We start from the raw sequence: 57671 nt of genomic DNA on the forward strand, positions 1-57671 counted from the left end.
TACGATGATGATGAGACTGATCCCACCAATAAACTGGCATAATCTAGAGATTAAGACGCTGAGCTTGACTAAAAATGTCATATAGCACCTGCCTTGTTATTCAAGGCTGATGCAATATCATTAGTATCATCATTTATAATGGGCCAAATAGCCTGAATGACTGCTAGAGATAATTTTTCTTTCATCATGAAATCCCTTCTTGATGGTTAAGCACTGTACTGATAATAGTGTGTTACGGGTTATTCTTTAGATCATGGCTGCCGCAATGTGGCGCCTGTTTTTAATTGCAATTCATCAAAGGTCAACCCCTCAACCATGTCACGCACCACCAACCCTTGCTCAGTAATATCAATCACCGCTAGATCTGTATAAATTCGATTAACGCATTTTTCGCCAGTAATAGGCAGGTTTAGGCTTTCAACAATTTTGGGTTCGCCATTTTTGCTAACGTGATCCATAATGACGTAAACTTTTTTGGCACCAACGGCCAAATCCATCGCTCCGCCAACGGCTGGAATGTCTTTTGGACGACCCAAAAACCAGTTGGCAATATCGCCATTTTTAGCAACTTCAAATGCACCAAGAACACATAGATCGATATGTCCACCACGAATCATGGCAAAAGAGTCACCATGGTGAAAGTAACTACCGCCTTTGAGTAGCGTGATATATTGTTTGCCAGCATTGATCAGGTCACCATCTCTATCGGCTTCTTCAGGGGCTGGCCCCATACCCAAAACGCCATTTTCACTATGCAAAAAAATGTCTTTATCTTTCGGTAGGAAATCAGCGACTTTGGTAGGCTGTCCGATACCCAAATTGACATACATGCCTTCTTCGATGTCTTGAGCAACGCGCTTGGCAATCTCATCAACTGAACGCGGAGTATAATTACTCATTACTTATCTCCTTCAATACAAACAACCTCATGCACAAAGATACCTGGCGTAATGATGTGTTCAGGATCCAACGCGCCCAATTCAACGACTTCACTCACTTGGGCGATAGTATGTTTCGATGCTGCCGCCATAATTGGACCAAAGTTACGAGCAGCTTTACGATAGGTTAGGTTGCCCCAACGATCGCCTTTAAAAGCTTTGATAAGGGCAAAATCTGCTTTAATTGGATATTCCAATACGTAGTTTACGCCATCGATAGTCCGTGTCTCCTTGCCTTCAGCCAGCAACGTACCATAAGCGGTCGGTGTATAAATCGCGCCAAGACCGCTACCGCCAGCTTGCATACGAGCAGCCAACGTGCCTTGTGGTACCACTTCGAGCTCAATCTTGCCTGAACGATAAAGATCATCAAAGATATACGAGTCATGCTGACGTGGAAACGAACAAATGATTTTGCGTACACAGCCTGACTTTAGTAATAGCGCCAATCCTGTCTCGCCATTGCCTGCATTATTACTCACGATTGTTAAATCTTTAGCATTACGCTCAATCAATGCGTCGATCAGCTCTGCTGGCTGACCTGCCAAGCCAAACCCACCTATCAAGATGGTTGCCCCATCATTGATATGGTTCATGGCATCGATGGCAGATTCTGTCACTTTATTTAACATGGAATCATCCTATATAAAAAGTTGAGTAGCTAGGTCTAAATAATTGAAACTCAACTATTTACTCTAATGCTTCAAATGGTAAGCCCACATAGTTTTCAGCAATCGTTGCTTTTCCAGCATCTGAATGAATAAAATAATCAAATTCAGCTTGCTGTACACGAAAATCGAAACGACCCGCACTCTGAAAACGATGTAATAACATAGTCATCCACCATGAGAAACGTACGGCTTTCCAAGCGCGTGCCAAGCAGATTTCTTGATAGCGAGGGATCAAGTCTGTACGTTCTTCCTCATATATTTTCACAAACAAACGAAACGCTGTTTCTACATCACTAGCTGCTAGGTTTAATCCTTTAGCGCCAGTTGGCGGAACAATATGTGCTGCATCTCCTAACAAGAATACTTTGCCATATTGCATCGTTTCACAAACATAAGAGCGTAGCGGTGCAATGCTCATCTCTATAGCAGGCCCAGTCACTAGTCGTTCAGCCATTTCTGGTGGAATACGGCGTTTTAACTCCGCCCAAAACTTTTCTTCATTCCAGTTTTCGATCTTGTCTGTATCAGGCACTTGGATGTAGTAGCGGCTTCTGGTTGGAGAACGCATCGAGCACAGTGCAAAGCCACGCTCATGAGCACAGTAGACCAGCTCTTCATTGACTGGTGGCGTGTCACTCATCAATCCTAACCAACCAAACGGATAGACTTTCTCATATTCTTCTAACTTATTAGACGGAATAGACTTACGCGAGACACCATGGAAACCATCACATCCAGCTATGTAGTCACAGTCTAGATGGAACGACTCACCGTTATGCTGATAAGTGACGTACGGTTTGTCTGATTCAATATCGTGTAGCTCAACGTTCTCTGCCTGATAGACAGTGACACCGCCTACTTTTTCACGCGCTTCCATCAAATCTCGAGTGACTTCTGTTTGACCGTATACCACGACATGTTTGCCGCCACTATATTTTTCTAGGTCTATATGATAGTGCTCACCTTGAAAACTAAAGTCAGTACCAGTGTGAACCAATCCTTCTTTATCCATTCGCTCACCAGCGCCCGACTCGCGAATCAGATTTACAGTGCCCTGCTCCAAAACGCCTGCACGGATACGTCCTAGGACATACTCTCCTGTTTGACGCTCTAAAATAATGTTGTCGATACCCGCTTTGGTCAGTAGTTGACCGAGCAATAAGCCTGATGGGCCAGCACCAATGATGGCCACCTGAGTTTTATAATTCATGAAATCCCTCTCATTACTTGATAAATTCCTATTTGCAATACATTTCTATCAACCGCTTCTTTACGAAAGCCATTAGCTATCCGTAAAAGTATTCTCTTAAAAATCAAAAAAGACAGTCTCTCCATCACCTTGTAAGTAGATGTCAAATCGGTAGCGAGGTTTGCCATCGCCTTGTTCTTTTTTGGCTATCAATGTTTTTCGACGTTCTGCTGAAGGCACACTGTTCAATATTGGACACTGCTCATTGGCTTCTTGCTCATCATTGAAATAGGCTCTGGTTTGCAGATGTAAATTAATACCACGTGCAAAAATGGCGATATTGACGTGTGGCGCCATGGGCTTACCATAAAAATCTACTTGTCCAGGTTTGACGGTATGGAAATGAAAATCCCCATCTAAAGCACAAGCACTGCGTCCAAACCCGCTAAACGGTTCTTTGTTATCAAAATTACTAATATAATTACCGTGGCTGTCTGCTTGCCATATCTCGATCAATGCATCATGTACCGCTTCGCCATTACCGTCGTATACATGACCGACCAATTCTATGTGCTCACCTTCAGCACCCTCTTTGGCCAAGTCTTGCCATATCTCGTCAGATCGTGACTCAAAACCAGCAATTTCTAACGCCAAACCGATATGTACAAAAGGACCTGACGTTTGGGAGGCCGTCTCACGCAACAGACCACTGTCGTCTTGTAATTTGTATTGGCTGTACATGATTTACTCCTCAAAATAGGTTTGTAATGCGCCGCGTACCACGATATCAAAACGATAGGCCAAACAGTCCATTGGCTTGCTTCTAGTCATATCCAAGCGTGCAATCATCGTTTCAACAGCCTCTGGATCTTTTAGCACTTGTACAATTGGGCACAGTGGAATAAGTGGATCCCCTTCAAAATACATTTGGGTAATCAGACGTGTAGAGATTGAAGGACCCATGACAGATACATGAATGTGCGCAGGTCGCCAAGTGTTGACCCCGTTCGGCCAAGGATAAGGCCCTGGACGCACTGTACGAAAACGATAGCGACCTTCAGCATCAGTGATACATCGCCCAACACCGCCAAAGTTAGGATCTAGTGGCGCCAGATAGCCATCTTTTTTGTGACGGTATTTACCACCAGCATTTGCTTGCCACATCTCAACCAACGTATTGGGCACAGGCTTACCGAACTGATCGATTACCTGACCATGCATGATGATACGTTCGCCAATAGGCAGACCTGCTTGCTCACCTTCTGCTCGAAAATTCATCAATAAGTCATTGTCATACTGACCGATTTCTAAACCATCAAATACAGGACCACTACGCTCTGAATCGCTCGCTCTTTGGAGACTGACCAACGCTTGACGCGGTGAACGTGCCACCGAGGTTTTGTAACCCGGCGTGTAAGGTTCTGGCTGCCAAGTGCGATCACGTGATAAAAAAGAGGGATACTTATGGCTCATTACATTGCTCTCCATTTTTATAAAGCAAACTTTATCAATATCGGGTGCTAACTAGCTGCTGTGCTAATTAACTGCTGTGCTGACTCATTGCTGCCTTAACTGATGGGATTGCCCCATCCATTATCTTTGGCTAAAGAAAACGCATGATTGGCCGCTGGTACGCCAGCATAAATCGATACATGCATCAGCACCTGACGTAGCTGATCTTCATTGATACCTAGACGATGTGCGGTACGTAAATGCAAGCCCAGCTCACCATCACGTCCAAGGGCAGCCAATATGGCAGTGGTAATCATGCTTCGTTGTTGCACAGTTAAGCTAGGATCTCCCCACAGCTCTCCCCAAGCATTACGTGTGATGAATTGCTGAAAAGACCCATCTAATGTTGTGGCATTATTGGAGGCTTTGGTAACATGATCTGCACCAAGGATTCGCTTACGTTGTGTAAGACCTTGCTCATAACCAATACCTGTCTGCCCTATAGAGTCACGCATAGGGTTGTTTTGTATGTATTCGACTAGCTGTTTGGGCATTTCAACCGCTGGCACATGCGCCAACCCGTCAAATACGGTTAATTCAGCATCGGTAAAAGCTTCTTGCAGTGCGGCAAGTGTCGCAGGCGGTGTAGAGACATCTTCTGCACCTGCTAGCAAGGCAACCTTGCCCGTATAACTTGCTAAGCGTTCACGGTTATCAACGTATGCAATCGCTTCACAAAGCTTGGCATAGCTCTCATCATCGTTGCGCGATAACTGTACTTGCCAGCCAAGCAGTGCATCAGGGTTTTGTTTAATATACGCAGGCGCAAACCAGCGCGGCACAATCCCTTCAGCCATTTGAGCCAAGCCCAAACTGCGAACGTTAGCAGCGCGTTCAGCCCACGCCTCTGCTGTCCCAATCACAGCACCTGTATTGGTGAGCCAAACCTGCTCTAAAGATTCTGGCGAAATTTGGCACAGGCTTTGTCCGATCATGCCGCCAATAGAAGTACCAATGAAACTAAAGCTTTCAATATCTAAAGTGTTTGCTAAGCTGAGCACATCATAAGCCAGCTGATCTATTGTCAAATCTGCACAGGCAGCGCCACTGCTGCCATGGCCCGGCAAGTCCCAACGTATGCAGCGATAATGACCATGCAGCTCATCACATACTTTGTCCCATACGTTACGACTCATGCCTAACGGATGCGCCATAAACAATGCTGGCAAGTAGGTTTCACCGCTATCTTGATAAGCAATGAGGTGTACGTCTGTTGTCAAAAATGCCATTATTGTTCTCCTGCTCTTGAAACCACTAAAGCAATACCTTGTCCAACGCCGATACACATCGTACAAAGTGCACGGTCTTTTTTGGTACGTTGTAACTCATGAATAGCTGAAATCAAAATCCGTGCACCAGAAGCGCCAAGTGGATGACCTAAAGCAATGGAGCCACCTTTAGGGTTCAATCTTGGATCTCGATCTTCTAATCCTAGTTCTCTAGAACATGCCAATGCTTGGGCAGAAAAAGCTTCGTTGAGCTCGATGATATCGATATCGTCTAAACTAAGATTAAGACGCTTTAATAGTTTTTGAGTGGCTGGTACCGGACCAATACCCATAATAGTTGGTGGCACGCCAGCAGTTGCCATCCCTTCGATCTTTGCCATGGGTGTTAGACCATATTTTTTTACGGCCGCTTCACTAGCGATTAACATCGCAGCAGCACCATCATTGATACCGGAAGCATTACCAGCAGTAATCGTCCCTCCTTCATAGATAGGACGCAGTTTTTCTAGAGCAGTCATATCAGTATTCGGACGTGGATGCTCGTCTGTATCGACGATTAGCGCTTCTTTCTTACGTCTCTCAATCGTAATAGGAGTGATTTCAGCCGCTAAACGACCATCATTTTGTGCTTGAGCCGCCTTTTGTTGTGACCACACTGCAAAAGAGTCTTGGTCTTCACGAGAAATATTATATTTTTCCGCTAGGTTTTCTGCGGTACGTGGCATCGCCTCTGTACCATACATAGCGTCCAGTTTTTTATTAATAAAACGCCAACCCATGGTCGTGTCTTGCAGCGTTTGACGACGATCATAAGCACCTTCAGGTTTACCCATCACAAATGGGGCGCGGGTCATTGATTCAACACCGCCAGCGAGTGCCAGTTCCATCTCACCACTGACTATCGCCCGAAAGGCCGTTCCTACTGCGTCTAGGCCTGAGCCACATAGTCGATTAATGGTTGTTGCCGGTACCTTTTCTGATAACCCTGATAACAAACCACTCATACGCGCAACGTTACGATTGTCTTCACCGCTTTGATTGGCACACCCCATAAAACTGTCTTCTATCGCACTATGATCAAAGTCAGGTGCATCATCAAGCACTGACTTTATTACTTGTGCTAATAGATCATCAGGACGAATATCAGCCAATGCGCCGCCATACCGACCTACTGCTGATCTTTTTGGATGACAAATATAGACTGCTGTCATATCTTGCTCCTAGATTATTTAGAAATACGCTGTTTTGTTCTTAATTAGAATTATTGTTCGTATAGTGAATTAAAATATACGTTTTATTGGCTTTTGTCAACAAGATTTGCTTTTTTTCCAAAATAAAAACCCACGCTAATTCGTGGGTTTTTATTGCTAAAAATTCTACTAATCTATGTAAGCAAACTGACAAAACATCAGGAAGAACAAGTAGTTTATCTTATCCAGTTAGGATCAATCCGATTCATCAACCGATAGTATGCTGGCCACTCAGGTAGCCTAACTTGGGCACCAGCTTGCGCCTCACCGCCCTCGAACTGCTCTCTGGTTTTAATCATTGCTTCATCACTGGCTTGAAGTAATTTACCACCAGAAGCCATTGCTTTTAGCTGAACCTCACAACCTTGTATAATTTGGTACATTCGCATGAATGCCCATGACACATCAGGGCCAGTGGTAATAACACCGTGGTTGTTGAGCATGAGCGTGTGATTGTCAGTACCAATTGACTCAACAAGTCGCTCTTGTTCTGTTGCATCCAATACAATGCCTTCAAAAGGATGATAACCAATACGGTCATGGAACATATACGCTTCCTGGAATAAAGGTATAAAACCACACTCCAAAGCACTAACTGCCTGTAAATCTGTATTGTGAGTGTGCATCACACAGTGAATATCAGGGCGACCTTTATGGATGGCAGTATGAATGACGTTGCCCGCTTTATTGATCGGAAACGGTGAGTCATCAAGTTTATTACCATCAAAATCTATTTTTACCAGATTTGAGGGGGTGATTTCGCTATATAAAAGCCCGAATGCATTAATCAGTAAATGATCTGTACCCGGAATTCGATATGAGATATGGTTATAAACTTGTGTGGTCCAGCCATAGTAGTCAACCATTCTATAGCATAATGCCAGCTCAATTCTCGCCTGCCACTCATGATCACTATAGCCAGGCGGCGTTACTATTGATTCAAAAATATCTTTCATTAAGCCATCCTTTTTTATTCTGGTTTTTCGCCCATGACGACTGCCCGATACATCTCTCTTCTGTAACCATCATAGTCATTAAACGCCTGATGCAAGCAGATTCGGTTATCCCACATGATAACCGTATTGTTATACCACTTAAGTCTGCAAACAAAAGACTCTTGGGTCACAAAACCTGCTAAGAAATCCAGTAGAGGACGTGACTCTTCTTCTGTCATACCTTCGATACCGCAGGCATAGGTTTTGTCTACATACAGTGATTTTTCGCCCGATACAGGATGTGTTCTAACCAGCGGATGATAAGATCCTTCAATCATTTTTTGTGTATCGACATCAAGCTCTAAACTACCTAATTCACCAGATTTTCTTTGCTGTGATTGTTTTTCAGCTTGCATAGAGCTCACAACGTGTTTAGCACTCATCCACACTTTAAGAGAGGCTATCATCTCTTTCATTGCTGGACTTAAGCTATTGTATGCGAGTACAGAGTTTGCAAATAAGGTATCACCGCCATATGGAGGCATATCTTTACCATAGTTGATCGCGATTGCAGGCGGGCAGTCTAAAAAAGCGGAATCTGTGTGCCAGCCACTGCCAAACACCATTTTTGTTTCAACAGTTGCTTCTTTGATGACTGGCTGGATGTTCTTATGCCCCTCTACACCTTTGGTATAGGCATCTGTTCCAAAATCACCAAATCTGAGCGTTATATTTTCATGATCCGTAAAAGAGATATCTTGCTCCCTAAAGAAGATAAGCTTATGCCTATACAAGGCCGCTTCGATCTCAGCAAAAGCGTCGTCGCTCACATTACTGAGATCTACGCCTTGTATTTCTGCTCCCATAGCTGCCGCTAAAGGAATAGCGGTAATATGCTTATAGTCTTTTGCGCCATTGTCAAACAGTCCGGTTGGATGTGTAATACTCTTCATAATTTTAATCCTTTAAAATTTTTTGTTGATTTTTATCAACTGTCGAATAGAAGACCAAAAAATACTTTTTTAGAGATAATCCCTTGTCAATCTTGAAAGTCACGCTTAGGCTCACCGCTTACAGCTAGTAAAAGGCTACATATTGGACAATCATTATGATTATCTACAATAATTTTGACTGTATACATGAGGACTACCTGACATTGTTTAAGCTTTACAGCCTGCACTGACCGTTTTTACCTTTTCATAGATACCATCAGCATCTAAACCTAATGCTTTAACATCACTCAGATATTTCTGAGTGCCTTGCAACAAAGGCTCTTTCCAATCAGGATTATTGAGCGGATCAGGAATGTCAACCATGATATGTCCAGCAGCACGCGCTTCTGCCATATATTTAGCATCTTCTCTATCTGTTACTTCGCCTACCAAATCAGACATCACTCTTCCTGAGTTGTCATCTAGGACTTTTTTAAGGTTATCAGGTAAATTCTCATATTTATTTTTGTTCATGGTCACGAGCAATGCTGAATTATAAAAAGGTATGTTGGTGTGCGCTTTAGTTAACTCGACCAGTCTAAAATCACCCGTTGGCTGCCAAGGAAAGCTAAGGCCATCAATCACGCCACGCTGTAATGAGGTGTAGATATCATTAGCTGGAAGACCCACTGGTGTGCCGCCAGTGGCTTCAATGATATCGCCTGCAATGGCTGATGGTCGACGAATACGCAAGCCCTTCATATCAGAAGGAACACGGATGGGTTCACCAACCGTATGAATTGCAGCCGGTCCTGCGCCCATGAGAAATAACAAATGCGTATCTTCATATTCACTGGCGATAGTGCCATCGTCATAAAGTGTTTGTAGAATGCAGCCCATTTGGGTGGCAGAGTTTGAAAGGCCGGGAAGCTCAGCAATCTGTGTGAGTGGAAAACGACCAGCACTGTAGCCGTGTGCCTGAGAGCCAATATCAACGACGCCTTTAGCAGCAGAATCATACATTACATCTGGCTTGCTCAGCGTTGCTGATGGATAAATCTCAACCTTTAACTGGCCATTAGATTCCGTCTCAATTTTTTTTGCCCATGGCTCAAAGACTTCAACATGCATCGCAGAGGTTGCAGGCCAAAAGTGTGAGAATCTTAAAACGGTGGTTTCAGTTTCAGAGCTTTGCTCATTTGATTGACTAGAACACCCTACCATGCCTAATGCCAAGGCTATTAGTACGGACATGCTTTTCATTTTGATATTGTCTTTGATTTTCATTTGCATACTTTCCTTGTATATAAACAATACATGAGTCAGCTTGAAGGCGGTCAATGCCAACTGCTCTACCATCCTTGGCGCTGCAGTAATATATTATGAATCTATTAAAGGCAACCTGTCCTTTTAAAGTAAAAAGGCAGATGGCAGCAAATAATTATCTCAATTTTCTTGATAAATATGATATTATTTGTTCTTTATTAGAATTAATGTTCATATTATGAACTTGACTATACTGTCCTTTTACCATGCTGTCAATAATTTATCTTTTAGAAAATACAGTTGTTTTGGGTGAGGAAACAGTCATTTTAAACCTAACTCTTGGCTGCTTAGGTTTACTAAAAGACAAAAAAAAAGGTTTCCAATGCAATTTTATATAAAGCATTGGAAACCTTTTCATGATGCTCATTCAATCGTGATTTCTATCTACTCACAATGTCGTATAAACTCAGACAGGTGGCAACATTTAGCTCGGCTGACTAGATATAATACGTTTGGATTTTTTCAGCGCAATCACGCAATATGGGCAAAAACTCTTTAATAAGCGTCTCTTTTGACACGCGCATGGCATTGGTACTGATATTGATAGCACCGACGAGTTCATCATTTGATTTATAAACAGGCAGTGCAAGGGATCGCAGCCCAGTATCAAGCTCTTGATCGACAACCACGTATTGCTCGTCATGAGCGGCACTTAACATGTTTTTGAATTGTTCACGATCAATGATACTAAAGGGTGTATACGCGTTTAGCTCGATTTTGTCGACATAATCTTCACGCTCATCTTCGGGCAGGCTAGCCAAGATAGCACGGCCCATAGAGGTGTAAGCGACAGGAAGCCGAGTACCTATAGAGAGCGAAATAGATAGCAAGCGATGCTTCGCAGCAGACCGTGCGATATAAACCACTTCATCATCATCTAGTACGGCAAAGGAACAAGATTCACCCGTTTTTTCGGTCACACGTTCGAGATAGAACTGCACGATGTCGTGATGATGCGCACTACTTAGATAGCTCGAGCCAATACTGAGCGTTTTGGGAGAGAGTTTGAATTGGCGCTTATCCTTATGAACATAGCCTAACGCATGCAGCGTCAGCAGATAGCGCCGCGCTTTTGCTCTATCCATATTGGTACATTCGGCAACTTCACTCAGCGTCATCGTCGAATGGTTGTCATCAAACGCTCGCAGAACACTTAATCCACCTGCGAGAGACGTCACGAAATCTGGACTATCAAAGGGTATTTTCTTATCTTGTTTCATAGATATATTATTCATACTTATCAAAGTTAGGGATTCTAAATGAAAATCAATCGATTAATCAATCAGCCTTTTGTACATTCTGATGTTGCCAATTCGTTTTCTGATCGGGCTTTCGTTCAAGCCATGTTAGATTTTGAGTTAACCGTGCTAGAAGTTCGAGAAAAAAATCAGCTTATCCCAAAAAACATCTTTCAACAATCCCGGCAAGCGTTAGCCTTAGAATTGTTTGATATTGACGCCATTGGAAAACAAACATATTTGGGCGGTAACGCTGCTATTCCTTTTGTGACACAAGCAAAGTCTTTACTTCCAGCTGATATAAAACCGTTCTTTCATCAAACACTGACCAGTCAGGATGTGATTGATACCGCAATGATGATGATGCTTAAACCGTCATTTAAATGCATTTATCAAGATTTGATTGAGGTATTGAAAGCTTGTGAGGTACTGATTCAAACACATCGTGCAACGCCGATGGCAGGCAGAACGCTAATGCAACAGGCGCTACCTATCACTTTTAGCACCAAAGTATCCCAATGGGCATCTTCATTGATAGCTATCATACCTAACTTAGCACAATTAGAGCAGTCAGGATTTTACTTACAATGGGGTGGTCCTGTTGGGGTAAGTAATGAAGAAAACGAGCATCATAAGCTACCGCAACAGGTAGCAGAGTCACTGGGTTTATCCGCTCCTCTACTCCCTTGGCACACAAATAGACAACCTATTTATGCCATTGCTTCTACATTAGATGCCTGTGCTGGGGCAATAGAAAATATCATCGAGGACATTGCTCTGATGTCTCAATCTGAGCTGGGTGAAGTTGCTGAACCGTCCATCGAGGGAATGGGCGGCTCCTCATCGATGCCGCACAAGCGCAACCCTGTCCTATGCGCTTTGATAAAAACCGCCACGTTGCGGATGCATGGACATATGAGTGTGATTAGCAATAGCACAGCCCAGCCTTTTGAGCGCGCATTAGGACAGTGGCATGCTAGCTGGGTCCCTTTGACTGAAGGCACAGCTCTGATGGCAGGTGCTGTATCGTATTTGAAGACACTATTGCAAGGACTGCAAGTCTACCCTGAGCGTATGACGGCCAACCTTGATTTAAATAGCGATGCCTATCTAATCAAAGGCCTAGAAAAACATTTTGAGGCAGACAAAGACAAAATCTACCCGTTGATTAATCAAGCGAGCCAACAAGCCCACAGTCAGCATCAAGGGTTTACAACTACCTTTTTGGCTTTGCTATCAGAGCAATCTATAGATTTGAGCAATCATGATGCGCTTAAAACAGTTTTATCGCCTTTGACCTACTGCGGTGCAGCGCAAAGACAATGTCAAACCATATTACAAGCTATTGAAGATATCACTTTAGAAATTGGGTTCTACAAGCAATAAAGCAGATTGACAGAAAAGTAAAAACAAGGTATTTTTAATTCACTATACGAACAAGAGTTCTTATTTAGAACAAAACATCGAAAAAGGATTTTATGATGCGACAGATACTGCCCCTCAGTTTGACGTTAGCGGCTATGATTGGATTGACTGGCTGCTCGCAGTCGAACGAAACTGCAACGGCGAGTACTGAAGAAGTCACCACATTACGTTTTTCACATTTTTGGCCAGCAACGGCAGCCACTCATTCGGAAATCTTTGAGCCTTGGGCCAAAAAAGTCGAAGAGGAATCTGAAGGCCGTATTAAAGTTGAAATATATCCTTCAGCAACTCTTAGCAAACCTGATGCTACTTACGATGCAACTGCCAAAGGCACCGTCGATATAGGCTCTCAGCTACAAGGCTATACCAATGGCCGCTTTCCATTAACCCAAGTAGCAGAGTTACCAGGCCTTTCTAACTCAGCGATTCAGATGAACTGTATGCTACAGACTCTATATGATGATGGGGTGATATCGAGTGAATACGAAGACACTCATTTGTTATTTATGATGGGTACTGGTCCTGGCGGGATGCATACTATTGATAAAGCCATCCGCACACCAGATGACCTAAAAGGGTTGCGTATGCGTCGCCCATCAGCGATTGCTGGAGATATTATTGAATCTGCAGGCGGTACACCAGTAGGTCTACCTGCCACTGATATCTATACGTCTCTTCAACGTGGTGTTTTGGATGGCTTGAGCTTACCGTGGGATGCGACAGGCTCTTTTAGACTGATTGAGCTGACCAATACTCATACTAATATTCCTTTTTATAGCTCTGCCATCATGGTCACCATGAATAAAGATAAATACGAGAGCCTTCCTGACGATCTCAAAAAGGTTATTGATGATAACTCTGGCAAAGCCATGGCTGCGATGGCAGGCAAAGTCTTTGATGCAGAGGACGCAAAATTCATGGCAGAAGCCAAAGCAAAAGGCGACACTATGATAGACATTCCTGATCCATTAAATGACCCACAATGGAAAGGCCCATTAGAAGCGGGTACTAAAAAATACCTAAACGATGTCGCAGCATTAGGTCTAGACCCTCAAGCTGTCTATGAAAAAGCCAAAGAAGCTAGTGCGGCTTGTAAGGTTTAGTGACCTGTAGTTATTTTTTTGTGTTTAGCATCCCATATCTAGCGCCAGATGTTTAACGCTTTGTATGAGTAATCTAACTAGAGTCACCCTATTAGGGTCTCTGAATATTATTCAAAATAGTTAAATATAAGGTACTCTCATCTTAATCGGCATACAAAAGGAATGATCATGAAATATCAGTTACCTGACTCTTATATGGCAGCAGTAATTCGCCAGCAAGCAGGACAGTTCCAAATTGAGCAAGTTAAACCCACTTCTATCAGAGACGATGAGGTGCTGGTACGCGTAGTGGCAACAGGTATGTGTCATACTGATATGGTCGCACGTGATCAAGTTTTTCCAGTTCCGCATCCAATAGTTCTAGGTCATGAAGGTTCTGGCGTCATTGAATATGTCGGTGACGCAGTCACAAATATCGAGCCAGGCGATCATGTGGTCATGACCTTTTTAAATTGCAATAAATGCACAGCTTGCTACGAAGGTCATCCTGCTTATTGTGAAAACTTCAATCAGTATAACTTTTCTGGTCAAAGGAATGATGGATCGCACGCCTTGATCGCAGACGATGATACTGAGCTAAATGATCGTTTTTTTGGACAGTCATCATTTGGTGAGTATGCCGTGGCAAATGCTCGTAATGTCATTAAAGTGCGTAAAGATGCACCACTGGAACTACTTGGTCCGTTAGGCTGCGGCATACAAACTGGTGCTGGTACTGTGATGAACGCGCTCAAAGTGACTCCTGGTTCTAGCTTTGTGGCCTGGGGCGGTGGTGCTGTAGGTCTATCAGCCATTATGGCAGCCGCGGCCATAGGCGCAACAACCATCATTTCAATCGATATTGTCCCCTCACGCTTGGAGTTGGCACTTAAATTGGGAGCAACCCATATCATTAATAGTCAAGAAGAAGACACCATCGATCGTATTCAAGAAATTACAGGTGGCGGCGCACAGTTTGCAATGGATTCTACTGGTATTGGTAAACTTGTATCAGACATGATGGTGTCTTTATGTCCACGGGGTATTGGTGCAATTGTTGGAGCATCTAAACCAGGTACCACAGCGGCACTAGATTTGACAGATATAATGCAAAACTGTAAAAAACTTATTGGTGTGGTTGAAGGTGACAGTGTTCCCAGTATTTTAATACCAGTTCTAGTAGATCTCTATATGGCGGGCAAATTTCCATTTGATCAGTTAGTAACATTTTATGAGCTCAAAGACATTAATCAGGCAGCAGAAGATAGTGAGAAAGGCATCACTCTTAAGCCTATCGTTAGAATGGAGTCAGATGATATTTTTACTACAAGTTGATGAAACAGATTAGATAGTCTTTTTTTATGATTTAAACGCTTTTACTCCATAACAATATTGTTCATTCCAGAACACTTGAATTAAACTTGGGATAGATGAGCCAATAACTAGTTCTTAGTGAGCTGGTTCAGTTATTCATGTTGGTGAAGTATATTTATTTTATATAGGACAAGGTACGGTAAAACGTGCTATTTAAGCTTGGAAAGCTATAGCTGCACCTAACACGGTCTATTCATCATCGGCTTGCTCAGACAGTTGATTAAAAACCTACCCCTACACTAAATATTTGTATTTTTTATCTGTTTCTCAGCGACAGCAATGTACGAGCCAGAACATAACTGCTTAGGTGATGATGACCTCACTATCGAGGGACTGAGAATCTGATTATAATGAACGTATAAACTTATCTTTAGATATTAAAAATACAAAAGAAAGGTTGTCAACGCTATACCAAATATAGCTTCGGTAACCTTTTTTAATTTGGTTCTTTACTTAGGTGATATTGTTAATATTGGGGTTTGAACCCACGCCGCCTTCTGCGCCAATGACCAGTACTGATAAAGTATTTGTATTTGCATCAGCACTATTGTCACTTGCAGCGCCCTCAACGTTTTCAGAAACAAGTACCTGCAAGTGGTTGAACAGCATCTCCCAAGCAGTGATAATAGCGAGTAGTAATGCAGCCGCCTCAACAAATGATAAAGAAGCTAGCGTGTGCCCAACGATACGCTCATCGACCAACTGGTACTCAGCATTGCTGCGAAATTAGTTCGAACACAGAGCCGCTATCTGTTGCTAAAACAAATTCTTTCAGGTAACGATAGCAGTACTTTTATCGTAGCCAATATATCGATATTACATGAGCTATTTGAGAGACTGAAATATTCAAAGCCCTTAAAGATAGGCTGCATATGACATATAGACCTCTCAGACCTTTAATATTTTTAGGTGAGGTTGTTAATATTGGGGTTTGTTCGCAAGCTATGATGGCCTTTGTTATCAAAGTTCTGATTTGATATGATGTTGGGCATTAAATTGCTTATGTGTTAACCGCTCGTCTGCATCCATGGTTAAAGGCTCAACTTCCTTTAAAGAGTGCAAACAACGTTTGGTAAGATCTATATATTGCTGAGTACCATGAGCTTTCCAAGCCAACTCCTTTTCTTCAAGTTCTCTTATCACTTTTGTAGGGCTGCCTAATGCCATGACATTTGGCGGAATGATCATCTTCGCTTTAACGGTACTATTAGCACCAATAATGCTATTTTCACCTACTTCTGCTAAATCTAAAATGACACTATTCATTCCGATGAGTGCATTCTTTCTCACAATACAGCCATGTAGAATGGCTGCATGTCCAATATGACCATACTCTTCAACCACTACTACATGGTTGGGAAAGCCATGTATAATGCAATTATCTTGTATATTGGCGTTTTTTTTGACACGAATACCACCGAAATCAGCACGTAATGACGCAAGTGGACCAACATACACACCTGCTTCAATTACAACATCGCCAATGATCACGGCAGTTGGATGAACATAAGCATCTGAGCTAATAACCGGTATTACACCGTCAATGGCATAGCAAGGCATCATCGTTTCCTTATCAAGAAATGTCAAAAAAAGTTTAAAGTCATCATTCGCTTAAGTTCCTTCAGCAAACTTTAACCCACCAAAGCGTTTATAAAACTGTGGCCGTGCTGGCGGCATGGTTCCCTCAGCAGTGCGGGCAATGTTAAGAAAAAACTCTTCTGACGAACTAATAATCATTTGGTACACATTACTGGTCAAATTACGCGCGGTCAGTGCCAGCCAATCCGATGGCAATAGTTCTAGAGGTAAATTCGGATCTTTTAATAAGATACGTCGGTACTGGTGAATCAGTAGAATACGAATTTGAAACGCTTGTAGTTGATTAAACTCACCATCTTCGATGAGGCTCAAAACATTACGAAAGTCGTTAATAAATTTATCATAGCGTTGATGCAGCTGCTCGATGGGCCAGTTAACCTCAATCATACGCTTGAGTGTTGGGTATGACTCTTGCCACAATTGCAAGGCTTCGGCACGAAACACTACAACTTCTTCGGTCATATTGAGATTAAATAGTAAGTTTTGCAGCTGCAGTTCATCACAGCTCGGATAGGCCATGAGATTGGTGGTAATATTGGCAAACCCTAACCACTCCAATTCTTTTTTGAGGAGGGTTTTGTTTCCAAGATCAACCGAGCTTAATAACACCAAGTCCCATTTTTGATCCCACTCACCCTGATGTAAACCATAAATTTTTTCATGGGCGGCAGCAAAGCGTTCACGGCTGACTTCGGTAATGCGGTAGTAACTGGTACGCCCGATTTTTTCGGAGCTTAACCAATCATTTTGCACTAAGCGAAACACCGCAGTACGCACGGAGCGTTCGTTAAAACCGAACACATCCATGAGTTGAATTAGACTGGCTAAACTAATAACCCCTCCTCGTTGAAAGATACAATCACCAAAGATTGACATAATTAACGAGGTGCCACTTAATACGTCTTCACAGGTAAGCTCATCAATACATTGTTTTAATTTAGCATTCATATCATTTATTCATCGTCTAAAAGGCACGCGATAATACCCAAGGGACTATCGTGTGGGGTTAATTACATTAGGCAGGTACAGCAGTATTACGTAGGTCAATAACACGTTGAGCTTTACCTTCAGAACGAGGTAACATACCTTGTGGTGAGACTTCTACATGAACGCTGATACCCACCATGGTTTTTATTTTTTGTTTAAGTGTATTGGCCAACTGCATCACTTCGATACCACTGGCATCACTACGTGACTCAACATGGATACATAGGGTGTCTAAGTGACCGTGCTTGAGGATATGGATCTGATAGTTTGGCAGTAATTTTGGTACTTGTAAAATCTGTTCTTCGATCTGCGAGGGAAATACATTAACGCCACGAATGATCAGCATATCATCACTACGGCCAACAATCTTTTCCATACGACGCATCGTTCGTACAGAGCCTGGTAATAAGCGGGTCAAATCTCGGGTACGGTAGCGAATGATAGGCATACCCTCCTTAGTAATAGTGGTAAACACTAATTCGCCAAGCTCGCCATCTGGTAGTACTTCTCCGGTCTGAGGGTTAATGATTTCTGGGTAAAAATGGTCTTCCCAAATGGTTGCGCCGTCTTTAGATTCTAAGCATTCCATGGCGACACCTGGGCCCATGACTTCTGACAGACCGTATATATCTAGCGCATCAATACCTAAACGCGTTTCGATTTCTTGGCGCATGGCGTTAGTCCACGGTTCAGCCCCAAAAATACCGGTTTTGACAGAACAGTCTTTGGCTGTACCAAATTTTTTCTCTAACGCTTCAATAATGTTCAAGCAGTAAGAAGGGGTAACCATTAATGCGGTTGGTTTAAAGTCATGGATTAGCTGGGCTTGGCGATCAGTTTGGCCACCTGACATTGGAATAACCGTTGCGCCTAATCGTTCAACACCATAGTGCGCACCCAAACCACCAGTGAATAGGCCATAACCGTAGGATACTTGGATGGTATCTTTGCTAGTGAGGCCAGCCGCACGCAGTGAGCGTGCGACGACATCCGACCAAGTCACGATATCTTGCTTGGTATAACCGACCACGGTAGGTTGGCCTGTAGTACCTGATGATGCATGAACACGGACGATCTGTTCACGTGGGACGCTAAACATACCGAACGGGTAATTGTCGCGCAAATCTGATTTGGTTGTGAATGGGAATTTGGCTAAATCTTCTAACGATTGACAGTCTTCGGGGTGGACACCGACTTGGTCAAATTTCTTCTTATAAACAGGGTTGTTTTCGTAGGCGTGTTTGAGTGTTTCTTTCAAACGTTTCAACTGTACGCTACGCAATTCGTCTACTGACGCAGTTTCGATGTGTTCCATAACGTTATGATTCATGTAAAACTCCTTTTCGTAGTCATCCTGACTACATTTCCAATTAAAAAACTCCGTTAAAGCCGTGATCAGACGTTTTCTATCACCATTGCCACGCCTTGACCCACACCCACACACATGGTGCATAACGCATACCTACCGTTACGACGTTTTAATTCTTTCATTGCGGTGATGACCAAACGTGTACCACTCATTCCTAGAGGATGACCTAGCGCAATGGCCCCACCATTTGGATTGATACGTACGTCATTATCGATAAGACCCAGTTCGCGAATTACAGCAAGGGATTGCGCGGCGAATGCTTCGTTGAGCTCGATAACATCCATCTGGTCTAATATTAGTCCAGTTTGCTCAAGTACTTTTAGTACTGCAGGTACAGGACCAATACCCATATAGCGTGGCTCGACACCAGCACTTGCCATACCAACAATACGCGCTTGCGGCGTTAGATTGTGTGCTTGACCAAAGCGTTCGCTACCCATTAGCACACAAGCAGCACCGTCATTGACGCCTGATGCGTTACCCGCAGTCACTGAGCCGCCCTCCTTGCGAAATGGGGTTTTGAGACTCGCAAGGGCTTCTAAGCTAGCATCTGCACGTGGGTGTTCGTCTTGGTCAACAATCATGCTGCCTTTTTTCGTTTTGACTTCAACTGGTAATATCTCTTCGGTAAAGAGACGCGCCTGTTGGGCAGCCGCAGTTTTTTGTTGGCTGCGTAGCGCGAATAGATCTTGGTCTTCGCGGCTGATCTGATATTTTTCAGCCACGTTTTCGGCAGTTTCTGGCATGCTATCAACACCATACGCTGCTTTCATTAGTGGGTTAATAAAACGCCAACCGATGGAGGTGTCAAAAATTTCTGGTGCGCGGTGAAAGGCACTGGTCGGTTTTGATTGGACATAAGGTGCGCGGCTCATGCTCTCGACACCACCAGCCAATACAAACTCGGCCTCACCCGTTTTTACCAAACGTGAGGCGATGCCAATCGAGTCCATACCAGAGGCACAGAGACGGTTAACGGTGATAGCAGGCACCTTATCAGGCAAGCCTGCAAGTAAAGTTGCCATACGCGCTACATTACGGTTGTCTTCGCCAGCTTGGTTAGCACAGCCAATGACTACCTCATCGACCTTATCCCATGGCAAGTTTGGGTTTTGAGCTTTTAGGTGTTGAATAGGCAAAGCTGCCAAATCGTCCGTACGAACACTACTTAAGCCACCGGCATAGCGCCCGATTGGGGTGCGAATGGCGTCATAAATATATACTTGTTGCATCATAGTTTCCCCTTACAATAAATTAATAAGTTTAAGCGCTCGCCGTGTGACAGGTGATGGCTTTTTTTACCAAATACAGGCTGGCACGATAACGTTCTTCACCATAAATACGTTGTAAGTTATTAAGCGTGTTAAGCACGGTATCGTAGCCGAGCATTTGTGCCCATTCAAACGGGCCTTGGGGGTAATTCACGCCGTACTTCATGGCCGCGTCGATGTCTGCTTCAGAGGCGATGTTATGTAACACTGCTTCACAGCCTTCATTAATGAGCATAGCAATGGTACGTAAAACATATAGACCAGGATGGTCGGCAGACCAAATAACATGCACGTCAAAGCTGGCAAAGGTTTGTCTCACCAGCTCACGTTCATCATCATTACAGGCCATAGAGGCAGCCAATACAATAGCGCGGGCTTGTGACCAGTCCGCATGCCAGTCCATCAGCATGACTTTAGCATCACCATGATCAATCACCACGGATTCACCCAGTGATAAACGAATGCTGACATCACCAATTTCGATACTGTTCTGGTCTGCATCTTCAAGAGTCACTGTGAGGCTATCAGCAGCTTGTAAGCGTTCAACCAAACCTTTGGCATAAAACCAATCACCACGTACAATAATGGTAGGCAGCGCGGCAGCGGTTGCTTCAACGGCGGGTAACGCATAAGCAGGGATTGCTGGCGTTTGGCTATAGTCATAGAATCCTTGGCCAGATTTACGGCCAAAGCACCCGGCATCGACCAATTCTTTTTGTACCAACGATGGGCGGTAACGTGGCTCATAGAAGAAAGCCTGGTAGACGCTTTGCGTCACCGAGAAGTTGATATCTTGGCCAATTAAGTCTGTTAGCTCGCATGGCCCCATGGCAAAACGACCTGATTCACGCATGATAAAGTCAAGCTGCGCAGGCGTGGTCGCGTTTTCTTGCAGTGCGCGAAAGCCTTCAGCATAGTATGGACGCGCCACACGGTTGACGATAAAGCCTGGGGTGGACTTGGCGATTACCGGTACCTTTTTCCAAGCACTCATCAAGTTAAACAAGCCATCTGTAATCTCAGTCGCTGTTTGTAAACCGCGAACAATCTCAACAAGTTTCATCACTGGGGCTGGATTAAAGAAGTGTAAGCCTACTACACGCTCAGGGTTTGGTACTGCTGATGCAATCGCTGTAATCGATATTGATGACGTGTTTGATGCAAAAATCGTATCGTTAGCACAAACATCAGCCAATTGGACAAAGATCTGCTGTTTAATGTCTTGACGCTCAACAATCGCCTCAACGATCAACTGCACCGCTGCCATCTCATTAATATCTGTAATAATAGATAAATTCTCTAGGGTGCTATCAAGTAGCACTTGAGACATTTTGCCTTTTTGGACCCGTTTGGCAAGTTGGCTTTCCAGACTCGCTAAGGCGGCTTGACTTTTGGCAACATCTACATCAAAGAGATAGGTCGTGTGACCGTGCATGGCGGCCAACTGGGCAATGCCAATCCCCATTGTGCCTGCCCCAATAACGGCAATGGTTGCGTTTGATAAATCCCTCGTTTCCATGATTAACGTCCTTGGTAAATTGGGGTGCGTTTTTGCATAAAAGCTTGGACACCTTCTTTATAGTCGGCTGAGCGGCCAGCAAGTCGCTGCAAGTCCCGCTCTAAGATTAGCTGATCTTCTAGGCTGTTGTCCGCGGATACATTGATGGCTTTTTTAATGAGGCTTAGGCCATAGGTCGGTTGGCTGGCCAAATGTTCGGCCAATTTACTGGCTTCGCTGCGTAGCGCGTCATCTTCGACCACTTGCCAAATCATGCCCCATGCCATCGCTTGTTCAGCAGATAGCTTATCGCCTAACAGGGCTAAGCCCATCGCGCGGGCGCGTCCGACAACGCGTGGTAAGAACCATGTACCGCCTGAATCGGGTACAAGTCCAAGACGACAAAACGCTTGGATAAATGAGGCTGATTTGGCCGCCAATACCAAGTCACACGCCAAAGCGATGTTCGCGCCGGCACCGGCAGCCACGCCATTCACCGCACAGATCACAGGCTTTGGCATGTCAGTGATCAGCTTAATAAGTGGATTGTAGTAAGTCTCGATAGATAGGCCCAAATCTGGCGCATCAGCATTCGGGGCAACTGCGCGATCGCCTAAATCTTGACCTGCACAAAAACCGCGACCTTCAGCAGAGAGCACTACAGCGCGAATAGTACTGTCTTTTGACCATGCTTTTAGCACGCTGACCACTTCTTTGTGCATGGTTTCATTAAAGCTATTAAGCTGTTTTGGGCGGTTTAAGGTAAGATAGCCGACGGCATTTTTTTCTTCGACGAGAATCGTTTGATAGTCCATTACATACCTCTAAAAATTGGTTGACGTTTTTCTAAAAATGCACGTATGCCTTCTTGGCGATCTTGGGTGGCGGCAAGCCAAACAAATAGCTGACGTTCTTGCTTAAGGCCTTGGCTCAAGTTCACTTCGTGGATGGTTTTGAGCGACTGTTTGATGGCGTGAATGGCCAAAGGGGCTTGTTTGGCGATTTTGGCCGCCAGATCAATGGTGTATTGTACGGTCAACTCGGTTGGGCAGATTTGGGTGGTAATCCCATGTTGTTGTGCGCTTAATGCACTAATCCTCTCACCTGTCATCGCCCAGCGCATGGCAAGCTGCTGACCCACTAGGCGGGCGAGGCGCTGGGTGCCCCCTGCCCCTGGTAGCATGCCCAAGCCAATTTCAGGCAGCGCAAATTGGGCGTTTTCGCCCGTGACCACGATGTCACCATGTAATACCAGCTCAAAACCGGCACCGAGTGCATAGCCATTGACTGCGATTAATAGCGGCTTGCTAAATTCATCGATTCGCTTCCATAAGGTTGGGCGAATATCAGTTTGTAAGCTAACGGTATCGAGTTGAATAAGTTCGTTAAGATCTGCACCCGCAGCGAAGCATTGGGTGTTGCCAGTAATGACGACCGCTTTTATATCGGTATCAGCGTCATAGGCTTGAAGCCGTTCGACAATTTCTTGCAAAGTGGCGTTATTTAGGGCGTTGCGTTTTTCTGGGCGATTTAGCTCAATCAGTGCAACGCCTTCTTTTGGACTGGAGGTTTTAATGTAATTCATCCCTGAATCCTAATAAAAACAATGAAATAAGGAGTTTTTGCCAAACCCTACGTTGTATATAAAAACGATAAATGGCTAGGGTGCTAGCGTCTCGCGATTACGCGTCAAAGCTCAATCGTATGTTGGCTGATACAGGTAATGCTTGGCAGCTGAGTACGTATCCCTTATCTAACTCTTCTTGCTCAAGGCTATAGTTAACGGCCATTTCGACTTCACCTTCAATCACCCTGCATTTACAAGTGGCACACACACCGCCTTTACAGGCATAGGGTAAGTCAGCACCCGCACGTAATGCCGCATCTAAGATGCTGTCATCTTGTTTTGACACTTCAACGATCAGTTCACGTCCGTCCAAAATGATATTGACGCGTTCTTCGCTACGTTTTTCGATTTGCTGGGCGGTTGGTTTGTTGACAGTCCCCGTATGGAAACGCTCGGTATGGATGTTGTTGCGATCGATACCAAGGTTTGGCAATACGGTCTCAACGGCTTCCATCATCTCTTCTGGGCCACAGGCAAAGCAGTGGTCAACATCAGCACTGATAAGTTGGGCGTCAAACAACTGTTGTAATTTGTTCGCATCGATACGGCCATTAAAGATCTCGCTGTCACTCATCTCACGTGAGAAAATATTAACCAGTTGTAGGCGCGTTTTAAAACGGTCTTTAAGGTCCATGATTTGCTCAGAGAACATGGTTTGTTTCCATGACCGATTGCCGTATACCAAGGTAAAATTGGCATCTAGCTGGGTATTTAACACCGTTTTGACGATAGATAAAATTGGAGTAATACCACTACCAGCAGCAAAGCCTAGGTAGTTTTGACCACCAGCTTTAGCGGCTTTTTGAAAGAAAACTCCTTGGGGTGGCATAACTTCTAGAGTATGGCCTACTTTTAGGTGTTCGTTTGCCCAAGTAGAAAATTGTCCTTGATCAATCTTCTTGATGGCAATGCTCATGTCTTCTTGCACATCACTACAGATTGAGTAGCAACGACGGATTTCGCCATTATCTGTCATGTGACGGATGGTCAAATGTTGACCTGGTTGGTACTTAAAGGCTGCCGCGTCTTCCGAAGCAAGGTCAAATGCAATACAAATCGCTTGCTCAGTTTGTGGCTGGATAGACTTGATAGTTAGTGGCAAAAATTGACTCATGCGAAAATCCTTCTTTCATTTTGCTTAGTTAATGATCTGACTGTCACGTGCGATCTCGCGACTACCCCTATCTTAGATACATTTAAAATAATCAAACGGTTCAAGACAATCGAGGCACTTATACAACGCCTTGCACGCAGTTGAACCAAATTCGCTAATCAGTCGGGTTTTTTGACTGCGGCAATGCGGACAGGTCACACCATCGGTTAGCGCCACGTGGGTACCACAGCTGTGTGAATCGCCTTGCGGCGGTGCAATGCCATATTCTTGCAGCTTTTGCTTACCTGCCTCACTCATCCAGTCGGTCGTCCAAGCTTCAGACAAGTCAATCACCACCTTTACAGGGCTCAGCCCACGTTCGGTAAACGTGTTGGTAATATCATCTTTTAGCATATCAGTTGCTGGGCAGCCGCTATAGGTTGGTGTTAAACGCACCACGATTTCGTTATCTGCGTTGATTTCAACGCCCCGAATCATGCCTAAGTCAAGCACGGTCAAAACAGGTATTTCTGGATCATGAACCTGATTAAGGGCTTGCCAGCAGGCATCTGTGACTTGTGGAATTAACCGCATACTTTGACTCCCTGTCTTGTATGTTTACCAATTCATATTTGGGTAAGCACGTTGCATGTACTGTAATTCTGCCAAAATATAACCCAAGTGTTCGGTATGAGCGCCTTGTTTCGCACCATGGCGGTATGCGCCGATCTCAGGCAACGTTAAGTTCAAACGTGCCAATCCACTTTCAATCTGCGCTAACCATTCAGCTTTTAGAAGATCGAGTTTCGGTAAGACGCCATTATCAACTAAGGCTTGTTCGTCAGTGGTGAGTTCAAACAATTCAGCAGTAAAGCGCCATAAGTTGTTCAGCGCTTGTTGCGTTTTGTGGTGTGCCTCATCGGTGCCTAGGCTTAAGCGTTCCATCCATGCATGTGAGAAACGTAAGTGATATTTTGCTTCTTTTAATGACTTGACACCAAAGGCTGCAATATCTACGTGGCTGCTTTGGCTTAACGCGTCAAGTAATAATACATGGTAATGATCCATCAACCATTGACGTACCATCGTTTGGGCAAAATCTACATTGGGCTGTTCACATAGCAATAGGTTGCGATATTCACGTTCGGTACGTAAAAAAGCCAAGTTGTCTTCATCACGGCCCAAGTCTTCGATTTGTCCAGCTAGACTCAGCATCGTACGGGATTGACCCAATAAGTCTAAACCGATATTGGACAAAGCAATATCAAGCTCAAGCTCAGGGGCATGTCCACACCATTCAGACAATCGGTGCGATAGAATCAATTGGCTATCACCAACATGAAGTAAGAATTGTGTTAACGCTTGGTTATTCATCGATTATCTCCTATCTTAAATATGCTCAATACCGTCTGGAATTTGATAGAAGGTAGGATGACGATATACCTTGTCGAGTGATGGCTCAAAAAACTCTGGTTTTTCCTCAGGTTGCGATGAGGTAATCAGCTCTGACTTTACTACCCAAATGCTCACACCTTCATTACGACGAGTGTAGACATCACGCGCGTTTTGCAGGGCGATTTCATCATCTGGCGCGCGCAAGCTACCAACATGACGATGACTTAAACCTTGTTTGCTACGGATAAACACTTCGTAAAGTGACCAGTTGTTTTTGCTTTCCATGGCTAATTTTCCTTTAAAAAATATTAAGCGGCTTTTTGAGTATTGGCGTGTTGTTTCTGTGCATAGACAGCAGCAGAGTCACGAACCCATTTACCCTCTTCCCAAGCTTTACGTCGGGCTTCGATACGCTCATGGTTACACGGGCCTTTACCAGCAATCACGGCAAAGAGTTCGTCCCAGTTGATTTCACCGAATTCATAGTTGCCCGTTTCTTCGTTAAACGTCAAATCTTTGTCAGGAATGGTTAAACCAAGTTGTAACACCTGTGAAACGGTGTTATTCACAAATTTTTGGCGCAACTCATCGTTACTAAATAGTTTGATTTTCCAATCCATGCTAAGAGCACTATTGGGTGAATTATCATCATTTGGACCGAACATCATTAGCACTGGCCACCAGAAGCGATCGACTGCATCTTGTGCCATGGCTTTTTGTTCAGGTGTACCATTCGCTAATACCATCATGGCTTCGAAGCCTTGGCGTTGGTGGAAACTTTCTTCTTTACAGATACGAACCATGGCGCGAGCATATGGACCATATGACGTCCGGCAAAGCGCCACTTGGTTAACGATAGCGGCGCCGTCAACCAACCAGCCGATAGCAGCGATGTCAGCCCACGTTAGAGTTGGGTAGTTAAATATTGATGAGTATTTCATGCGGCCAGCAACGAGTTTGTCCATCATATCGTCACGATCTGCGCCTAAGGTTTCAGCGGCGCTGTATAGATACAATCCATGACCTGCTTCATCTTGGACTTTGGCCAACAATACGGCTTTACGCTTGAGTGTTGGTGCACGCGTAATCCAATTACCCTCAGGTAACATACCAACCACTTCTGAATGTGCATGCTGACCAATCTGGCGAATGAGCGTTTTACGATAAGCATCTGGCATCCAATCTTTTGGCTCAATTGAAATGTCCTTTTCAATCTTGTTGTCAAATAATTCTACTTGCATGTTCATGTGATACCTCGTCCTTAACAAGTGTTAGTGTCATCTAATCTAAAGCGATACTGTTTTAAAATCAATACCTATTTTTATGTATCGTTTTATTTTTTAGCTGTTTTATTAATAAGATATTGTTTTATATAGATATTTATAATAATAAATTTTTAAAAAAATATTAATAATTATAAACATGCTTGACTTTTCAGCGATTTAAATACAGATTATGACACGTTAAGTTTTTATTTTTATTTATAATGTATCGTAAAAGGAGTTGTTATATGTCAGACATTAAAACGTTAAGCTCACTCGTCCTCGGTAAAGCCTACGTTGCACAAAGCGATTTTCGCACTGTGCATCATGCGGTTACCGGCGAACCAATTTATCAAGTCAGTAGCGCTGGTATCGATACCAAAAAAGTAGTTGAATACGCTAAAGAATATGGCTCAGCGCTTGCAAACTGGACATTCCACCAACGCGCTAATGCACTGAAATTGGTCGCACAATATCTACTTCAACGTAAAGAAGATTTTTATGCATTGGCCACGGCAACTGGTGCGACACGCAAAGATGCCTGGGTCGATGTTGAAGGAGGTATCGGTACCTTATTTGCATATTCGAGCCTCGTGCGCCGTGAGCTCAGCGATGAGACTGCCTTAGTTGAAGATGCTTGGATTCCTCTGTCAAAAAATGGTACGTTTGGCGCTCAGCATATCCTGAGCCCGAAAACGGGCGTGGCCATTCATATTGATGCGTTCAACTTCCCTATCTGGGGCATGTTAGAAAAAGTCGCACCGACTCTATTAGCTGGTGTCCCTTGTATCGTCAAGCCTGCAACCGAAGGTGCTGAGCTGACTCATGCCGTGGTAGCCGCGATTCATGAAAGTGGTTTATTGCCAGAGGGTTCATTGCAGCTGATATGTGGACAAACCTATGACTTGTTTGACCATCTAAATCCCCAAGACACTATTACCTTCACAGGTTCTGCAGTAACGGGTCAAAAACTACGAGCCCATCCACACTTGAACGCCCATTCAATTCCTTTCACCATGGAAGCCGATTCGGTGAACAGTGCCATTTTAAGCCCAGCTGCCAACGATGAAACTATCGATTTGTTTGTACGCGAAGTCTTCCGCGAAATTACTATCAAAGCTGGACAAAAATGTACTGCGATTCGTCGCGCGTTTGTTCCTGCCGCCTTGCTAGAAACAGCGCAAACTCGCCTAGTTGAAAAACTACAAAAAGTCGTGGTCGGTGACCCAAACCGTGAAAACGTGACCATGGGTACATTAGCTAGCGTGAAGCAAAAACTTGACGTCGCAGAAAAAGTCGAGCAACTGAGCCAAGAAGCCGAAGTGGTATTCGGTAGTCACTTACGTGAAGATTTCACTTTACAAGTAGACGACGCAGAAAAATCAGCCTGTTACCCACCAACCGTGTTGGTCTGTAATAACCCAAGCCAAGCCGAAAATATCCATCGCATCGAAGCATTTGGTCCAGTTGTCACCCTAATGCCATACGGCGACCTAGATGAACTTGGTGCACTTGTAGCACGTGGTGAAGGTAGCTTAGTTGCCTCTATCGTGCGCAATGCAGACGAAAACATCGAAGCCTTATTGAAAAAAATTGCCCCTTGGCATGGCCGTGTACATATCCTAGATAGCGAAAGTGCTCGTGAAAGTACGGGTCATGGTTCACCTCTCCCATTACTTGTACACGGTGGCCCAGGCCGTGCCGGTGGCGGTGAAGAACTTGGTGGTCTGCGAGCCGTTAAACACTACATGCAACGTACTGCCATCCAAGGCTCGCCCAATGCCTTGACCCAAGTCGGTCACAGCTGGACAGCTGGTGCGCAAGTGTTTGAAGATCGTGTCCATCCGTTCAAAAAATCATTCGATGAACTTCGTATTGGAGAGCGTCTATTGACCGCACGTCGTACAGTGACTGAGGCAGATATCGTTAACTTTGGCTGCTTAAGTGGTGATCACTTTTACGCTCATATGGACAAAATTGCGGCGGCAGATTCGTTCTTTGGTGAGCGTGTCGCCCATGGTTACTTTATCGTATCAGCGGCCGCTGGCTTGTTTGTCGACGCACCAGCTGGTCCAGTCATCGCTAACTACGGTATGGAAAACCTACGCTTCGTTGAGCCTGTCAAGATTGGTGACACCATTCAAGTTGAATTAACTTGTAAACAAAAGACGCCAAAGGCACAACGCGACCCAGCGGAAAAAGCTCATGGCGTTGTAGTATGGGACATCAAAGTTAAGAACCAACGCAACGACTTGGTCGCAACTTACGACATCTTGACCTTAGTTGAGCGTAAGGCTTGATACCTATATGGATCTGCAAAAAAGGAGTCGTCATGACTCCTTTTTTACAACTAAAGCAAACTTTATTAATAAAACATATTGACGTCAGGTTGTAGAATAGCTAAATTATAAAACCAAGTGATACATAATTTTATTTTTAATAAATAAAAAGTATCATTAATTTATATTAGATAATGTTTGGCTAGGATAGCTAAGCTGTCGAGTCGTTTCTAGGACAATATATAGACAAGGAGTCACTAATGACAACCACCACCGCAATGGCTGAAAACGCCTCGCTTGCTATACATCAGGATAAAAAAGTACTCACTGCCACCCTAGTTGGTACTGCGATTGAATGGTATGATTTTTTCATCTATGCACAAGCCGCAAGTCTCATATTTGCTCCCCTGTTTTTCGCTGAAGTCAGCAAATCAAACCCTATGCTCGCCCAAATCATCGCTTTTGCGACCGTTGGTATCTCATTTCTATTTCGCCCATTAGGCGCAATCGTATGTGGTCGCTTGGGTGACAAGTACGGTCGCAAGATGGTATTGGTAACGACCCTGATTTTGATGGGTGCGTCAACGACCTTAATAGGCTTCTTGCCGACTTATGCGCAGATTGGTGTATTAGCACCCTTGGCTTTGGTATTTTTACGTATTATCCAAGGCTTTTCTGCAGGTGGTGAATGGGGCGGTGCGGCATTGTTATCTGTCGAGCATGCACCCCTTGATAAACGCTCACTATTTGGGGCTTACCCACAGATTGGCGTGCCCATCGGTATGATTTTAGCGACTGGTGTCCTGCTGCTCTTAAATTTGATTTTGGGTAAAGAAGCCTACCTCGAGTGGGGTTGGCGCATTCCATTTATATTATCGATTGCATTAATCATCGTGGGCACCTTTATCCGTCGTTCGGTTAAAGAGTCACCAGTGTTTGAAGCCATGCATCGTCGTAAAGCAGAAGCCTCTGCACCATTGTCATTGTTATTCAAAGATCACACACCAACAGTTCTTAAAGCGGCTTTAATCTTTATGGGAGTGAATGCAGGTGGTTATATTCTCATCGCTTTTATGGTGGGTTACGGTCAAAAAGCCTTAGGACTTAGCCCTACTTTAACCATGCTAATCGTAGTTGCGGCTGCTTTCTCTTGGTTAGTATCAACCCTTTGGGGCGGCATGTTAGGTGATAAGATTGGTCGTCTAAAGATTTTTAAATTAGGCTATATCTTATTGTCGTTATGGTCGATTCCAATGTGGTTTTTGATTGATACCAAATCTCCCATTTTATTTATGCTAGCACTAGTGGTTTGGGCTATTCCCCTAGGTTTTACTTATGGTCCATTATCAGCCCTATTTGCTGAAATGTTCCCTGCAAAAGTACGTTTTTCAGGGGTGTCCATCAGCTATGCATTAGGTTCCATTATTGGTGGTGCGTTCGCTCCGATGATTGCGCAATGGATTATGGCAACTTATCAACAGTCATGGATGATTGGGTTGTATATTACTATCGTCTCATTAATTTCACTATTCACACTTTACACGATTAAAAAAGACCCACAAGGCGTTGATCTATCTCTCTAAATAAATTTAGAGAGATAGTGGAAAATGTCACCATGTAAATGGTATAAAAATTTTATCAACATACGAAAAAAAATCAGCCTCACCTTACCTTTAACGGTTAAAAAGCTGACTAACTATCGAAATACCGAAGTGTCGTGATTGAAAAATACCAAACGCAAGCCCTCAATCAGCAGGTTTAAGCCTAAAACGAACAAACTGACTTGAGGGCGAGTGTTTGACTTTAGCTTACGTTTTAAAGGTTTGTTTTTAGTAGCTTAAAGATATCTATTAGTGTCTTTATAATCTCAAATATATTATCTTGCTTTGTCTATCTCCCTCTTTCATTTCCTCAACATACTTTCTGATACAAAACCTTAATTCAAGCTATAACCTATTAGAAGGCACATACACCAATGCAGTGGCATCCAAAATGTCAGGTCACATTCCCATATGCCATGGATTTATTTTACTGTGATGAGTCGAAAAATCCATGCATGCTATTCTTTGTATAGCATAGAAGGCTGAGGCATGAAATTCACTTTCCCTAAGCCTTGTTATCAATACCGCGGTTTGGTCAATAAGAATTTTGGCAGCATTAATTATGATAAACAACTACTTTCAAGATAACATTGAAAGTGTTTCTTGAGTTAAGCCTCTACCTCTACTATAACTAGCTATATATAATCGTTTTAAAGCAGTTGATTAACTAACGATATCTTTTGACTTGATAAAGTTTAACATTAGTGATTAAAAATAATTCTATTATGGCTAGATTAACCATCGTTGCTAATATCATGGCCAAACCAAATCGAAACGGTCAAAACAGAATTGATAAAACTTATTGGTGTTACTCGCACTAAAGAAGTGTGTATCAATTACGACTTACATCAAGATAATAAAAATCCTGCTCATTTTATATTCTACGAAAATTGGACGTCATACACTCAATATTATGCTTGAGTACCTATACACATCAATAAATACAGGAGATTCAAATGAAATATGTAAAGTCACTACTGGCTATAAGTGCTGCATTGATATTGGGCACAGCTCATGCCAACAACATTGAGGTCGTTGCACAAATAGATGATACTCGCCCTGGTAATATCACGGTAACTCAACAAGGACGAACATTTTTGTCCATGCAGCCCCTAGACAACCCTGAATACCGTGTGGTTGAATTGATGAGTGATGGCTCAACTAAACCTTTTCCAAACGTAGACTGGGCTGACGGTCCAGACAAAGGAGATGTTGGATTTGCTTCAGTTATTGGTATTGAAAGCACTCCAGATGGAGTGGTTTGGATTCTAGATATGGGTAGCAAAAATTCGCCTGCTCAAATCGTAGCTTGGGATACCTTAAATAACAGACTCTTTAAACGCATTGAGATCGATAGTGATGCTACTGTAGACAACTCGTTCTTACAAGACTTTGTGATCGATACTAAGCGCAATAAAATATACATAGCTGATACTAGTCTCGGTAATTTGTCAGGAGCACCTGCACCTGCTTTTGTAGTCGTTGACTTAGACACAGGTAACTCTCGCCGTGTTCTTCAAGCAAATAAAGCGCTTTTAGCACCTGAGCATGACCTTATTATTGATGGGTCATTAATGGCAACTAAGCGTGAAAATGGTAGTTCTGATGCAATTTACCTAAGTTTAAACCCAATCACTATGGATGCCCAAAATGAATGGGTATATTTCGGTACAGTGAATGGTAGTGTAATTTACCGCTTGCCTGCCTCATCACTTGCCAATGATAATTCGACGGATAGCCAACTGAGTAAAACCATAGAGTTTTATGGTGAAAAACGCCCTAGTGATGGGATGATTATGGCGGATAATGGAGATATCTACGTTGGAGATATTGAAAAAAATGCCATCAGTATCGTGACTAAAGACGGCTTTAAGACCTTTGCTCAAGATGACAATCTACTATCATGGGCTGATGGATTTTCAATTCAAAATGGCTACTTATACATCACTCAAAACTCACTACATCTCAACCCTGCGTTAAATCAAGGTGAAGAGGGCTCTGTGAAGCCATACCATATCTTACGTATAAAGTTGAATCAATAATTGGGGTTACTTTTAACTTCAACGGTTAACCACTACCTTTTTCTTTAAGCAGATGCATGCTTGAATACTGAAGCTTAGCCATGCTGAAAGGATGGTAGAAGTAAACTTGATAAACTAATGAACTTTGATAGAAATAAAAAAGGTTGCCAACACTATATGTAATATAGCGCTAGCAACCTTTTTTTATTTAGTACTTTACTTAGATAATGTACCTAATATTAGGAATTTTTATATCTAATCTCTAACCTAGAAAGAAGTACGGCGATAGTTACGATATTCAGGTAACCAAAAGTTCGCTTTTAATCGGCGTTGTAAGTTCTCCGATGTGATAGGTAGTGCTAGCTTATCTTGAGCCGCTTGCAATGCCACTGCATACGCTATTTTTTCACTGATCTCTCTAATAACCTTAATCGGCGGTAGGATGGCACCAGGTGCTTTTTCGTATTCCATTGATATATCTGCAAGGGCTTGGCTTGCTGCCGTTAGCATATTATCGCTGATACCCGTCGCACGTGCTGCTAAAACACCCAGACCAATACCAGGGAAAATATAGCTGTTATTACACTGAGAAACCTCAAAAGACTGACCGTTATAAGTGGTATGAGGAAACGGACTACCCGTCGCAACAATTGCCTTACCTTTACTCCAATTCATGACTTCTTGCGGCGTTGCTTCCACACGAGACGTTGGATTTGAAAGTGGTAGTACAATTGGGTGCTCAGTATTAGCACATAGCGACTCGATCACTTCTTGGGTGAACAGACCTTTTTGTCCGCTAACACCAAATAATACGGTGATTTTTGCTTGTTTAACCACTTGCGCTAAGCCGAGTTTCTTACTTTTATCCCAGCTGGCAATAGCTGATTCCTTTTGTACTAATGGTTCTTGGAATTTTTGCAGCTCTGTCATGCCATCTGTTAGCAAGCCATAACGGTCAACCATGAACACTTGACTACGGGCTTGCTCCTCAGTCAACCCTTCACGCTGCATTTGGCGAATAATATGCTCAGCAATACCGCAACCCGCAGATCCCGCGCCTAAAAATGCGATATTCTGTTGGCTAAGTTTTTGACCTTTATTTAGACACGCTGCAATCAGAGTACCAACCGATACCGCAGCAGTCCCTTGAATATCATCATTAAAGCAGCATAGCTGATCACGATATTTATTCAATAACGGGGTCGCGTTTTCCTGAGCAAAATCTTCAAATTGCAATAACACTTCTGGCCAACGGCGCTTAACGGCTTGAATGAATAAGTCCACAAATTCATTATATTCATCGCCAGAGATGCGCGGATTTCTCCAGCCCATATACATAGGATCGTCAAGCAGCTGTTGGTTATTGGTGCCGACATCCAGCAAAATAGGTAGACAATAAGCTGGGCTAATACCACCACAAGCCGTATATAAAGACAACTTACCGATTGGAATGCCCATACCGCCAATACCCTGATCTCCTAGGCCCAATATACGTTCACCGTCAGTAACAACGATCACTTTGACGTTTTGTTTGGTGGCATTTTGTAGCATGTCGTCGATTTTGTGACGCTCAGGATATGAGATAAACAAACCACGTTTACGACGATAAATTTGCGAGAATTTTTCACACGCCTGACCAACGGTTGGGGTATAAATAAGCGGCATGACTTCTTCGATATGCTGCTCAATTAGATGATGAAATAAGGTTTCATTGGTATCTTGTATATTACGCAAGTAAATATGCTTATCCATCGCGTCAGTGAATGAGCTTAGCTGATGATAAGCACGTAATGATTGCTCCTCAATCGTTTCAATATTATGAGGTAATAGCCCTGTTAAATTAAAGCTACTACGTTCTTCTGATGAAAAAGCACTACCTTTATTCAGTAAAGGTGTCTCTAAAAGAGCGGGTCCAGCAACAGGAATATATAAAGGACGCTTGTTTGACATAATGTAATCTTCTTATTAAAGGCATATGAGTGAAAGCCATACTGAGTGAAAGCTATGCTAGTGCTGCATTATACATAGCATCGACTGGTATTTAACAATAGATAACAAAATCATTTTGAATAAATGTGCTTCTGAACTCGAGGTCACTGATACATTTACCTAGAAATAATCAAAAAGCACTACCAATCGGCAGTGCTTCTGAGGATGTATTGAACAATTTATAATGGACAAACACTGAACTATTTAGCTACTTAGCTACTTAGCTACTGATAAATAATCAGCCCATGGCCCGTTTTAAATATCAGTTATAGAGTTCAGTTATAGACAGCATGAGCAATTGCGTTTGGTTTTCGACATTTTACCAATACCCGGATTAAAGGTATTGGTTGGGTCCAAGCTTTTATAAAATTTCTGCAAATCAGGTTCTGCTTCGTATAGATGCCCTACATTATGCTCAGCAGGATATTTGGCTCCGCGTGCGCTCAGTAGCTCTAACATCATTTTTTTAACAAGATGTGCATCACTACCCTTTTTCAAAATATAGTCTTGATGAAACACATAACAAAAGAAGTGTCCGTAATACAGCTTCTTCTCCAAATGCTGTTCAATGTCTTCAGGTAGGGTTTCGAGCCATTCTAATTCGTTACGTGGTATGGCAATATCCAATGCCAATATATCGCCGACGTCTTTTTCATGTATGACTTCATACCTTAGTGCGGCACCTGCAGCGGCAAAGCGATGTAAAAAGGCGCTTTCTGATTCTTCTTGACTACATTCAAAATAGTTACCCGTATTTGAAGCGTCGAAAAACACCTTTAGAAAATCCTGTGCTTCTGCTATGCCATCATCACTCATTTTTAAGATGAGATGATGCTCATATTGGTCGCGGTACTCTAGCATTCGCTTCGGTAAATGCTTTGGAAATATATTGGCGACGAACTGCATGACTTTATCAGTGAAATGCTTTGGCATCCATGACCATTTATGGAATTTTGCATCCATAGCGCCTTTGATAGAAAACAATCTAGGTAAGGCATTGGTACCAAGATGCTTAATACTGAGGAACGTGTCCTTACCATACTTAGCAGATACATCAAATATATCACGATGCATATACTCACCCACTTCAGGGATATTATCGAAGCTCGATAATATTTGTCTTCTGAGCTGTGCAAGCTCACTCACACTGTTGGTGCCTATATAAAATGTTTTCTCTTTTACAGCCGTTGGATAGGTATCAAGACGTACTGCAAATACCGCCAGCTTGCCAGCACAGCCGCTTGCTTCATACAGTCTTCGCTTATCCGCATTAAAACGACTTGGCGTGCTTGCATCAACATCTTTTACTCTGGCGATATATTCTTTGTCAGATGCCATCTTACCGGTGTCAGGTAATGCTCTTTTATCAAAATTACCTGTTTGCAGATTAGTAAGTATTTCTTCTGGGGTATCTCCTAACTCTACATCTAGGTGATTAACTAATACTAGCTGACCGTGCTTGTCTATTTGGGCAAACAATGCCAGCTCGGTATAAGCAGGACCTCTTTTAACCAGAGCCCCACCAGAATTATTAGAGACACCGCCAATAATAGATGCACCCAAAGTCGATGAACCGATGACCGAGTGAGGCGCTCTATTTACAACTTTAAGCTGACTTTGCAACTGGTGTAATGTCGCCCCAGGCAAGCTAATCACTTGCTCATTGTCATTCACCAAATACAACTGGTTCATTGCAAGGGTATTGATCACAACCACTGGTCTATCGTAGTCATTACCGCTCGGGGTTGAGCCTTCCGTCAGTCCCGTTTTTGCTGCTTGCATGATAATAATACAGTCGCCTTCCACACATATCTCTAAGCTACGCCAAATCTCCAGCAGTGTTTGCGGAAACAAAACAGCTAAAGCATTGCCGCCACCAGAGCGCCACCCCATTCTATAGTGTTCGTTTTTTTCTGGATCAGCCTGTACATTGCCGGCTCCCAGTAAATGGGTTAGCTTGTCTAACACTTGCTCAGGATGGAGTGTGTCTTGGTCTTGATGCGCTATATTTGATGAGGAAAGGTTTGATGAAGCTCTATTTAATGACGGCATATGACGCTCTTTATTTAGTGATTGTGTGTCACTCATGATGCTAAAGGCCCTTGAAAACCAAAGAGGTAAATGGCAGCCATGACGATAATCCCGCAGAACAACACATAATAGATGGTAGGTAAAATAGTACGTCTAAGTGTGGCGCCCTCCATACCGAGTAGGCCCACCGTTGCCGATGCAGCCACCACATTATGTACTGCAATCATATTACCAGCAGCGGCACCAACTGCTTGAGCCGCGATGATTAGAGAAGGTGAAATATGTAAGCTCATGGCGGCTTCGTATTGGAATTGACTGAACATCATGTTGGATACGGTATTAGAGCCCGCGATAAAAGCACCTAACGCACCAATGGTTGCACTGATTAAGGGGAAAACACTGCCAAAAGTACCCGCAAACAACTCTGCACTGGCGACAGGCATACTCGCCACATCTGATAAGTTTACGCCTGAATTAATAAAAATCCTAACCATTGGAATCGTAAAAATAAGGACAAATCCAGCCCCTAGTACAGTTTTTCCTGATTCTTTAAAGGCATTGTTTAGTGCACTGGCAGGTCTTTTGGTTTGAAAAGCGGCAGCAACCAAGGCGCTGATTAATAACAAGCCGCCTGGTAAGTATAAAGGACTAAAGCTGGCACTGATATCTGCCTCACTTAAAATCGAGGTTAGGTCTACTGTCGCGCTGTTCAGCAAAGACTGAAAGCCTGTTAATACTCTAGAACACACCAATAAAAGGGCAACTAACAAATAAGGGAACCACGCCATGACCGTGGACATCTTTTTATCACTCAACGCAGGAGTGATGTCTTCTTTGCTGACTACTAGCTTACCAAGCCATTCACTTGGCCAGCTTTTTTTCGGTTCAAAATCCCATGTGGTTTTTGGTACTAAAAATCCACGTTTTGCCGCATTAACAACGATAGTGATACTGACCAAACCGCCGACCAATGATGGAAACTCTGGCCCTAAAAAAACACCTGTTAGGGTATAAGGAATTGTGAATGCCAAACCCGCAAAAATAGCAAATGGCCAAATAGCGAAGCCTTCTCTCCAGCTTTTATTTTTCCCAAAGAAACGTGTGAGCATCATCACCATAAAAAGTGGCATAAATGTACCAATAACACCGTGCATAATGGCCACTTGGCTGGTAATCAGTTGTAAAAAATCGCCCCACTCTAGTCCTTGTTGTGCCAGTTGGGCGCTAATGGCTACTGTATCTAACCCCTTGTTTACTCCAATAACGATAGGCGTACCGACTGCCCCAAATGATACAGGCGTACTTTGGATCATCATTCCCATCAACACAGCACCCAGCGCTGGAAATCCTATCGCGACGAGTAAAGGCGCGGCAATAGCGGCCGCTGTACCAAAGCCAGCCGCCCCCTCGAGAAAGCAGCCAAAGCACCATGCAATAATAATCGCTTGTACCCGCCTATCTGGCGATACATTGGTAAATCCAGCACGGATAACGGCGATGGCGCCCGTATGCTTTAACGTATTCAGTAAAAAAATAGCCCCAAATACGATCCACAATACTGAGACGGTAATGACCATTCCTTGAATGATCGATGAAGACACGCGATTAAGCGTCATATCCCATACAAAGAGGGCAAGCGCGGCAGTAACCGCCAGAACGATTGGCATGGTTCTTTTGGCTGACCATTGCAATCCTATCAAAAAAATACCACAGAGAACGATTGGCAGTAATGCCAATAGTCCATATATTGTTTGATTCAAAATCATAATCCTTTTTTTATCGTGTAATCTTCCTTGAACCACTTCATCTAAGCATTTGTTTTTATAACTTCATGCTGTCGGTCAGACGAAGCCGAAGACAATCTCTGTCAGTGACGCTATTAATAGAATGATTAAATAAACAAATGCTCAAAATTCCCTAAAATATTCTACGCCTTGTCAATACATTGATATATTGCATCAAAGGATAATGTTATTTTCTTTTTTTGCTATAATCTAAAACGTATTGCACCAATTGGGGAACAAGTATGGGCAAAGCTGACGATATGGTTTTATTCGTCCAAGTGGTTGATGAAGGGTCATTTTCTCGGGTCGCTGAAAAGCTGTCATTAACGAATTCAGTGGTAAGCAAACGCATTGCAAGATTAGAAGAAAGCTTAAATGCACAGCTGCTTTATAGGACAACTAGAAAGTTAAGCTTAACCGATGCAGGAAGGACGCTTTATAACAAAGCTAAAATCGCTAAATTTGCCTTTCAGGAAGCTGAAAATGCCGTAACAGGCTATGGTGAGGACATGAAAGGCAACATACGTATAACCATGCCAGCGGTCTCTGCAAATCTAATATTGAGCGAATCCATTGCCGAATTCTGTAAACAACACCCAGAAATAACAGTAGATTTGCAAATTACCAATCGATTGGTTGATTTGATAGAAGAAGGATTTGATCTGGCGATAAGGACAGCAGAGCTTGAAGACTCATCACTCATTGCAAGACGTCTTATAGATAGCCAGTGGGTCATATGTGCGACACCAGACTATTTAGAGCGACACGGTACACCTCAAACCCCTGAACAATTACGGAGTCATGAGTGTTTGGTCTATAAGTTTGATCATACGGCGAATGGTATATGGCCGCTATATATAGATGGCACGGAGCAATTGCTTCCTGTACAGGGGCGGTTTCATAGCAATCATCTTAATGCGATTAAACAAGCGACTCTCAGCGACCTAGGTATCGCCTTTTTACCACAAGCACTTGTTTATGAAGAAATGCAGCAAAATACGCTCACCCAGATTTTGCAACGCTTTACAAGAAAGAAAATGGGTATGTATGCGGTTTACCCCAAGGCACGGCAACCGGACCAAAAATTGAAACTGCTTGTGTCACATCTGCGAAAATCATTACATCAAAAACAGGCTTACTACTGCTAAGTAATAAGCCTGTTTTTCATATGAATAAGCAAAGATGGATGAGAGTATTTGACGATAATAGTCATATATGTCGACTTCGCTTTAATCAAAGCAAAGAATACCTGAGCACTATTAGCTATAAGTATAAAGTGCTCAGACATGAAGTTCAGTTGTACTAGATAATGTTATTAGTATAAGAATTTGATAACTGAAACTTTACTACCTAGTAGCTTTCATAAAGGCTGAACAATCTAAATAAATTTTTATGATCCATTGACTGTGTAGCGTACGATAACTTCATTATCGAGTACGACATTGGTTGACCAAATGAATTCAGCATCTGCTTTTTCATTATCAAAAATATCTGTGAAATTGGTATAAGCTGATTTGTTGTCTACTCCAATGGTTTGATTACTATAGGTGGTGGCATTCGGCCAACTAGAGTCATCAAAGTCTGCTTGTTGCCAATTGGTAGGCAATTCCCAGTGCAAGCCATAATCTGCCGAACCGTCTTGTACATTAGCTGTGGTCACACAATTACTAGATAGTCGCTCGCTACCTAACTCACTAATACAGGACAAGTCTCTAATCGGCGCGGTATAAAAGGTTTGTGCTTTCCAGTTTTTATCGGTCTTGGCGATGATGTTGTTATCTTTATCTTTGATCACAGCGACTAAACCACCATCTCCTGCATGAAATTCTGAGCCATTATTACTCTCTGAACCAACGCCTAAGTTTTCTTCCCAATCCACCAAATGCATAGCAACGGTAAACGGTGCTTTTGCCTTAAAACGCACTATGTTTGAATTGAACTGAGTAAATGGTACATTGTCACGTCCGACGGCTACGCCATTTACGTACATCTCAAAATAATTATCTGCAAAGACGTAAGCGGTATACACTTCGCCATCTGCGTCTATTTCAATGATGTCTGAGCCATCAAGTTGAGATAAAGCTTCACTGGCGGTGCGATAGTCGTTGCCTGTACAAGGGTTGTTTAAGTCGGATGCCACTGGGAAATCTGTATTGAGCAAATTGGTCGCTGCTGGTACTGTCCATGTTTTACCGTCAGTTGACTGGATACTACCGATGTTGGTTTGACGACCACGATCACATTCATAGGCATTTGTCACATCAGTCTGGGCAAGACCTTGAGTTAAGCTAGCGGTGCCAGTATAACTGCTGGCATCTGCACTACTTATTGATGCTGTCGTTTGCTCATTGGCATCGGTAGCTGCTGAGTCTATTTGAGTTTGGCTACACGCAGCCAGCAATACAGCAGATACTGTCGTGGTTAGCAAAGCAGGTATTAAAATAGGTTTCATTAGGATTCCTTAGCATTATATAAGATGGTCTAAAACTCAGCTTATTTGTCTCTATAACTGATCATTATCATTAGATGCACATTATTTTTTCTGTGTATCATCAGGGCGTTTATAAGTCTGTACAGTCGTACCCTCTGGATCAATAAACTCAAAAGTATAAATATCTTTAGTCGCTTCAGTATCGCCCCAACCATAATTAAGCTTATGCTCTTGACCGTCATGGGTATACGTTAGACTATATTGAGTCGGGCTTATAATCTTGTAATCTGTGATCTCAGCTCCGCGCAAAGGCGTTAGCGCTGGACGAACGCCGTGCGTATGCGCTTGCGGTGCAATCTCATTTTCTGGCGCTGTCGTATCTGGGTTTATAGTGACCTTACCGCGCAAGCCTGCAATTAAATACGGAAACTCTGAGGTAGCATGGTATTCATAGCTACCGTCTTCATTGAATTTGCCTAAATATTCATCAAGCTCATCATCGGTTTCACCATAGACAGGAAAGCCGTCTAGCGCATAAGCAATGGGCTTACCTTCACCAACTTGTGACTGTAGGTGGGTTGGTGCAAGATGATAATGGTAGTCATCAGCGCGTCCAGAATGCCCGCCCCAATTGTCTAATTCTCCGAATGCTTTGGCGTCCTCACCACGATTGTTTAATGGGTTGAATATAGGAATGCCATTGGCTGCAATAGCGATAGCCCCTTTCATAAAATTGTCTTTGGCCATTAGAGACTCATCGGCAAGCTCAGGCTGCAAGGGAATGACCCAACTGTTCTCATTGGTATAATCCTGGTCGATAGGTACTTGCTGTTGCCAACTGGTGATACCGGTCATCATTTCATGGCTTGGGATACCATTTGATTCGACATACAGATATTTATCATCATGATGGGTACTGACGTTATCAAATGAGCCAAATACTGAGGTCATAAAGTCAATGTCATTGGCAGGTACTGGCAAATGAGCGATCGCCTCTTTCGTCTTTGCACCTATATTTTGGGCCGTCTCAGTACTGCTACAGGCGACCAGTAAAGCAGTTGCACCCAATACTCCAAAAACTGAATAGGTAATTTTTGACGGTCGGTTTTTCTTGTGGCGTATATTCAAAACATAGAACAAAACCAAACCACTCGCTAAGACCAAGCCGCCCAACAGGTAGAAGAATAAAACAGAGCGCGTGTCACTGTTATCCGTTATAACAGAACTTTCCGCATCAGCTTTGTTTAGTGCAGTCCCATTATCATTGGCAATAACAGTAGTATCGCTTGGATTTTGGATAGCCGTTAATTGATTACTACTTACTAGATTTTCAATCACTGCTAGCTGATTGATCGCTTGAATATGAGCGTTTTTTTCCAAAATATAAGTTTGATCATCGGCTGAAAAGTCTGACAAGTTAAAAGAAAGTAGCTGATGGTGGCTATCCGTTAAATAAACAGTATCGTCTTCTAATTTAATAAAATCAGCAGCGACACTAGGCTGGCCAGTGATCTGCCATTCTTTGGCAGGCAGAGTATGTGCACTAGAATCATGGGCGTAGGCAGAGGTCAGTGATGAAACTTGTATGGCGGTGACAATAGCAAGCAAGCTGAAAGCTCGAGCCGTTTTTATGAGGGTCATAACACGCTCTCGTTTGGATTGATATTTGACAATTAGTCATAGTCAGGCTATATACGTATGCACCTGTCTAAATGTCATAACTATTTATCGTTACTCACTCAAAAAATTATGATTACAAAATAATAGATCTATTATATTGAGAAGATAATATCAATTTTTACTTTAGATAAAATTTAATAAGTGTTAAGCCATATTGCATTTTTTACTAAGGAAATCACATAGACTATACCTTCGGCTGATCTACTATCATCAATCGTGATGCAACGTACGGCGATAATTAGCAGTGTTCTTATATAAGAAAGCATCGTGCAAAATCAAAAACGCATCCCACTGTCTTCTAAACACTGCAACGGATTTTTATCAGACGCACAAGGTTGGATTTTTTTGAGTTCATCAAGCGATAGATATTCAAAATAATTGGTCAGTGCAACACGAGCATCGGGGTCATCTATAAAATAGCCGTCATCATATATTTTATCTTTCCAACTTAGATTTACTCGATATAAATAAGACTTATAGTCTATATCAGCTAACGCCTCATCAGGGAGCTGATCAAAAGGGCCATCGTAATAATTATTTTTATAAACATTATTGGCATTGACGCCTACTAATATGGCAAATTTTTCCATAGGGAGGTAGACAAATTGAGTCCTAGCACCCACTTTAAGCACGTCGCTAAAAGGATAGTAGAACTCATCATCTCTGGATAAAGGATTAATATAATAAAAGTTATTGGTAGTAGAGTGAAAAGCCAAATAGAATGTAACCCCCGAATCGTCCATCATTGGTAGGTTTACTTCAAAACCTTGACTCTCAAGCGTCCTTACAAAATCAGCATCTGTCTCTATCTGATTAATCTTAAGGTTTTTTTTAATATTTTTGAAAGTTAACTGATATAAGTTAGGTTGATGCTCTTTCAGGCTAAATATGTCTGATGACTTATATAACTTATGATGCGTTTTAAACTCACCTCGTTCTTTGCCGGCTATGTCATAAAAATATATAAAGGATAAGCTGCCTTGCTGTCTTAACTTATGACCCACCAACATATTGCCTTTTATTAAGTTGCCCTGATGGTAAAAGTTAAAATAATAATAGCCCTCTGAAGGGTAAATAGTGAGGGTATCGTCAGTCTGTGATAGCACATATTCAAAAACGTCATCTACATTATCAATATCAAGCTCAGTACCTTGATACAGTTCATTGATCATTTTCTCGTTAGTATTTATGGCATTGGCTTGAGCAGAATACAAAAAAAGCAGACTCACCAGTAGGTAACAAAAGGTTTTCATGAATACTCTCCAAAATGTGGCTTAGTACATAAAAAATGACAGCTAAATGCTTAACTGTCACCTTGTTCTACTCGTAGATAGCATATATAGCATTGCTCAATTATTTTGCTAGTTTCATAGACTCAAGTTCAACGTTTTCATCGTTGATCCCTATTTTGGTAGTGATACAGTTATGTTTTTTTCTGGTCTTCCCAAATAAATGACCTGCGCTTTGCGCCAGTTCTTCTTCACCACTCGTAAATTCACGTGCTTTAAAGATCTTAAATGACTTAGTGGTCCAATGCGAATCAGACTTGCCCCAGCGATGTCCTTGCGATTTAGTCTCTGCCATTTGGCTCTCCATAAAAGCGCCACAAACATCACCATAGCTTTTTTCAATCATGTTATTTTCTTCAGCAAACTTAGTAAGAGCTACTTGCGATGCATCCTCTCTTAATGGCACGTTCACCTTTGAAGACGCCATGTTTGCCTTGCCCTTTTTCTTCTCTTTCCCAGTGGTGCTCCAATTATGAGTCCACTCCGCAATCGCACTGTTCTCCGTTACAGTCATACCACTTTTGGCACCTGCCATATCATCGGCGGCATGGCTGAGCCCTACTAAAGACATGCTCAGTGTCAGTATCGTTATTTGCTTATAAATATTCATAATATACATCCTTGTGTAAAAGTATTTAATATCAATAAATCACTGTAAACAGCTGAAACTACTGTAAGTAGCTACGTTAAATTTATCGTCAAATGATCCACATGACGGACTATCTGCCCGAGTCTCTCTAGGGCCTTGGTTGATTCTTAAAGTCTTCGATAGCTTCAAGAGCCTTGTCTTTTCTGCTTTGCCAAGGCCATCTAAAGCCCTCTTCCTTATCTACTTCAACATCATTTGAATTATTGATGGCACTTGATTTATTATCTATCGGTACTTTTTCTTTTTTCTGCATACTTGAGGGTGTAGCGTGATTGACACTCATCATTGAGGTTTCAGAGATGCGTAAGTTTTGGGTATTGACGTCTTCAGCATGAGAGATGATAGCTAACGGTAAAATAACAATGCTAGTTAAGACGGCTTTCCATAATTTCATCGTGGTAGTCCTTTATAGTTAATGAACTAACAGCACTTTGGACGCTCAGGTGTCGCTACTTCTTTGTTCTTCTTCTGCCAAGGCCAACGCCACGTTCTTTCTTTGTCCACTTCTACATCGCTGCCGTCTTGAATGGCGGACGATTTTTCGCCCATATGATCATTATCATTGTGCATTTTCATGGTTGCTGGTGCCGCGTCATTGACACTCATCATTGAGGTTTCAGAGATACGTAGGTTGTGAGTATTAACGTCTTCAGCATAAGTGATGGTGGCTAACGGTAAGATACAGATGCTGGCGAGTACAGCTTTTGCTAATTTCATAGTTATCGTCCTTTATGGTTGCTTAACTCCGATACGTGAGATTAAAAATCCATATAGCCAATTAATTTGATTAGATAAACTAACCAAATTAATTAGTATAACTAGGTATATCAGAAATATTCATCATTTTCCATGAATATATTTTATATAACAAATATAAATAGCCTGCCTAAAGCTAGGTAAAAAAACGATACGATAATCTTTTCCATTAATAATTATTCACTTTTTACCCATCAATATTACCTGTATCAATGCCTTTTTCTCTTGCTATAAATCAGACCATCGCCATTTGCTACTCAAGTAACACAATTTATAAGTTGCAGGTTTTCAATAAATAGCTAGGATAGTTTCACTAAGTAAGATACATTACAATTGTAGCGATAACGTTAAGACTGAAATTTTGTTTTGCAATTTAATATAGCTTTAACTATGATTACTTTCTTACAGGAAGCTAACGATAGGTAACAATATGCAAATTAATAAATTATATACGGGCCTCGCATTGGCCAGTGCCTTAGTACTTACTGGATGTGGCGGAGATAGTGACGGTCAGTACGTCGCAAGCAATGGAGACGATGGTGGTCCTATCGTTAATAATGAACTGAGCTATACAGAATTTGATCCCTTTACTGATATATCAAATAACCAATATAAAGATGGATGGGGTAAGCTCGCTTATAGACTTAGCAATAGCGGCTTAATGCAGACAATATCTACTATTGTAGGAAGCTCACCTACTGCATATCAGGATAGCGTAGGTGATGTCTCTGAATTAGAGTTTTACGCTGGCCAAAATTTGTTCATTGCGGTTCCTGAGGATTTTGATAGTCAATTTTATAACATTAGCTTTGTTGATAGTGATACGTTCAAGCTAAATATTCGTTCAGGAAATGCTTCCGTCAATTCAACTTATGACATTATAACCCTTGACCTTGAAGGCGTAGGCAAACAGCCATTCAATGCTAAAACTGGTATTGACACTGAGTTATCTTCTTTTCCTAGCAGTGTTAACCCTGTTTTTCCGAGCGGCTCTCAATGCTATATATTCCTAGAGACACCTAATCAAAATTTCTATACCTTTTCTGAAGACGAAGATGAAGGTAGCATGACTATAGATGAGTGGATTGCTAACGAGAAAACGTATAACACTGTCACCAATCTTGTCAAAGAAAACATCGGAATCGACAACGAGCTACCAGCTGCTCGGTATACTGATGAAGATGGCGAGATCGTGGCAGCTGTTAGATACAACGGCTTGATATATGATGCTTTCTATAATCAAAGCGGAGTCCAAGAGAATTTCAATACTAACCCTGACATCGAAGAAGTTTATTGTAGTCTGTACAATGACGTCGCGGCTAATTTCTTAGAAACACAAATCAAAGCCAACTACTAAAAATAGTTTTTGCCAAAAAGCTATCATGAGTCTTGTTTATAAAATAGAATAAAAAATAGCGCCAGTAATGGGCGTTTTTTTTATGTTTGATCACTAATATCAAACTCAAGCGAAGGGAAATGCACTGGCTAAGCGTATGCTATTACTTGATGGTAAAGCTATAGTCAAAGCATATCTATAGCGAACTATTAATCACTTAGGCACATGATTATTGTCACTCATCTCTACTTCAACCAATCAGTAACTGATTGTTTAAAACTAGGGCGTGCCATAATTGCATTTTTCCAGCGCTCAAAGTGTGCATACTGAGCAAAAGGATAGCCCGCTCTACCTAAAACAACCAGTTGCGGAATCCAAGTAATATCCGCCAATGAAAAGGCGTCGCCAACTAGCCAATCATAATCTTTGAGACGCGCGTCCATTTTTGCAAAACAATCATCAAGCACTGCAGTAGCCTTATCAACATCCTCTTGACTAAAACCATGTGTACTACGGTGCTCGTGAAATGCTAACAGTGCTTTGTCGTAAGTTTGGTTTTTGCGGTATTCTGTTAGCTTTTCTTCGCTAAGACCCGTGGCACCTAATTTATAATACATATAAGTTTTTATAGACAGATGATTATCTTTTGCCATATGCATCCAATCATACATGGCCTGCATTTCAGCTTCACTATCAGGACGCAACGAATTGGATTCATAGGTGGTGTCTAAATAATCAATGATATCGGTCGAATCAATAATAACCACACCTTCATCTACCAAGGTTGGTACCACACCGTTAGGGTTGATTCCTAGATATTCTTTGCTACGCTGTTCACCTTTGGATAGATCAATAAGATGGCTTGTCCACTCTAGCTGCTTCTCCGCTAATGCAATCCTTACGCGCATAGCACAGTTTGAAAATGGCGCGTGATACAAGTGTAAACCTTCGAATTTGGTAACGGATTTATTTGTAGGCGTAATAATAGGCATAGTAGTCTTCCTTGCATTTTGCATTACATGAAAGAGCGGTCATTTATCGCGTTCTAATAATATTTAGATTAAGTATGCGCGGTCTTATTAATTATTAAAGTACTCAGTCCAGCTCATATGTTCGCGGCCCACTACCTTGGCAAAATCGCTTTGGTTGTGCATAGCACCTATTGCTATCTGCTCATAAATACCAGCGATTACTGTCCCAATAAACTCGCCTAGTTCATCAATACGGTCTTGTTTAAATGCCTCCACGGTCATATAGCGATAACTAAGCGTTGTACCAAACCTGTCATTTAAGTACTGAGTGAGCTGCTGCTGGGTAATGGATTCACCATTTAAATTATAAATATTGGCATCGTGCTTAGCATTGATTAGCATTTGGCTATAAGCGACCGCCAATTCTTCATGAGTGGTATAGCCACACTTGCCCTCACCTGCACAGTTAGTAATCTCACCCTGTGCCTTATAGCTATCGATATAATCCACATCAGGCTCGATATAGATACCATTGCGGCCTATCACCCAATTGAGACCACTATCTTTGATATCTTGTTCTGTTTGCTGATTACTCTTCACAATCGGCGCAAACGCAGTTTGAGTACTAGAACCCTGAATACTGGTATACACGATTTTTGTCACATCATTTTTTTTCGCAGACTCAATGACATTGCGATGCTGACCAATACGCTTAGCAGGCTCATCCATACTAGACACTAGTAAAACGCTATCTATACCTTGTAATGAATTCTCAAGCTGTTGTACATCATCATAATCACCTGCTCTGACCTCTATGCCATACTGCTTAGTCAAAAACTCAGCTTTGGCAGGAGTGCGTGCCAGCGCCACGATGTCTGTTGCAGCATACGCCTGTAGGAGATTATCAATAATGGCAGACCCTAGTTTTCCATTGGCGGCTGTAACGGCGATTTTCATAGTGCACCTCTTTGATTCTCTTAACTAGAATGAACGTCGATTAGGGTTAATAGATAAACCCTAATCGATCTACTGGTTTGCAACTGATTGAAATTGCTATTTATTTCAAACTAATCTACTAAGGTATAGCGATTCATTGCCATCGTCTCTAAATCTATACTGCCCATAAATTCAGCTGCCATAGGTGTTTTAGTAAAACTTGTCATGGAAGCATCCGCATCCGCTAACGTTTCCCAATGCACCACAACCACCCATTCGCCGTTTTCGCCCATTGCTGACTCACGAGACACAAAGCCCTTTTGTTTTGCCACATGATTGACCTCAACGCTATGATCAAGAACGGCAAAATTATCGTAAGAGATACTTGGTTTAAGTTTGAAAGAGGCAATCTCAATCACTTTAGCGTTTGATACTACGTCAGCACCTTGATGATGGCTATTATGCTGCGTATGCTTTTGAGTTTGATGAGCAGGTTGCAAGTTGTTGCAAGCAGTCAATGCAAATGTACTAATAACAACAGTGGTTAATAAAGCAGCTTTTGAAATTTTCATAGTGATACCTTTTGGATAGATTGATGATTTAGAATTTGTTTTAAGTATTTAGATACAGGTGAAATATCGAGACTAGGGCGTGTCCTCAATTCAATCGATAGTCATCTAAATGGGTTAAAAATGGCTAAATCTTGCCAAACGGCGTCAAATAGCTGACTAATATCTCGATATTATCTGCGCTATTTTTCTTGTTTGACTGCGATTTATCTCATTTTTATCACCATTTTTAAAATGAGGACACGCCCTAAGATAAGTTAATAAATTAAAAAACCTTAAAACTGATAGCGTAAGCCTAGGTTAAATTCATGAGCAGAGGCGTCGTTGATCTCAAAGCCATCGCTGAAGCCGTCTTGCCCTGTTTGTACGTCGCCACCAAAATCGATGTATTGATACTCTCCATATAAATGGGTGCTTGGGGTCAATGCATAGCTTGCACCTGCTCCGATATTCCATGTAAATTCGCTAGAGTCGCCATCAGCGTAGTTGTCATAATAGCCATCTGCTTTGCCATCAAATGCGTCAAACCCTGCTACGCCAGTTCCGCCCAATCGAGCAGAATAGTCATTTTTTGAGAGTCCAATACCTGCCTTAGCGTAAGGGGTAAATGAGGCACTAATAGGGAAATCGTAAAACCCTTCAAGAGTCATCGTTAAGCTTTCAAACTCACCATCTAAAATGTATTGATCGCCATCACGAGCGCCCGTACCGTAACGTGAGTCATCAATATCAAAGCTACGTTTTGCCAATCGACCTTCTATACGTAGGTTCTGGTTAAACTGATAACCCAATCCTATACCGCCGACCATACTATTGTCAGCTTCAAATGAACTTGGAAAATCGTCATCGGTTGCAATGTTATTACCATAGGCTTTTGAATCAGTGTCCGCAATGCTATAGCCCAGTTGTGCTGTACCATATAGACCCTCTGTCATATCTGCCATGGCGACTGTAGGTAGTGCAAATAAGCCTAAAACAGCAAAGGTAGATAATGCTTTTGCGTTGATTAAAGATGTCATAAGTGTTCCCTAATTGAGAAGGTGTTCAAAGCCAATGGTTAGTGACTGCTTTATCAAAGACCTACTATTTAATAAAGCAGTGTTTAAGACTTAGGGTTTTTGGAATATTAAATTCTTGCAACCCGATGACAACCATCATATGCTACCAACTCATGAATAAAAACAGAGGTTTATTCATACTTATTATGAAAGATTTCGATTATTTAGCGTTAAGCGGACAGCACTTGTTGGTATTCACCACCTTGCACGAGGTCGGCACAGTGACTAAAACTGCCGAACAACTGGATCTGACACAATCGACCATTAGCCATAGTTTGCAAAAACTAAGGCTAATATTTGACGATGAGTTGTTTGTGCGTTCAGGTAGAAGCGTGATGCCGACCCAAAAAAGCGAATATTTATATCAAGAAATTAAACCGTTGTTGGTTCGACTAGATGAGTTAACGCAGACCCAAGAGTTTAAGCCAAAGCTGGCTCATTTTGATTACACGATTTTGGCAAATGATTATCAGGTGGGTGTGTTTTTAACACAGGCAATGCAACAAATTAGCGCACAAGTGGCTTCGTTTCGCTTAAATATATTGCCTTCTCGCAAGCCTGATATTGAGCAACTTCGGCAACATAATGTTGATGTGGCATTTTCTCCCTTTGCCCCTGATCACAATGACATTATGAGCGTACGCTTATTTGACGATGTGGCACGGTGTTATTACGATCCTGCCTACCGCTCACCTCCTGTAACCGAGCAAGATTTTGATAATGCCCGCTACGTGGGACTGAGCTTTACCAAAGGTGCGTCTGCCAGCCAAACGAATAAACAAATTATTCAAGCGATAGATGCCAATACCGTCATACGCACCAATAGCTTTGCGACGATGGCAACGTTCGTTAAAGGGTCAGAATTAATGGCTATTGTCCCTAGTAAATTGAATACGTTGGGATTTGAGCATTTAGACAGCGTGGCATTACCTTATCAACCCACACCGATTACTATGCGGATGCTGTGGCACAAGAAATATCAAAAAGACCCTAAGCATCAGTGGTTTAGGGAACAGGTTGTCGCGTCTACTGATATTTTTAGAACGTACTAGGGCGTGTCCTCATTTTAAAAATGGTGATAAAAATGAGATAAATCGCAGTCAAACAAGGAAAATAGCGAAGATAATATCGAGATATTAGTCAGCTATTTGACGCTGTTTGGCAAGATTTAGCCATTTTTAACCCATTTAGATGACTATCGATTGAATTGAGGACACGCCCTAAGGTCTGTTGAGTATTCCTACATCACTGCTTATGTCATTCTTCACGTCGATAGAATTTTGACATCAACAGTCATTAAAAATGTCGTTCTGATATGAAATTAGCCTTCAGTTATCATAAAATCATTAGGTGTGAAGCTAGCAATATGATCAGCAAGCTATTGAATTACCTATAAATATAAGAAGTCAAGTGGTGTGAACTTATCTGATACCTGCATAGCGATAGTTTTGGGTTCTCTTTAATTTTTTTATAAAAATGAAGGTTGAATAATAAGATAAAACAATCTAATAATAGGTCTATAAGTTCTAGACATTTATCTAGCAACTTATATTCACTACTATTAGGAAATAAATACAATGACGTATAAAAATGTAACTGTCGCTGGAAGCGGCATCCTAGGCTACCAAATTGCTTTTCAGGCCGCATTTCATGGTTTTAATGTCAGTGTCTATGACATCAATGATGAGATTTTAGAAAAAGCAAAGTCAAAATTTCAATTGATGTGTAAGGCTTTTCGAAAGGATTTGAGGGCAACTCAAGAGCAGTTGGATAAGGCTTTTGATAATCTCAGCTACACCTCAGACTTAGCAGAAGCAATCAAAGATGCTGACCTGATGATTGAAGCCATTCCCGAGATTCCTGAAATTAAAATCGAATTTTATGAAAAACTTGCCAAATTAGCGCCAGAGAAAACCATCTTTGCGACCAATACTTCAACCTTACTTCCTAGTCAGTTTGCAGAATCAACAGGACGACCTGCGCAGTTTTTAGCGCTACACTTTGCCAATAAGATTTGGATGCATAATGTCGCCGAAATCATGGGACACCCTGGGACAGATCCTAAAGTATTTGATGAGGTTGTTGCTTTTGCTACTGCCATCGGTATGGTGGCAATGCCGCTGGATAAGGAGCAACCCGGCTATATCATGAACAGTTTGTTGGCGCCTTTTATAGATGCAGCTTTGCAATTGGTTGCAAAAGAGGTTGCCGATCCACATACGATAGATAAAACGTGGATGATAGTAACTGGCGCGCCGTCAGGTCCCTTTGCCATATTGGACACTATCGGTATCAACACTGCATACAACATCACAAAACTATCTGCTGAAAAAACTCAAAACCCTGTGAGGTTCAAGGCTGCTCAATATTTAAAAGAGCAATTAATCGATCAAAACAAACTAGGATTCGCGACTGGTGAAGGATTTTATACGTATCCAAACCCAGCCTTTATGCGCCCTGAATTTTTAAAATAATAAATAGCTTTCAAACTGGCTCTAAAACACAAAAGGCCATTCAAGCTATATATTGCATCGCTTGAATGGCCTTGTCAGTCGCGCATTTTATCTAACTAAATATCTTGATATTAGGATTTACTTTCGGCTATGACTGTCCAAACTTATCTAAGTTATGTTTGTTCGCTAAAGAGAAAAGTCATATCGCGTCAATGCAATTATTTCAATTGGCACTGCATACTTCCAAGGCATACCGCCCGTACAATAGAACTGGCCATCTTCAAAAGCCACAATGCGAGATGTGAAGTCATTACCTACCTGATCTTCTATAGCGTTCTCATCACTCTCGTCACTCACAGCACACCCTATACTTTGATGACCATCCTCAAGCATTGAACGAGTTAGTTCGCTTCCAACAATTACCGTATCCATGTTGTTACTCCTATTCAATGACAATGATTAGTAAGCTAAACAAGCGGTTTTGTAACAGCAATCACTTGAGCATCTTCGAACCTGTTTTATCTATCGTTGCAAAATATTGGTGGTTAGACAGATGAGCTTATGAATAGATAGTACAGATGTATTGTCAGCTAGAACAAGAAGTTGTAGACAGGTGGTATATTTTTATGCATAGGCTGTAAGACTAATCTGTATGTAGAACGTAACAGTCACTATACTGATAATGAGTTATAGCCCCACATCATCATGAGTAAGTGCCACTCTCTTTACTGAGACAGCGTACTCCCATAGATCACCTTTATCACAAACGAACTGGTCGTTATTAAAGGCTACAATAGGAACCAATAATTCGTAGTAACCATTATCTATGGTTGCGATAACATAATCATCGCTAACGTTGCTGACAGCACACCATACATAGTTGCTGACATTTTCCAAGATTGCTTTGGTTAACTCACTGCCTTGTAATTCAGCAATCATCTTCAGGCTCCAATATCTATCAAGTTAAACTATTACTTTATAGATAAATTCGGTTTTTGCAATATATCTGTATAACTTATAAGTTCTCTAAATACGCCTAACTCAATTCAAGCATATTTTTTATAGTTATAATTTATACTTAGTCTATTCAAAGATATTTTTAATCTTATGCTCGATATACTGTCTTTTCGGTATGATAAATCGGCTTTCATTTATGCTATAAAAGACTGCTTAATCGATGCTCGTTAACGCTTTACTAACATCTAAGAAATTGACAGCGGGGGGCAGCTTATACTACCCTTTATCACTCATTCACTTTATTAATCTTACTTCTTAAATAGTAAGATCGTTCCGGAGTAATCCCATGCAGTGGACCAAACCAGCTTTTCAAGACATTCGTATCGGTTTCGAAGTGACTATGTATTTCGAAGCACGCTAAAACTCATTAGCACTCAATCCATTAAAAGCCCTAGATGATTAGGGCTTTTATTTTTTTGGAAATATTGATTTATGTATATTCACGTTTTAGGCTCAGCTGCTGGTGGCGGTTTCCCGCAGTGGAACTGTAACTGCGATAATTGCCACGGTGTGCGTCAAGGCACGATTCAGGCAAAAACCCGCACCCAATCTTCGATAGCCATATCAGAAAATGGTGTGGATTGGATCTTATTCAACGCATCCCCTGATATCCGCCAACAATTATTTGAGTTCAAGGCGGCACAGCCAGCACGTCAATTGAGAGATACAGGTATCACCAATGTAGTCTTAATGGACAGTCAACTTGACCATACGACGGGGCTATTGACCCTGCGTGAAGGTTGTCCAATTCCTGTTTGGTGTACTGACATGGTCTATCAAGATCTAACAACAGGATTTCCTCTCTTTAATATGTTAAAGCACTGGAATGGCGGCTTGCAATATAATCAAATTGATCCAGAAAAGACGTTTAAGATTGAAGGATTTGACAATTTAGAATTGACGCCTTTAGTAATTAGAAGCTCTGCACCGCCCTACTCTCCGCACCGCAACGACCCGCATGATGGCGACAATATTGCCCTGATTGTAAAAGACTTAAAAACACAAAAACAACTATTTTATGCGCCAGGTCTCGGTAAAATTGACGAGCAAGTGATGCAGATTATGAAAAGCTCTGATTGCGTAATGATTGACGGTACGCTCTGGACTGACAATGAAATGCAAGAATGCGGCGTCGGTACGAAGACCGGCCAAGACATGGGGCATTTACATATTAGTGGTGAAGATGGCTCGCTGCATTATCTAGATCAGCTCGATAACGCTCGTAAGGTGCTGATCCATATCAATAACACCAACCCGATATTGAATGAACAGTCTGAACAGGCTGCGACATTAAAACAACATGGTGTTGAAGTAGCATTTGATGGTATGCAGATTGAGCTTTAAGACAAACGGTAAGGCAAAGATAGCAATCGTAAGGTGAGAACAATGCAAGAAAAAAACACAGCGCTAAGCCCAGAAGCGTTTGAACAAGCGATTATGGCCAAGGGTCAGTATTATCATATTTACCATCCTTTTCATATCATGATGCATGAAGGCAAAGCGACCCAGCAGCAGATCCAAGCGTGGGTCGCTAACCGTTTTTATTATCAGATCAACATCCCATTGAAAGACGCAGCCATTATGGCAAACTGTCCTGATCAGCGCGTACGTCAAGAATGGATCCAGCGCATGATTGATCAAGATGGCGTATATCCTGACGGCGGTGGTCGTGAAGCGTGGTTGGGTCTGGCAGAAGCAGTTGGTTTGACCCGTGAGCAGGTAATTTCTGAAGAGCTAGTGCTACCGGGTGTGCGTTTTGCCGTCGATGCTTATGTGAACTTTGCACGGCGTACCTCATGGCGAGAAGCCGCCAGTAGCTCACTGACTGAGCTGTTTGCCCCGCAGATTCACCAGTCACGTTTAGAGTCCTGGCCCAAGCATTATCCTTGGATAAAGGAGCAAGGCTATACCTATTTCCGCTCACGCTTGAGTCAAGCGCGCCGAGATGTTGAGCATGGTCTGACCATCACACTCGACTCATTCAAAACAGCCGAGCAGCAAGAACGCATGCTTGAGATATTACAATTTAAACTCGATATTTTGTGGACGATATTGGACGCCTTGAGCCTAGCCTATGTGCATAATCAAGCCCCTTATCAAAGTGTTACCACTGACAATGTCTGGCATAAAGGATTGTTCAAATGAGTATACCTGCTAGTTTACCTGAGCTGAATCAATCCATCGTACCGGTATGGCGTCACGGTTATCGTTTTCAGTTTGAGCCAGCGCAAAACGCGTATGTCTTGCTCTACCCTGAGGGTATGATTAAGCTCAATGACAGTGCCAGCATCATTGGGCAACATATTGATGGTCAAGCGTCCATTGCTGATATTATCCAAAAGGTGCAAGCTATGTTTGGCGATATTCCCGAAATCGAGCAAGACATCATCGAATATATGCTGGTCGCCCAGCGTGAACATTGGATTGATTTAGTATGACTGCGCCAGTCGGGCTACCGCTATGGCTGCTTGCTGAGCTAACCTATCGCTGCCCCTTACAATGCCCTTATTGCTCAAACCCTATTGACTATGCTCAGTATAAAGAAGAGCTAACGACAGAGGAATGGTTTGATGTCTTTGATCAGGCGCGGCAAATGGGTGCGGTGCAGCTTGGCTTTTCTGGCGGTGAGCCACTGGTTCGTCAAGACCTAGAAGAGCTGGTCGCTTATGCGCACAATCAAGGTTTTTATACTAACTTGATTACGTCAGGTATGGGATTGACCGAAGCTCGGATTGCGCGTTTAAAAGAAGCAGGTCTTCAGCATATTCAAATTAGCTTTCAAGCCAGTGATCCTACGGTCAACAATGCCTTGGCAGGTTCAAAGCATGCCTTTGAGCAAAAGTATGAGATGTCACGTCTGGTCAAACAGTACGACTATCCGATGGTGCTCAATTTTGTCATTCATCGGCAAAACATCGATCAGATTGATCAGATTATTGATCTCTGCTTAGAGCTGGAAGCCGACACGGTCGAGCTAGCTATTTGTCAGTTTTATGGTTGGGCGTTTGAGAACATAGAGGGTTTACTACCAACCAAAGCGCAAGTGGTCCGAGCCGAACGCATTACCAATGAATACCGTAAGCAGATTGAAGAACGTGGTATCAAATGCAAACTTATTTTTGTGGTGCCTGATTATTATGAAGAACGTCCAAAGCCCTGTATGGATGGCTGGGGCAAGATTTTCTTAACAGTGGCACCAGACGGTACAGCCCTACCTTGCCATGCTGCCAGACAAATGCCAATACAGTTTCCTAATGTACGACATACACCACTGTCGGATATTTGGTATGAATCTGCGAGCTTCAATCAGTTTCGCGGTGACGATTGGATGCCCGATATGTGCCAAAGCTGCCCAGATAAAGAGCGCGATTATGGCGGCTGCCGTTGCCAAGCGTTTATGCTAACTGGGGATGCCAAAAACGCCGATCCTGTCTGTGGCAAATCGCCTTATCACTACCTTATTGAGGAGGCACGTATCAACAGCGAGACGCCTGTACCTTTTGAAGAACTGCGCTTTCGCAATCCAAAAAACTCTAAGTCACTGAGTAACAAACAGCTGAATAAAGAAAAATTGATTCCTACTCGTATGGTAACAGGTGAAATATGAATGCTAATAATA

General features: G+C 42.4%; 55 protein-coding genes and 1 pseudogene (1 of these 56 running past the window's edge). 17 read left to right on the forward strand and 39 right to left on the reverse strand.

Annotated features, from left to right (window positions below):
• Window positions 1-251 precede the first annotated feature (251 nt).
• The 11 genes from Q0788_RS11160 to Q0788_RS11210 all read right to left on the reverse strand — a co-directional run bounded on the left by Q0788_RS11160 (window position 252) and on the right by Q0788_RS11210 (window position 11202).
• On the reverse strand, window positions 252-899 hold the full coding sequence (locus Q0788_RS11160) for a 3-oxoacid CoA-transferase subunit B (RefSeq protein ID WP_298810608.1): 648 nt from the start codon (window positions 897-899) through the stop codon (window positions 252-254).
• Complete coding sequence (locus Q0788_RS11165) at window positions 899-1570, reverse strand: 3-oxoacid CoA-transferase subunit A (RefSeq protein ID WP_191115247.1); 672 nt, start codon at window positions 1568-1570, stop codon at window positions 899-901. Before Q0788_RS11165 ends, Q0788_RS11160 begins: the two co-directional genes overlap by 1 nt.
• Before the next feature lie 58 nt (window positions 1571-1628).
• The gene (gene pobA / locus Q0788_RS11170) at window positions 1629-2819 is read right to left on the reverse strand and encodes a 4-hydroxybenzoate 3-monooxygenase (protein ID WP_191115246.1); all 1191 of its coding nucleotides are present in this window, start codon (window positions 2817-2819) and stop codon (window positions 1629-1631) included.
• A 96-nt stretch (window positions 2820-2915) separates the two neighbouring features.
• Window positions 2916-3539 carry a protocatechuate 3,4-dioxygenase subunit alpha gene (gene pcaG / locus Q0788_RS11175; RefSeq protein WP_298810614.1) on the reverse strand — a complete coding sequence of 208 codons (624 nt, stop codon included), beginning with the start codon at window positions 3537-3539 and terminating at the stop codon, window positions 2916-2918.
• Between the two features lie 3 nt (window positions 3540-3542).
• On the reverse strand, window positions 3543-4271 hold the full coding sequence (gene pcaH / locus Q0788_RS11180) for a protocatechuate 3,4-dioxygenase subunit beta (RefSeq protein WP_298810616.1): 729 nt from the start codon (window positions 4269-4271) through the stop codon (window positions 3543-3545).
• 95 nt (window positions 4272-4366) lie between these two features.
• Window positions 4367-5539, reverse strand: coding sequence for an alpha/beta fold hydrolase (locus Q0788_RS11185; protein WP_298810618.1), 1173 nt, complete (start codon window positions 5537-5539; stop codon window positions 4367-4369).
• Complete coding sequence (gene pcaF, locus Q0788_RS11190) at window positions 5539-6750, reverse strand: 3-oxoadipyl-CoA thiolase (protein ID WP_298810621.1); 1212 nt, start codon at window positions 6748-6750, stop codon at window positions 5539-5541. The genes Q0788_RS11185 and pcaF (Q0788_RS11190) overlap by 1 nt, the downstream gene beginning before the upstream one ends.
• Before the next feature lie 215 nt (window positions 6751-6965).
• Entirely contained in the window at window positions 6966-7745 is a 780-nt protein-coding gene (locus Q0788_RS11195) for a class II aldolase/adducin family protein (RefSeq protein WP_298810624.1), read from the reverse strand.
• Between the two features lie 14 nt (window positions 7746-7759).
• Window positions 7760-8677: a TauD/TfdA family dioxygenase gene (locus Q0788_RS11200; protein ID WP_298810626.1), complete on the reverse strand. Its 918-nt coding sequence runs from the start codon at window positions 8675-8677 to the stop codon at window positions 7760-7762.
• A 207-nt stretch (window positions 8678-8884) separates the two neighbouring features.
• Entirely contained in the window at window positions 8885-9943 is a 1059-nt protein-coding gene (locus Q0788_RS11205) for a TRAP transporter substrate-binding protein (RefSeq protein WP_298810957.1), read from the reverse strand.
• Window positions 9944-10419: 476 nt separating this feature from the next.
• The gene (locus tag Q0788_RS11210; protein WP_298810628.1) at window positions 10420-11202 is read right to left on the reverse strand and encodes an IclR family transcriptional regulator C-terminal domain-containing protein; all 783 of its coding nucleotides are present in this window, start codon (window positions 11200-11202) and stop codon (window positions 10420-10422) included.
• 39 nt (window positions 11203-11241) lie between these two features.
• On the opposite strand from Q0788_RS11210, the gene Q0788_RS11215 reads away from it, so the two are divergent.
• From Q0788_RS11215 to Q0788_RS11225, 3 genes are all read left to right on the forward strand, one after another.
• Window positions 11242-12606 carry a lyase family protein gene (locus tag Q0788_RS11215; protein WP_298810630.1) on the forward strand — a complete coding sequence of 455 codons (1365 nt, stop codon included), beginning with the start codon at window positions 11242-11244 and terminating at the stop codon, window positions 12604-12606.
• 95 nt (window positions 12607-12701) lie between these two features.
• Window positions 12702-13748 carry a TRAP transporter substrate-binding protein gene (locus Q0788_RS11220; RefSeq protein ID WP_298810959.1) on the forward strand — a complete coding sequence of 349 codons (1047 nt, stop codon included), beginning with the start codon at window positions 12702-12704 and terminating at the stop codon, window positions 13746-13748.
• A gap of 168 nt (window positions 13749-13916) precedes the next feature.
• Window positions 13917-15062 (forward strand): NAD(P)-dependent alcohol dehydrogenase, encoded by a 1146-nt coding sequence (locus tag Q0788_RS11225; RefSeq protein ID WP_298810633.1) that lies wholly within the window; start codon window positions 13917-13919, stop codon window positions 15060-15062.
• 624 nt (window positions 15063-15686) lie between these two features.
• Here the strand turns inward: Q0788_RS11225 and Q0788_RS11230 are convergent.
• The 13 genes and pseudogenes from Q0788_RS11230 to paaA all read right to left on the reverse strand — a co-directional run.
• Window positions 15687-15821 (reverse strand): annotated as a pseudogene (locus Q0788_RS11230) (zinc-binding alcohol dehydrogenase family protein); the annotation flags it as partial.
• A gap of 240 nt (window positions 15822-16061) precedes the next feature.
• Window positions 16062-16661: a gamma carbonic anhydrase family protein gene (locus tag Q0788_RS11235; protein WP_298810636.1), complete on the reverse strand. Its 600-nt coding sequence runs from the start codon at window positions 16659-16661 to the stop codon at window positions 16062-16064.
• A gap of 51 nt (window positions 16662-16712) precedes the next feature.
• Window positions 16713-17648, reverse strand: a complete 936-nt coding sequence (locus Q0788_RS11240) for a PaaX family transcriptional regulator C-terminal domain-containing protein (protein WP_298810638.1) — start codon at window positions 17646-17648, stop codon at window positions 16713-16715.
• Between the two features lie 67 nt (window positions 17649-17715).
• A complete protein-coding gene (gene paaK, locus Q0788_RS11245; RefSeq protein WP_298810641.1) occupies window positions 17716-19017 on the reverse strand; it encodes a phenylacetate--CoA ligase PaaK in 1302 nt (433 codons plus the stop codon).
• Window positions 19018-19082: 65 nt separating this feature from the next.
• Entirely contained in the window at window positions 19083-20288 is a 1206-nt protein-coding gene (gene pcaF / locus Q0788_RS11250; RefSeq protein WP_298810961.1) for a 3-oxoadipyl-CoA thiolase, read from the reverse strand.
• 31 nt (window positions 20289-20319) lie between these two features.
• A complete protein-coding gene (locus Q0788_RS11255) occupies window positions 20320-21846 on the reverse strand; it encodes a 3-hydroxyacyl-CoA dehydrogenase (RefSeq protein WP_298810644.1) in 1527 nt (508 codons plus the stop codon).
• Window positions 21847-21848: 2 nt separating this feature from the next.
• Window positions 21849-22640, reverse strand: coding sequence for a 2-(1,2-epoxy-1,2-dihydrophenyl)acetyl-CoA isomerase PaaG (paaG, locus tag Q0788_RS11260; RefSeq protein ID WP_197176949.1), 792 nt, complete (start codon window positions 22638-22640; stop codon window positions 21849-21851).
• Window positions 22640-23410: an enoyl-CoA hydratase-related protein gene (locus Q0788_RS11265; RefSeq protein WP_298810656.1), complete on the reverse strand. Its 771-nt coding sequence runs from the start codon at window positions 23408-23410 to the stop codon at window positions 22640-22642. Before Q0788_RS11265 ends, paaG begins: the two co-directional genes overlap by 1 nt.
• Window positions 23411-23507: 97 nt before the next feature.
• Complete coding sequence (gene paaE / locus Q0788_RS11270) at window positions 23508-24566, reverse strand: 1,2-phenylacetyl-CoA epoxidase subunit PaaE (RefSeq protein ID WP_298810659.1); 1059 nt, start codon at window positions 24564-24566, stop codon at window positions 23508-23510.
• Window positions 24567-24638: 72 nt separating this feature from the next.
• Window positions 24639-25139: a 1,2-phenylacetyl-CoA epoxidase subunit PaaD gene (paaD, locus tag Q0788_RS11275; protein ID WP_298810664.1), complete on the reverse strand. Its 501-nt coding sequence runs from the start codon at window positions 25137-25139 to the stop codon at window positions 24639-24641.
• 24 nt (window positions 25140-25163) lie between these two features.
• Entirely contained in the window at window positions 25164-25919 is a 756-nt protein-coding gene (gene paaC, locus Q0788_RS11280; protein WP_298810669.1) for a 1,2-phenylacetyl-CoA epoxidase subunit PaaC, read from the reverse strand.
• A 15-nt stretch (window positions 25920-25934) separates the two neighbouring features.
• On the reverse strand, window positions 25935-26225 hold the full coding sequence (gene paaB / locus Q0788_RS11285; RefSeq protein WP_197100984.1) for a 1,2-phenylacetyl-CoA epoxidase subunit PaaB: 291 nt from the start codon (window positions 26223-26225) through the stop codon (window positions 25935-25937).
• Window positions 26226-26248: 23 nt separating this feature from the next.
• Window positions 26249-27187, reverse strand: coding sequence for a 1,2-phenylacetyl-CoA epoxidase subunit PaaA (gene paaA / locus Q0788_RS11290; RefSeq protein ID WP_298810679.1), 939 nt, complete (start codon window positions 27185-27187; stop codon window positions 26249-26251).
• Window positions 27188-27450: 263 nt separating this feature from the next.
• Here paaA and paaZ point away from each other — a divergent pair, with 263 nt between their 5' ends.
• The 4 genes from paaZ to Q0788_RS11305 all read left to right on the forward strand — a co-directional run bounded on the left by paaZ (window position 27451) and on the right by Q0788_RS11305 (window position 33124).
• Window positions 27451-29502, forward strand: coding sequence for a phenylacetic acid degradation bifunctional protein PaaZ (paaZ, locus tag Q0788_RS11295; protein WP_298810681.1), 2052 nt, complete (start codon window positions 27451-27453; stop codon window positions 29500-29502).
• A 239-nt stretch (window positions 29503-29741) separates the two neighbouring features.
• A complete protein-coding gene (locus tag Q0788_RS11300; protein ID WP_201569033.1) occupies window positions 29742-31064 on the forward strand; it encodes an MFS transporter in 1323 nt (440 codons plus the stop codon).
• A 762-nt stretch (window positions 31065-31826) separates the two neighbouring features.
• A complete protein-coding gene (locus Q0788_RS13910; RefSeq protein ID WP_367179725.1) occupies window positions 31827-32003 on the forward strand; it encodes a putative quinol monooxygenase in 177 nt (58 codons plus the stop codon).
• Between the two features lie 35 nt (window positions 32004-32038).
• Complete coding sequence (locus Q0788_RS11305; protein ID WP_298810684.1) at window positions 32039-33124, forward strand: L-dopachrome tautomerase-related protein; 1086 nt, start codon at window positions 32039-32041, stop codon at window positions 33122-33124.
• A gap of 246 nt (window positions 33125-33370) precedes the next feature.
• Here Q0788_RS11305 and Q0788_RS11310 read toward each other — a convergent pair whose 3' ends face one another.
• The 3 genes from Q0788_RS11310 to Q0788_RS11320 form a co-directional block, all read right to left on the reverse strand.
• Window positions 33371-35053: an NAD-dependent malic enzyme gene (locus Q0788_RS11310; RefSeq protein ID WP_101205849.1), complete on the reverse strand. Its 1683-nt coding sequence runs from the start codon at window positions 35051-35053 to the stop codon at window positions 33371-33373.
• 318 nt (window positions 35054-35371) lie between these two features.
• Window positions 35372-37180 carry a D-lactate dehydrogenase gene (dld, locus tag Q0788_RS11315; RefSeq protein WP_298810687.1) on the reverse strand — a complete coding sequence of 603 codons (1809 nt, stop codon included), beginning with the start codon at window positions 37178-37180 and terminating at the stop codon, window positions 35372-35374.
• Window positions 37177-38883 (reverse strand): L-lactate permease, encoded by a 1707-nt coding sequence (locus Q0788_RS11320; RefSeq protein ID WP_298810688.1) that lies wholly within the window; start codon window positions 38881-38883, stop codon window positions 37177-37179. Before Q0788_RS11320 ends, dld begins: the two co-directional genes overlap by 4 nt.
• A gap of 266 nt (window positions 38884-39149) precedes the next feature.
• Here Q0788_RS11320 and Q0788_RS11325 point away from each other — a divergent pair, with 266 nt between their 5' ends.
• Window positions 39150-40055, forward strand: a complete 906-nt coding sequence (locus Q0788_RS11325; protein ID WP_298810691.1) for a LysR family transcriptional regulator — start codon at window positions 39150-39152, stop codon at window positions 40053-40055.
• Between the two features lie 242 nt (window positions 40056-40297).
• On the opposite strand, the gene Q0788_RS11330 is transcribed toward Q0788_RS11325, so the two are convergent.
• From Q0788_RS11330 to Q0788_RS11355, 6 genes are all read right to left on the reverse strand, one after another.
• Window positions 40298-41359 carry a hypothetical protein gene (locus Q0788_RS11330; protein WP_298810694.1) on the reverse strand — a complete coding sequence of 354 codons (1062 nt, stop codon included), beginning with the start codon at window positions 41357-41359 and terminating at the stop codon, window positions 40298-40300.
• 81 nt (window positions 41360-41440) lie between these two features.
• Window positions 41441-42979, reverse strand: a complete 1539-nt coding sequence (locus Q0788_RS11335) for a YHYH protein (protein WP_298810697.1) — start codon at window positions 42977-42979, stop codon at window positions 41441-41443.
• 314 nt (window positions 42980-43293) lie between these two features.
• On the reverse strand, window positions 43294-44271 hold the full coding sequence (locus tag Q0788_RS11340; protein WP_298810700.1) for a hypothetical protein: 978 nt from the start codon (window positions 44269-44271) through the stop codon (window positions 43294-43296).
• 100 nt (window positions 44272-44371) lie between these two features.
• Window positions 44372-44917, reverse strand: coding sequence for a hypothetical protein (locus Q0788_RS11345; RefSeq protein WP_298810703.1), 546 nt, complete (start codon window positions 44915-44917; stop codon window positions 44372-44374).
• A 127-nt stretch (window positions 44918-45044) separates the two neighbouring features.
• On the reverse strand, window positions 45045-45350 hold the full coding sequence (locus tag Q0788_RS11350) for a hypothetical protein (RefSeq protein ID WP_298810704.1): 306 nt from the start codon (window positions 45348-45350) through the stop codon (window positions 45045-45047).
• Between the two features lie 26 nt (window positions 45351-45376).
• Complete coding sequence (locus tag Q0788_RS11355; protein ID WP_298810706.1) at window positions 45377-45673, reverse strand: hypothetical protein; 297 nt, start codon at window positions 45671-45673, stop codon at window positions 45377-45379.
• 469 nt (window positions 45674-46142) lie between these two features.
• Here Q0788_RS11355 and Q0788_RS11360 point away from each other — a divergent pair, with 469 nt between their 5' ends.
• Window positions 46143-47069: a hypothetical protein gene (locus tag Q0788_RS11360; protein ID WP_298810709.1), complete on the forward strand. Its 927-nt coding sequence runs from the start codon at window positions 46143-46145 to the stop codon at window positions 47067-47069.
• A 224-nt stretch (window positions 47070-47293) separates the two neighbouring features.
• Here Q0788_RS11360 and Q0788_RS11365 read toward each other — a convergent pair whose 3' ends face one another.
• The 4 genes from Q0788_RS11365 to Q0788_RS11380 all read right to left on the reverse strand — a co-directional run bounded on the left by Q0788_RS11365 (window position 47294) and on the right by Q0788_RS11380 (window position 50543).
• Complete coding sequence (locus Q0788_RS11365; protein ID WP_298810712.1) at window positions 47294-48040, reverse strand: glutathione S-transferase family protein; 747 nt, start codon at window positions 48038-48040, stop codon at window positions 47294-47296.
• An 87-nt stretch (window positions 48041-48127) separates the two neighbouring features.
• Window positions 48128-48976, reverse strand: coding sequence for an NAD(P)H-binding protein (locus Q0788_RS11370; protein ID WP_298810714.1), 849 nt, complete (start codon window positions 48974-48976; stop codon window positions 48128-48130).
• 110 nt (window positions 48977-49086) lie between these two features.
• Window positions 49087-49527 carry a hypothetical protein gene (locus Q0788_RS11375; RefSeq protein WP_298810716.1) on the reverse strand — a complete coding sequence of 147 codons (441 nt, stop codon included), beginning with the start codon at window positions 49525-49527 and terminating at the stop codon, window positions 49087-49089.
• Between the two features lie 272 nt (window positions 49528-49799).
• Window positions 49800-50543, reverse strand: a complete 744-nt coding sequence (locus tag Q0788_RS11380; protein ID WP_298810718.1) for an outer membrane beta-barrel protein — start codon at window positions 50541-50543, stop codon at window positions 49800-49802.
• A gap of 152 nt (window positions 50544-50695) precedes the next feature.
• Between Q0788_RS11380 and Q0788_RS11385 the strand changes: the two genes are divergently transcribed.
• Both Q0788_RS11385 and Q0788_RS11390 read left to right on the forward strand, forming a co-directional pair.
• Complete coding sequence (locus tag Q0788_RS11385) at window positions 50696-51634, forward strand: LysR family transcriptional regulator (protein ID WP_298810719.1); 939 nt, start codon at window positions 50696-50698, stop codon at window positions 51632-51634.
• A gap of 525 nt (window positions 51635-52159) precedes the next feature.
• Window positions 52160-53056 carry a 3-hydroxyacyl-CoA dehydrogenase gene (locus tag Q0788_RS11390; RefSeq protein WP_298810720.1) on the forward strand — a complete coding sequence of 299 codons (897 nt, stop codon included), beginning with the start codon at window positions 52160-52162 and terminating at the stop codon, window positions 53054-53056.
• Between the two features lie 165 nt (window positions 53057-53221).
• Here the strand turns inward: Q0788_RS11390 and Q0788_RS11395 are convergent, their stop codons facing one another.
• Both Q0788_RS11395 and Q0788_RS11400 read right to left on the reverse strand, forming a co-directional pair.
• Window positions 53222-53467, reverse strand: coding sequence for a hypothetical protein (locus tag Q0788_RS11395; RefSeq protein WP_298810722.1), 246 nt, complete (start codon window positions 53465-53467; stop codon window positions 53222-53224).
• 255 nt (window positions 53468-53722) lie between these two features.
• On the reverse strand, window positions 53723-53974 hold the full coding sequence (locus Q0788_RS11400) for a hypothetical protein (protein ID WP_298810723.1): 252 nt from the start codon (window positions 53972-53974) through the stop codon (window positions 53723-53725).
• Window positions 53975-54338: 364 nt separating this feature from the next.
• Here Q0788_RS11400 and pqqA point away from each other — a divergent pair, with 364 nt between their 5' ends.
• The 6 genes from pqqA to Q0788_RS11430 form a co-directional block, all read left to right on the forward strand.
• A complete protein-coding gene (pqqA, locus tag Q0788_RS11405; RefSeq protein WP_082894360.1) occupies window positions 54339-54413 on the forward strand; it encodes a pyrroloquinoline quinone precursor peptide PqqA in 75 nt (24 codons plus the stop codon).
• A 71-nt stretch (window positions 54414-54484) separates the two neighbouring features.
• Complete coding sequence (pqqB, locus tag Q0788_RS11410; protein ID WP_201569056.1) at window positions 54485-55396, forward strand: pyrroloquinoline quinone biosynthesis protein PqqB; 912 nt, start codon at window positions 54485-54487, stop codon at window positions 55394-55396.
• 42 nt (window positions 55397-55438) lie between these two features.
• Window positions 55439-56197 carry a pyrroloquinoline-quinone synthase PqqC gene (gene pqqC / locus Q0788_RS11415; protein ID WP_298810724.1) on the forward strand — a complete coding sequence of 253 codons (759 nt, stop codon included), beginning with the start codon at window positions 55439-55441 and terminating at the stop codon, window positions 56195-56197.
• Window positions 56194-56490 (forward strand): pyrroloquinoline quinone biosynthesis peptide chaperone PqqD, encoded by a 297-nt coding sequence (gene pqqD / locus Q0788_RS11420; protein WP_298810727.1) that lies wholly within the window; start codon window positions 56194-56196, stop codon window positions 56488-56490. Before pqqC ends, pqqD begins: the two co-directional genes overlap by 4 nt.
• A complete protein-coding gene (gene pqqE / locus Q0788_RS11425; RefSeq protein WP_298810730.1) occupies window positions 56487-57659 on the forward strand; it encodes a pyrroloquinoline quinone biosynthesis protein PqqE in 1173 nt (390 codons plus the stop codon). Before pqqD ends, pqqE begins: the two co-directional genes overlap by 4 nt.
• Window positions 57656-57671, forward strand: partial view of a dipeptidase gene (locus tag Q0788_RS11430; protein ID WP_298810732.1) — the 5' end (the start) only. The gene runs 1040 nt beyond the window's last position; 16 of the gene's 1056 nt are visible here — the first part of the coding sequence; the start codon lies at window positions 57656-57658; the stop codon falls past the right edge of the window. The genes pqqE and Q0788_RS11430 overlap by 4 nt, the downstream gene beginning before the upstream one ends.

It is taken from the genome of uncultured Psychrobacter sp., assembly GCF_947500265.1.
GTDB lineage: Bacteria > Pseudomonadota > Gammaproteobacteria > Pseudomonadales > Moraxellaceae > Psychrobacter.

Bases quoted from the DNA above. Each gene is read 5' to 3' on its own strand.
- Q0788_RS11375 (WP_298810716.1), bottom strand. From the start codon at position 49,527: ATGAAAATTTCAAAAGCTGCTTTATTAACCACTGTTGTTATTAGTACA.
- Q0788_RS11360 (WP_298810709.1), top strand. From the start codon at position 46,143: ATGCAAATTAATAAATTATATACGGGCCTCGCATTGGCCAGTGCCTTA.
- Q0788_RS11200 (WP_298810626.1), bottom strand. From the start codon at position 8,677: ATGAAGAGTATTACACATCCAACCGGACTGTTTGACAATGGCGCAAAA.
- pcaF (WP_298810621.1), bottom strand. From the start codon at position 6,750: ATGACAGCAGTCTATATTTGTCATCCAAAAAGATCAGCAGTAGGTCGG.
- Q0788_RS11225 (WP_298810633.1), top strand. From the start codon at position 13,917: ATGAAATATCAGTTACCTGACTCTTATATGGCAGCAGTAATTCGCCAG.
- Q0788_RS11390 (WP_298810720.1), top strand. From the start codon at position 52,160: ATGACGTATAAAAATGTAACTGTCGCTGGAAGCGGCATCCTAGGCTAC.
- Q0788_RS11385 (WP_298810719.1), top strand. From the start codon at position 50,696: ATGAATAAAAACAGAGGTTTATTCATACTTATTATGAAAGATTTCGAT.
- Q0788_RS11255 (WP_298810644.1), bottom strand. From the start codon at position 21,846: ATGGAAACGAGGGATTTATCAAACGCAACCATTGCCGTTATTGGGGCA.
- Q0788_RS11305 (WP_298810684.1), top strand. From the start codon at position 32,039: ATGAAATATGTAAAGTCACTACTGGCTATAAGTGCTGCATTGATATTG.
- Q0788_RS11240 (WP_298810638.1), bottom strand. From the start codon at position 17,648: ATGAATGCTAAATTAAAACAATGTATTGATGAGCTTACCTGTGAAGAC.
- Q0788_RS11370 (WP_298810714.1), bottom strand. From the start codon at position 48,976: ATGAAAATCGCCGTTACAGCCGCCAATGGAAAACTAGGGTCTGCCATT.
- paaC (WP_298810669.1), bottom strand. From the start codon at position 25,919: ATGAATAACCAAGCGTTAACACAATTCTTACTTCATGTTGGTGATAGC.
- paaE (WP_298810659.1), bottom strand. From the start codon at position 24,566: ATGAGTCAATTTTTGCCACTAACTATCAAGTCTATCCAGCCACAAACT.
- Q0788_RS11365 (WP_298810712.1), bottom strand. From the start codon at position 48,040: ATGCCTATTATTACGCCTACAAATAAATCCGTTACCAAATTCGAAGGT.
- Q0788_RS11330 (WP_298810694.1), bottom strand. From the start codon at position 41,359: ATGAAACCTATTTTAATACCTGCTTTGCTAACCACGACAGTATCTGCT.
- paaA (WP_298810679.1), bottom strand. From the start codon at position 27,187: ATGAACATGCAAGTAGAATTATTTGACAACAAGATTGAAAAGGACATT.
- Q0788_RS11195 (WP_298810624.1), bottom strand. From the start codon at position 7,745: ATGAAAGATATTTTTGAATCAATAGTAACGCCGCCTGGCTATAGTGAT.
- Q0788_RS11205 (WP_298810957.1), bottom strand. From the start codon at position 9,943: ATGAAAATCAAAGACAATATCAAAATGAAAAGCATGTCCGTACTAATA.
- Q0788_RS11235 (WP_298810636.1), bottom strand. From the start codon at position 16,661: ATGCCTTGCTATGCCATTGACGGTGTAATACCGGTTATTAGCTCAGAT.
- Q0788_RS11310 (WP_101205849.1), bottom strand. From the start codon at position 35,053: ATGTCAAACAAGCGTCCTTTATATATTCCTGTTGCTGGACCCGCTCTT.
- Q0788_RS11355 (WP_298810706.1), bottom strand. From the start codon at position 45,673: ATGAAATTAGCAAAAGCTGTACTCGCCAGCATCTGTATCTTACCGTTA.
- Q0788_RS11265 (WP_298810656.1), bottom strand. From the start codon at position 23,410: ATGAATTACATTAAAACCTCCAGTCCAAAAGAAGGCGTTGCACTGATT.
- Q0788_RS11400 (WP_298810723.1), bottom strand. From the start codon at position 53,974: ATGATTGCTGAATTACAAGGCAGTGAGTTAACCAAAGCAATCTTGGAA.
- pcaH (WP_298810616.1), bottom strand. From the start codon at position 4,271: ATGAGCCATAAGTATCCCTCTTTTTTATCACGTGATCGCACTTGGCAG.
- pqqE (WP_298810730.1), top strand. From the start codon at position 56,487: ATGACTGCGCCAGTCGGGCTACCGCTATGGCTGCTTGCTGAGCTAACC.
- pcaF (WP_298810961.1), bottom strand. From the start codon at position 20,288: ATGCAACAAGTATATATTTATGACGCCATTCGCACCCCAATCGGGCGC.
- paaK (WP_298810641.1), bottom strand. From the start codon at position 19,017: ATGAATCATAACGTTATGGAACACATCGAAACTGCGTCAGTAGACGAA.
- Q0788_RS11210 (WP_298810628.1), bottom strand. From the start codon at position 11,202: ATGAAACAAGATAAGAAAATACCCTTTGATAGTCCAGATTTCGTGACG.
- dld (WP_298810687.1), bottom strand. From the start codon at position 37,180: ATGAGTGACACACAATCACTAAATAAAGAGCGTCATATGCCGTCATTA.
- pqqD (WP_298810727.1), top strand. From the start codon at position 56,194: ATGAGTATACCTGCTAGTTTACCTGAGCTGAATCAATCCATCGTACCG.
- Q0788_RS11350 (WP_298810704.1), bottom strand. From the start codon at position 45,350: ATGAAATTATGGAAAGCCGTCTTAACTAGCATTGTTATTTTACCGTTA.
- paaG (WP_197176949.1), bottom strand. From the start codon at position 22,640: ATGGACTATCAAACGATTCTCGTCGAAGAAAAAAATGCCGTCGGCTAT.
- Q0788_RS11300 (WP_201569033.1), top strand. From the start codon at position 29,742: ATGACAACCACCACCGCAATGGCTGAAAACGCCTCGCTTGCTATACAT.
- Q0788_RS11160 (WP_298810608.1), bottom strand. From the start codon at position 899: ATGAGTAATTATACTCCGCGTTCAGTTGATGAGATTGCCAAGCGCGTT.
- Q0788_RS11185 (WP_298810618.1), bottom strand. From the start codon at position 5,539: ATGGCATTTTTGACAACAGACGTACACCTCATTGCTTATCAAGATAGC.
- paaD (WP_298810664.1), bottom strand. From the start codon at position 25,139: ATGCGGTTAATTCCACAAGTCACAGATGCCTGCTGGCAAGCCCTTAAT.
- Q0788_RS11340 (WP_298810700.1), bottom strand. From the start codon at position 44,271: ATGAAAACCTTTTGTTACCTACTGGTGAGTCTGCTTTTTTTGTATTCT.
- Q0788_RS11215 (WP_298810630.1), top strand. From the start codon at position 11,242: ATGAAAATCAATCGATTAATCAATCAGCCTTTTGTACATTCTGATGTT.
- paaB (WP_197100984.1), bottom strand. From the start codon at position 26,225: ATGGAAAGCAAAAACAACTGGTCACTTTACGAAGTGTTTATCCGTAGC.
- paaZ (WP_298810681.1), top strand. From the start codon at position 27,451: ATGTCAGACATTAAAACGTTAAGCTCACTCGTCCTCGGTAAAGCCTAC.
- pqqC (WP_298810724.1), top strand. From the start codon at position 55,439: ATGCAAGAAAAAAACACAGCGCTAAGCCCAGAAGCGTTTGAACAAGCG.
- Q0788_RS11345 (WP_298810703.1), bottom strand. From the start codon at position 44,917: ATGAATATTTATAAGCAAATAACGATACTGACACTGAGCATGTCTTTA.
- pcaG (WP_298810614.1), bottom strand. From the start codon at position 3,539: ATGTACAGCCAATACAAATTACAAGACGACAGTGGTCTGTTGCGTGAG.
- Q0788_RS11220 (WP_298810959.1), top strand. From the start codon at position 12,702: ATGCGACAGATACTGCCCCTCAGTTTGACGTTAGCGGCTATGATTGGA.
- pobA (WP_191115246.1), bottom strand. From the start codon at position 2,819: ATGAATTATAAAACTCAGGTGGCCATCATTGGTGCTGGCCCATCAGGC.
- pqqB (WP_201569056.1), top strand. From the start codon at position 54,485: ATGTATATTCACGTTTTAGGCTCAGCTGCTGGTGGCGGTTTCCCGCAG.
- Q0788_RS11395 (WP_298810722.1), bottom strand. From the start codon at position 53,467: ATGGATACGGTAATTGTTGGAAGCGAACTAACTCGTTCAATGCTTGAG.
- Q0788_RS11325 (WP_298810691.1), top strand. From the start codon at position 39,150: ATGGGCAAAGCTGACGATATGGTTTTATTCGTCCAAGTGGTTGATGAA.
- Q0788_RS11335 (WP_298810697.1), bottom strand. From the start codon at position 42,979: ATGACCCTCATAAAAACGGCTCGAGCTTTCAGCTTGCTTGCTATTGTC.
- Q0788_RS11380 (WP_298810718.1), bottom strand. From the start codon at position 50,543: ATGACATCTTTAATCAACGCAAAAGCATTATCTACCTTTGCTGTTTTA.
- Q0788_RS11165 (WP_191115247.1), bottom strand. From the start codon at position 1,570: ATGTTAAATAAAGTGACAGAATCTGCCATCGATGCCATGAACCATATC.